Origin of the sequence: Henriciella mobilis (genome assembly GCF_003576315.1) — a bacterium.
In the GTDB taxonomy this organism is placed as follows: domain Bacteria; phylum Pseudomonadota; class Alphaproteobacteria; order Caulobacterales; family Hyphomonadaceae; genus Henriciella; species Henriciella mobilis.
In genome coordinates this window covers 1-57671 of the sequence record NZ_QWFZ01000039.1, presented here as the reverse complement: position 1 = coordinate 57671, position 57671 = coordinate 1, and the positions used below count along the sequence as shown (strand labels likewise).

The window sequence follows — 57671 nt, the reverse complement described above, 5'->3', positions numbered from 1 at the left end:
GAATAGGAATCCCATCGGATTCCATCAAGCCCATCGACCGTATGTCTGGAAATGGCAAGACGGGCATAAAGCTCACTGTCCCCGCGTGACCACGGCGATGCAAGCGCAGGCGACGCAACAAACGTCGCCGAAAGACCTATCGATACCCACCTCAACATAGATGGAACCCTGTTTAAGGGCTCCATCTGTTGTTGAAAAGCATTAATTTAGAGGCGGAAACGAATCTGATCCGACCAGAAGCGCTCAAGGCGGGAGACTGTCTTGTTCAGCTGCGCAAGATCCGTAGGGCGCACGCTCGCCGTCGGCTCGAGTGCGGACGCCTGCTTGGAAAACAAGCCTTCAACCCTCTCACGGACCTTATGGCCACGCTCAGTCAGTCGCAGATGGACAGTTCGTTTGTCGGCTTCCGACCGCGACTGCTCCAGATAGCCGCCTTCCTGCAGTTTCTTGATATTGTAGGAAAGGCTGGTGCCAGCAAATGCGCCACGAGCTCGAAGTACGGACGCTGGGGTCTCTCCTTCGCCGATCTCATAGATTAGCAGGGCCTGAACGCCTGTCAGGTGACGTTCGCCGCCACGCTCCAGGTCATCCTTGACCACGTCGTGAAGTCGACGATGCGCCTGCTCAAGCAGAGAAAGCGACTTCAGAAAGGATTCAGCAACCGGCTCTTCTCCGGTCACTGCTTGCGCAGTGTTGTTCATTGTTACCACCATCATCACTCAACTTTTGTTGTAGTTTGATCTGATTTAAACTGCTCTTCCTGATATTTCGTTAAACACACCCCTTCCCTGGCGCGCGAATGTTAACAATCCCCGGGATAAACGTTAATTTTTACGCGCAAAGGACCACTTGAAAGAGCTGGCAAAGCACTTCATCAATCATGATCTTAGATTTCTTCAACGGGCAGGATCGGGTTTTGTGAAGCTCTCGGGGCCTGAATATTCTACGGACGAAGACGATGGCATCGGCAACGAACAAGAAGTTTGGAACTATTGCCGCGAAGCCCGCAGCGGATAATGCAGGACAAGACGACATGTCCGAGAACCGCGAACATCCAAGATTTGACGTCAACACAAACGGCACTCTAGTGCTGGAGACTGGCTTCAAGATACCTTTCGTCGTCAAGGATATGTCTCAACGGGGTGCAAAACTGCTGCTTCAGCACAGCGTCGTCTTGCCCGCCCGGTTCACCGTAGAGATCGTCAGTCCGGACAATCGCAAGATCAAACGGTGCAAGGCTTCACGACAATGGCAACGGGGACCGCTTGTCGGCGTAAGGCTGCTCAGCTCGCAAACAATCAATCTGTGAGCTGAAGATTTAAATCAGCCCAACCTGTTTGAGTGGCTACCGAGGCAGAAGACGTTGCCATCCCGATCTTTTCAAAGTTGCGCCGGACATCAGGCCGCTTTCTCTATTCGACCTGCCATTCCTGCGGATCTCTCGGAGATCATTGAAGTGGATAAGGCGGCCTCGCTATTATTCGCCCCTACTGGCTTGATCAGCGAAGAAGCACTGGCAGATCATGTACCTAGAGAGGCCCTGCTGGGCGCTATGAATGAAGGTTGGCTGCTGGTTGCGCAAATGCCCGACAAGACCATTGTCGGATTTGTCATGGCATCGTTGAGGGACGGCGGCCTTTATGTGGACCAGCTTAGCGTTTCACCCGAATATGGCCGCCAGGGCATCGGCACTGCGCTCATGGAAAACCTGGAAAGCAAAGCGCGCGACCGAAATGTTCTCGAATTGACCCTCTCAACATTCCGCGACCTTCCGTGGAATGCGCCCTTTTATACAACGCTTGGCTTTCGGCACATGAAGCGGTCGCAGTTGAGGCCCTTCATGCTGCAAATCGAGACAGCTCAGGCCGAATTCATGGATGTTTCCAAACGAACCTTCATGAGAAAGCGCCTTCGCAAGACACTCTTTCGGAGTAAAAAAGCTCAATGACCACACCGTTTCCTCAATCATTCCCACGCACACGTCTGCGCCGGCTAAGACAAGCCCCCTGGATCCGATCTCTTACGGGAGAGCACGTCCTTACGCCGTCCGACCTGATCTGGTCGATGGTTGTGCATGATGGCAGCGACCCGAAGATACCAGTCGGCTCCATGCCGGGCTTGTTTCGGCTGAATGTCGAGGAAGCAGCCAAGGCAGCTCGCAGGGCCCGTGAGCTTTCCATACCCGCAATAGCGATTTTTCCGCATATCAATCCTGCGCACAAGGATGAGATGGGAAGTGAAGCCCTCAACGGGGAGGGTTTAATACCGCGCGCCATCAAATCCATGAAAGATGCAGCGCCGGAGGTCGGAATCATCTGCGATGTGGCGCTGGATCCCTTCACAAGCCACGGGCACGACGGTGTAATCGACACGAATGGCTACGTTCTGAACGACAAAACCTCCGACCTGCTCGTCAGGCAGGCTCTCGTCCAGGCTGAGGCTGGTGCGGACGTGGTTGCACCATCGGACATGATGGATGGCAGGATCGGCGCAATCCGCGATGCCCTGGAAGACGGGGGATACGCCAACACGATGATCCTGTCTTATGCGGCGAAATATGCGAGCGGATTTTATGGTCCCTATCGTGATGCAATCGGATCAGCGACCGCCCTGAAAGGCGACAAGAAAACGTATCAGCAAAACCCTGCCAACTCCGACGAAGCGCTTCGCGAAGTTGCAATGGATATTGCTGAAGGCGCCGATATGGTGATGGTCAAGCCAGGCCTGCCCTATCTCGATATCGTTCGGCGTGTTTCCGAAACCTTTGCCGTCCCCACGATCGCATTTCAGGTCTCTGGCGAGTACGCCCAAATCAAGGCCGCCAGCCAGAATGGCTGGATCGATGGAGACCGCGTCATGATGGAAACGCTTCTGTCCTTCAAACGCGCCGGCGCGGCAGGAATCATCACTTATTTTGCCGAAGAGGCTGCAGCCGCACTGGGGGCTTGATGGTTTCGCAAATCATGCAGGCCGCTGCGCTTGCTGTTCGAAGCTGGCTTATCATCGGCACGCTCGCGGCGTTTGCCGCAGCGAACGCTCAAACAGCGTTAGATGACAGGCTCCTGATCGATGTCGACGGAGGCCGATGGGGTATCAGCGTCCGCGCCGTGGACGGCTCCGCCGTGCTGACGGCGAATGGCAACCAGCGCTTCATGCCTGCATCCACTTTGAAACTGGTCACAACGGCTGCGGCGCTTCATTTCTTGGGTAATTTTGAGAACAGTGGCTGGCCGCGCGGCACGGCCCTCTTGATCAAACAGGGGCCTGACGCACCACTGCCCTCCCTTATCCTGAGGGGAAGTGGTGATGCCACCCTGTCCGATGACGAGGCTTGCGAGACGTCCTGTCTTAGCCAGTTCGTCGATGCTGTGCAGGCGCAAGGCATCGCTCGCGTCCAGAACATCATCATCGATGACAGTCTGTTTCAGAAGTCATACTGGCCGAGTGGGTGGGCCCAGGATGATCTGAGATTTGCTTTTGGCGCAGCCGTTTCGGCCCTGACGGTCGATGACGCGACAGCTCACGCGACGATTGCTCCAGGGACACAGATCGATACGCCGCCCATCCTCACATGGCTGGATTTGCCTGCTTTCAATGTAGACGTTTCTCAGGCGCACACTGTGTTGCACGGCTTCGATCTCGACTTCCTCAAAAGGCCGGGCTCACGCTGGGCTGAAATTACAGGAACGATCGGGCTGCACACCGGTCGGGTTCCGCTACGCTTCGGACTGGACGATCCTTCAATTTATGCTGGCGAACTGTTCCGCAAACGTCTCGCTGAATCTGGAGTACTGGTCGAGGGGAAGATCCTTCGCTCCGGACAGGCTACGGTTAAAACCGACAGGAGTATCCCGCCGAGGCTGCTTTTTCAGCATCCCGCGCCGGACCCAATGAAGACGATGGAAGAAATCCTGCATGAAAGTAACAACCTTCACTCTGAAGTCCTCCTTCACCACGTTTCGTTGACGCTCCGCGATCGGACATCAGAGTCTGGCCTTCATCTGCTTGAACACCTGCTCATCGAGTCGGGCGCCGATCAGCACGATTTCAATATTGCGGACGGTTCCGGCCTTTCTTCTTACAACCGCATTACACCGGATGCGATGACGGGGCTTCTGGTGTGGGCTACCCACCAACCCTGGTATGAAAGCTGGTCTGGCCTACTCGCCGCAAATGGAAAAGATGGAACACTCGAATACCGGCTTCCGCGCGGCGTCCAGGAAGGCGTTGTGCGGGCAAAAAGCGGGACAATGTTTGGAGTGGATGGTCTCGCCGGCTACTTTCGTTCCGAAACTGGACGCGATTACGCGTTCACAATATTTCTCAACGACAGTGCGATGTCCCATGCTGAAGCGCGAGAAAGAATCGACGCCCTTCTCCGCTCGCTTATTGAAACGCTCTGACCATCAAACGGCTAGTCGTCCCGCGTTTCGTATTTCGCACGCATGTATTGCAAGCCATCCTGAATGATTTCTGCGAGCACACTTTCGTCCACGTCAGCCAGCTTGTTGATGTAGAGACAGGATTTTCCAGTTTTGTGCTTCCCCAAGCGGTCCAGCTTGTCCGACATCGCTGAGTATCCGGGCATGACATAAATGGCGAGATTGGCCTTTCTGGGCGAAAACCCCGTCAGCATGAACTCCCCGTCCCGCCCACTTTCATATTTGTATTGATAGCGGCCGTATCCAATGATGCTCGGACCCCACATCTTCGGCACCATGCCTGTCGTTTCTGCGAATACAACGAGAAGCCTTTCCGCATCACGTCTGCGGGTCTCGTTTTCGACACTTGCCACAAACGCTTCTGGAGATCGCCCGGTCGGCTTTGTCTTGTGTTCTGATTTTGCCAAAGTTTCTCCTTCCAGAAGCCACCCGGAAACCTCTTGCGATCCTATCGCACTCGGCCATAGTGGCCCGAACAGGGGAGGACGCAATGAAAAACAAGCTGACAACAGGATTGGTAACGACATGCGCCGCCCTTATGGCGCTAGCGCCTAGTGCTCAAGCTCAGGACGCCTATCTCGGCACAATCCAGGAGTTTCCGTACCAATTTTGCCCGCGAGGTTGGGCGGCGGCCGAAGGACAGCTTCTACCGATCAATCAAAACACAGCACTATTCAGCCTTCTCGGCACTCAATTCGGTGGCGATGGGCGCACGACCTTTGCTCTGCCTGATCTTCGTCCAACGAAGTCGTCGCCGCCTCCGGCGTCAAGCCTGAAGGCAGAGGTCTATCAGCACTGCCAGTTTTCGGGTTGGTCTGTTTCGCTCGCGCCGGGCAATTACCCGCTATCTGCACTCTCGGGTTTTACGGACAATGACATGTCTTCTATCCGTTTGCCGGACGGATGGACGGCGACGCTTTATGACGGCACGGCACTGGACGGAGCAAGCATGACGGTGAGCAATACTGATGCGTGCCTCGTTAATGAGGGCTTCAACGACCGAGTATCCAGCATCGTTATCCGCAACAACGGCGAGACAAACCCGTCACAGCCGGCTTCTCCAGGTGCAAATCATGCTGCGAAGCTCAAAACCTGTATCGCGTTGCAGGGTATTTACCCGTCACGAAACTAGAGCGTCCCGACCCTACTAGGTCAGGTCGACTGACGACCCGAGGTCGAGAACAACAATCAGCACAATCAGCAGGATCAACAATCCTGCGGACAGCCCGGCATTTATCCTGGTTGCGCGGCTGGCGTTTCGTTGATCGATCCAGCCACGCGGCCGAATCTTCTTGAAACGAAAAACGATTAGCGCAGAGAGAAACAGACAGACGATATTCAGCAACAACAGCATCGCTGCGCGCGTGGCCAAGGTCCATTCGCCCGATCCAATAAACAGGCCGAGGGCTGCGCCGGGCGGCAAAAGCGCCGCGGCAACCATCACGCCGACAAGAACGGCGGACCGCCCGCGCGCCATAGACAACGCAGCCGCGCCACCCGCGGCAAGAGCCAAAGCAACGCCGTCCAGCCGCACTTCCGCGCGCGACATCAGTTCGTGGCTTTCCTTGTTTATTGGAAGCAGGAACGACAATAGAAAAGCCGTCAGAAGCGCGACCCCAATGCCTGCTGCGAGCGTGCGAGTCGATTTGCCTATGAGATTGAAATTGCCGAGCCCGGCTCCCAAGGCAAAACCAAGAATTGGCCCCAGCAGAGGCGCGATGACCATGGCCCCGATCACGGCTGCGACTCCATCTGAATTCAGACCGATCGCCGCAACCACTGTGGATAGACCGGACAGGATCAGGAAATCGCGGTTCAAGGCCGCGTCGCGCGTCACATCGTCCAGCAACTCTTCCCGCAGGACCTGCAGGTTGGCTCTGGCTTCTTCGTCTTCGAGCGGCTCAGGCACAGGCAAAGTCGCTTCAATCGGAATCATTGTGATGCGCCAGTCCCGGCTATCACGTAAAGCGTCCTGCAAACCGTCGCTCAACGACTGACTGCGGCCGTCGTGCATGATGATGCGCACAAGTGCACGATCTTGTTGTTCGACTGGAAAGATCATCCAGTCCACCGGTTTGAACGCCTTTACCACCCGGATCACCGCGTCCTTGTCGCGTGTCTTCACGTGAACATCAATCTGGCGCACGTCAGTCGGCTTTTTTACTGTTAAGTCGGTTAAGCAGGCTCGAAGTATCCCAGCGCCGCCCGCCCATGGCCTGAACATCTGCATAAAACTGATCGACCAGCGCGGTGACCGGTAGGCTCGCGCCGGAAGCACGGGCGGCGTCGAGGGCTATTCGGAGATCCTTTCGCATCCAGTCAACGGCGAAACCATGGTCGAACTCGCGATCGCTCATCGTCTTCCAGCGATTGTCCATCTGCCAGCTTTGGGCCGCACCTCCGGAAATTGCCTCGATCACCTTTTCGACGGAAAGGCCGTTGCGCTCGGCGAAGTGGATGCCTTCCGATAACCCCTGAACAATGCCTGCAATGCATATCTGATTCACAGATTTGGCCAGCTGTCCGGCCCCGCTTTCACCAATGTGTGTGATGCGATGACCATAGGCTTTCATCACCGGAATGGCCTTTTCCATGCCAGCCGCATCACCGCCGCACATGATCGTGAGCTTACCGTTCTCGGCACCAGCCTGGCCGCCAGAAATCGGAGCATCAATAAAACTGGCCCCTCGCGCCTCGCAGCGGGCGTGAAGCCTGCGGGCCAGTTCGGCGCTTGCCGTTGTGTGATCGACAACGATCATTCCCGCAGCGAGGTTCGGCTCGATCGCGTCAAATACTTCTTCTAAATCCGGGTCATCGCCGAGGCACATGAACACGTACTCGCTACCGAATACGGCATCAGCCGCATCTTTGGCAGCTTCACCGCGATGTGTTTGAGACCATGTCGAAGCCTTTTTAGCTGTACGATTCCACACCTTCACGTCATGTCCTTGCCTGGCAAGATGACCAGCCATAGGGGCGCCCATGACGCCGAGGCCAAGGAATGCACATTTGCTCATGATCTCACCTCTTCATTGCAACAAACGCCTACCGCGAAAGGTGAGCCAGTAACACCCGCCGGATGGACGCACGTGCCTGTCACGCAATCAAAATATGCCGGTCTCTCAGATTTCGATCAAATTGAAACGTTCGACGAGACCCGCCCTCAAGATTGGCATGGTAAACAAGCACCAGATCAGAAAGATCGGAGCCAATGGCTGGACACTATTCATCACAGGCGCTGGAAGGCAGAACGCCCCAAGCGCCGATTAGGCGACTGGGAGCCTGGAAGCTTGCTTACGCAGACTTCCTCACCGCCCTCTGCGCCTTTTTTATCGTGATGTGGATGGTGTCTGGCGCCAGTTCTGAGGAACGTGCCGACCTCGCCCGGCAGTTTGGGGCCGACAAAATGGAAGCCGTTTCCGTTGAGCCAGACCAAGAATCGACAGTTTCCGATGTGGAAGCTTTGCTCACGAACTCCGCTCTGTTCTCTGACAATTCCACAAATGTGAGCCTGACGCGCTTTAAGGATGGTCTTCGGATCGAACTTATCGATCTTGACCAGGCACCGCTATTCGAAAACGGGATGGAAAGCCTCAACGAAAGAGGCGAATCGCTGATTGCACTTGCATCCGGCATACTCAAAACCATTGGGCGCCCCATCTCCCTGGAAGGTCATACGGACAGTCAACCGGTCAATCGCCAAGACTATTCCAATTGGGAGCTGTCCTCCGGTCGGGCCAATGCGGCGCGGCGCGGCCTGATCGCAAACGGCGTTCCGGACGATCTGATAGCCAGCGTTTCCGGCCTTTCAGACACTAAACCACTGCGTCCCGACGCACCTTACTTGCCACAAAACCGTCGCTTGAGCATAGTCGTCCATATTGACGAGCGTCCCTGAGCCAAGGTCGCTCTCGTGGGCGAGGAGGCCGGATGACCGCTGAGTTGATGTCGAATTGGCCCATGTGGGCCAGCTTGCTGGCGGTTTCCGTTACCATCGTTTTTTACATGCTGGACCGGTGGTCGATGGAGACCGTCTCCATTTGTGTGATTGCCGGGTTCTTAATTCTGTTTTCACTGCCTGGCGCCACGGGGACCGGCGGGACTCCTATCTCGTCTGCTGACCTGTTGGCCGGTTTCGGCAATCCCGCATTGATTACGATCATGGCGCTGCTTGTGGTCGGACAGGGCCTGTTCCAGACGGGCGCAATCGAAGGGCCGACAAAAGTCCTCGTCAGTCAGTACGGGAAACGGCCGGTATCGACACTGCTGGCGACCTTCTTCGCCGTGTTCGGCATCAGCGCATTCACAAACAATACGCCCGTCGTGGTCATGTTCCTTCCTGTCATGAGCGCCATCGCAATGAGGATGAAGACGAGCGCATCGCGTTTGATGATGCCTCTCAGTTTCGTATCGATCCTGGCCGGCATGACCACCCTGATTGGCACATCAACCAACCTTCTTGCGGCTGACGCGCTTCGTCGTATTGACGGAGTAAGACTGGGGTTTTTCGAGCAGACATCGATGGGCCTGATGCTTGCTGGCGTTGGCCTCGCCTATATTGCCTTGATGTCCAGGGTGCTTCTGCCGAACCGGGACACATTCGCTGACGAACTGGTGCCATCCGGCAAGCAGTTTCTTGCCCAGATCGACATCACCCACGACCACTTCCTCAACGGGCAAGAGCCGGTCGCAGGCATGTTTCCAGACCTCAGGGACATGACGGTGAGAATGATTCAGAGAGGCGAGCGAGCAATCTTGCCACCTTTTGAGGATATCCGGCTTCAGCCCGGAGACCTCGTAATCGTTGCCGCCACGCGAAAAGCCCTGACTGATCTGCTCGCGTCCAGGCCAGGTATGCTCCAGCAACTCTGGCGCGGCGGAAACGAGAACGAATCGGTCGATGACAACGTGCCGCCACTCAGCCTCATGGAAGCGGTCGTCGCACCGGGCTCTCGCATGGCAGGTCGCACGGTTGAACTTATCGGCTTTCGCCGCCTCACGTCGGCTGTTGTTCTGGGCATTCAGCGAAGATCCCGGATGATCAGGGCCAAACTCGGTCAAATCCGGCTTGAAGCCGGTGACACGCTGTTGCTGTGCGGACCAATCGATGCCTTTCAGAGCCTTCGTTCGAGCCGCGACCTGATCTTGCTCGAATGGTCCCAGAGCGAGCTTCCCATGACGGCGCGGGGCTATGCCGCACGGCTCATCGCTATCGGCATGGTTTTACTCGCAGCGCTGGGACTGACATCCATTCTCATCGCTTCCGTTTTAGCCGCTACGGCGATGATCCTGTTCCGGTGCCTGAACGTGCGGCAGGCTGGTCGCGCTCTGGATTTGCGTATTTTTCTGGTCATCGGCGCTGCTCTGGCAATGGGCACAGCCCTCGAGCGAACTGGCGCCGCTTCTTTGATCGCCGATCTTGTGGTCGATGCATCTGAGCCGTTTGGCCCACTCGCGGTGTTGTCTGCAGTCTTCCTCTGCGTCGCATTTCTGACCAATATTTTGAGCAACGCGGCTGCAGCCGTACTGTTCGCGCCCATTGCCCTGGAAGCGGCTCACGCAACCGGTTCTGACCCCCTGCCATTCATTCTGGCGGTCATTTATGCAGCCAACTGCAGTTTCGCGTCTCCAGTCGCCTATCAGACGAATATGCTTGTAATGGCCCCCGGACATTACAAATTTTCGGATTTCGTAAAGTTCGGTGGTCCATTAGTATTGGTGATCTGGGTGGCATTTACGCTGCTGGCCCCTTGGCGTTTTGACCTTTGAGTGTGTTAATCGGTAACAATGAAGCTTGATGAAACACTCTTTACTGTTCCGGGCGTTCGCCGTGGATTGCGGTTTTACGTGACGGGGCCGACGCCCTGCCCGTACCTGCCGGACCAGTTTGAGCGCAAAGCCTTCACGCATCTCAGCCAGGCAGCGCCCGACGCTCTGCACCACCAGCTCAGTGAAGCGGGTTTCCGTCGCAGCCAGTCGGTCGCCTATCGCCCTGCATGCCCGAATTGCAATGCCTGCCGGAGCGTCCGCGTCGATGCACAGAGCTTCTCGCCAAGCCGAAATCAGCTGCGCGTTCTGAGCCGGAACAGAGACTTGGTTCGTCGCCCCGTAGAGCCACGCGCCACGCGAGAGCAGTACCGTCTGCTGAAACATTATCTCGTCAACCGTCACGAGGGCGGCGGTATGTCCGATATGGGCTTTCGCGAATATGCCGGCATGGTGAATGAAACCCCGGTGCAAACGGCTCTCTTTGAGTACAGGCAAGGCCCAGAGGAGGATTCACCGCTGGTCGCTGTTTCCCTGACCGATATCCTGCGCGACGGATTTTCGATGGTGTACACTTTCTTCGATACCCGCCAGCCAAAGCGCAGCCTCGGCACGTACATGATCCTCGACCATATCCGGAACGCGGAATCCTACGGGTTACCTCACGTTTATCTGGGCTACTGGATCAAGCAGAGTCCGAAAATGGCCTACAAGAAACGCTTCCAGCCTCTTGAGGTGCTTGACGGGCCGGTCTGGCGTCGGCTTGAAGAAGACGAATAGACAACAAGATCTGCCTGAAGCAGGTGCAGCCAATTTGAGTTCCGGGGGAGGAAAAGATGCGCAGACGCAATCTGCTGGGCGCAGGCCTGTTGGGGCTTGGCGGCGCCGCTGCCTCTTTCAGCAATCCCGGCACTCAGTCTAGCGTATCCGCGCCGTCGATCAGCCGGAACCGCCGACAGCTGAATATGGTCACGACCTGGCCAAAGGGACTGCCGGGTCTGGGTGAAGCGGCAGAACGTGTGGCCGCGCGCATCGGCGCGATGTCAGAAGGCTTTATTGAGGTCAAAGTCTTTGCGGCAGGCGAACTTGTCCCAGCCTTTGAAAGCTTCGACGCCGTGGCAAACGGCTCGGCGGACATTTATCACGGGGCGGACTACTACTGGACAGCGAAATCACCTGCCTACCCCTTTTTCACGGCTGTGCCCTTCGGCATGACGGCACAGGAAATCATGGGATGGATCGATTTTGGCGGCGGACAGGCGCTCTGGGATGAGCTTTCTGGCGACTTCGGCATCAAACCAATTCAGGGCGCGAATACCGGCCACCAGATGGGCGGCTGGTTCCGAAAGGAAATCAACAGCCTTGATGACCTGGTCGGCCTCCAGATGCGGATACCCGGCCAAGGCGGTGATGTCCTACGAGCGCTTGGCGGAGCGGCCAAATCATTGCCGGGCGGGGAAATATACCAGGCCCTTCAGACGGGCAATATCGACGCGACCGAATGGGTGGGCCCCTGGAACGACTATTCGCTCGGCTTCTACCGCGAAGCGCCATATTATTATGGCCCAGGCTTTCATGAACCAGGTGCCAGCCTCGCCGTCGGGATCAATCGGAAACTGTGGGACAGCATGTCGGCGAGCGAGCAGGCAGTCGTGAAGGCCGCTTGTGAAAGTACAAATCATACTTCGCTTGGCGAATTCACCTACCAGAACGCGGTCTATCTCGACATCCTGACGAAAGAACATGGTGTTCAGCTCAGGTCTTTTCCCGAAGACGTCGTAAAGGCAATGGCAGAAGCCTCACGGGACGTTCGCGCAGCGGCGGGAAAAGATGGAATCGAGAAGCGCATTTACGAAAGCTTTGAGACCGCGCTGGCAAGCATGTCTAATTGGGCGAATGTATCTGATGGTCCTTACTACGCCGCTCGCGAACTCGGCCGGAAGCGCTAGAGGCTGAAATGCTGGAGCCTGAGGTATTCTTGCGGATCGGCGCTTTCCTGAACTGGATCGGCTTTTTTCTGGTGCCTATCCTGCTGCTGCCCCTGCTGACGCTGACCTTCCCCAGGCTTTTCTCCGAACCGGCTCGGCGTCTCAGAAATTATCTTGACCGCTCAATCCGTTGGGCGCTCAACGCCGCCATCTTCTTTGCCATCGCCCTGGTGATGGCTCAACTGGCCGTTGTAATTGCGAGTTATGCCTTCGCCTTGTCGTGGACCTGGTTGTCAGAAGCTGTGATCTACGCGTTCGCGGCGGTATTCATGCTGGGCTCGGCCTCCGCTCTGACCAATGATGCGCATGTCCGGGTCGATATTCTGAGACCCAAGTTTGGCGAACGCGGGCGTTACTGGATCGAGCTCGGTGGCACTTACTTGTTCCTGTTTCCTATCATGATCCGCTTGATCACATTGGGCGAACAGGGACTGAGCCGCTCCTGGTTACTGTTCGAAGGGTCGCGGGAAAGCGACGGTCTTCCAATTCTTTTTCTGTTCAAGACGCTCGTGCCGGTTTTTGCCGTGCTGATGATTGCGGCCGGCCTTGCCGTTGCCCTCCGCGCCGCGTTGAAGCTAACGGGCGGCTTGCCTGCCGACGCCCAAGACGACCCTGAAACGGAATCTCACTATGGAGCTTGAGATCATTCTGGCTCTGGGCATGTTTGCCACAGCCATCGCTGCCCTGCTTGCAGGGTACTCGGTTGCACTGACCCTTGGCGGCGTCGCTCTTATTTTTGCACTGATTGGCATGGCGCTCGGCGTATTCCCACAATCCCTGCTCGGCTCCCTGCCAAGCCGCATTCAAGGCGGCGCGATTATGCAGAACGAAACGCTGGTTGCCGTACCGCTCTTTGTCCTGATGGGCGTCATCCTCGAACGCTCGAAAGTTGCCGAGGACCTGCTCCACATCGCCAGCCGCCTGCTTGGTCGCATCAATGGGGGGCTTGGCTTCGCGGTCATACTCGTGGGCGCACTGCTGGCCGCATCCACCGGTATTGTTGGCGCAACAGTCATCACAATGACGCTGATCGCGCTCCCCTCCATGCTGAAGCAGAACTATGATCCGCGCTTGGCAACTGGAACGATAGCCGCATCCGGAACGCTCGGCCAAATCATACCTCCTAGCATTGTACTGATCCTGCTCGCTGATGCGGTGTCGAACGCGGCAAGCCAGGCTTCTTCGCAAATGAACGTGGGCGCTTTTGTTGTGTCTGTTGGCGACCTATTTGCTGGCGCTCTGCTTCCGGGCCTGATTCTGGTCGGATTTTACCTCTTATGGATAGCCCTCAATGCGTGGCTCAGGCCTGAGCGGTGTCCGGCTGCCACCACGTCCAGCAGTGACCCGCTCACCCGCAAGGAGATACTATTCGGTCTAGGAGCCCCCCTGCTTCTTATCTTTGCGGTTCTCGGCGCAATCCTCTCAGGTGTAGCAACACCTACTGAAGCTGCTGCCATCGGTGTGGCCGGCGCACTACTTCTTGCCGGGCTTCGGCTTTCAGAAGTGCAAGACCGAAGACTGGTACCCCTGATATATGCAGCCTTTGCGAGCGTAGCGCTTATTCTGACGGTCACCAATCTCGTGGATCTCCGGCTTGGCGTGGCTGATGCTGGCGCGCTCGCCTATGCTGGCGTGGCAGTATCGCTCGTCGCAACGGCTGTTTTCTTCGCCGGTGTATTCGCCAGCATGTTGGTTCTGTACCGCAAGTCGCAACTGTCACCAGCGCTGCAAAGCGGCGTGCATATCACCTCTATGGTGTTTCTGATCCTGATTGGCGCATCTCTCTTCTCGCTTGTTTTCCGGGGATTTGGCGGGGACGAAATCGTGGCCGACCTTCTCCATTCGCTTCCCGGCGGTAAATGGGGCGCGCTGGTCGGCGCGATGCTGGTCATGTTCGTCCTGGGTTTCTTCCTGGACTTCATCGAGATTGTGTTTGTGGTGGTGCCGTTGGTGACACCACCGCTCATCATCATGGGTTTTGATCCGGTCTGGCTGGCGATCCTCATGGCGCTCAACCTGCAGACAAGCTTTCTCACCCCACCATTCGGGTTTGCGCTTTTCTATCTGCGTGGCGCTGCACCAGAGGAAATCAAGACATCTCAGATCTGGCATGGCGCCATTCCGTTCATTGGCCTCCAGCTGATGATTATCCTCCTGGTCGCACTGGTGCCGGAATTGGCGACCTGGCTGCCATCCATCGCTGCGAAGTAAGACGAGACGCAAAGAGGGCAACCATGGGTGTCGATATCGATCCGTTCCACGCGATCTCGATCAGCAAGATCGCATATGATCTGAAGGCCCAAGGCCGGTCGATCATCCATATGGAGTTCGGCCAGCCATCTACAGGAGCCCCTGCCCGAGCGATTGAAGAAGCCAAGAAGATACTCTCTGCAGAGAGCCTCGGCTATTGGGAGAGCGCCCCACTTAAGAAGCGGCTTTGCCAGCATTACCTCGACACCTATGGCGTTTCGGTTCGTCCGGGACAGATAGCCATCACAGCCGGAGCTTCAGCGGGCCTCGTTTCGGCGCTTGCCTGCAGATTTTCCGCCGGCGACACCATCGCAATGGCACGGCCCGGTTACGTGTCCTATCGAAACACGGTCAAGGCGTTGGGAATGAAGGCTCTGGAGCTGGATTGCGGGCCGGAAAACAGGTTTTCGCTCACGGCCGAACGGATCGCTACGCTCGAACCGGCCCCGGACGGGCTCATCATCGCAAGCCCAGCGAATCCAACCGGAACCATCATGTCGGGCGAAGAACTCAGCGCGTTAGCCAGTGTTTGTAGAGAACGCGGGATCGCCATTATTTCCGACGAGATCTATCACGGGCTGAGTTATACGCGCCGGACTCACAGCATGCTGGAATTCGAGCCGGACGCCTTTGTGATCAACAGCTTCTCGAAGTATTTCAGCATGGCCGGCTGGCGGCTTGGCTGGTTGCTCGCGCCAGATGCTTATGCCGACAAGGCAGCAGCCTATACTGGTATCTTGTTCCTGACAGCGCCTTCGCTGGCCCAGCATGCCGCGCTTGTGGCGCTGGACGAAACTGATGAGCTTCAAGGACATCTAGAGACATACCGGGCAAACCGGTCACTTCTACTGAAAGCGTTGCCGCAGATGGGTCTGGACGAGATCGCACCGCCGGACGGCGCCTTCTATGTTTACGCCAATATTGAACGTTTCAGCGATGACAGTATGGCGATGTGCAAGGAAATTCTCACAGATACCGGTGTCGTCCTCGCCCCGGGCATCGATTTCGATCCGGAGAACGGACACCGCTATATTCGCTTCAGTTTCGCTGTTTCGACTGCTGAAACACATGAGGCGATTGCGCGCCTGGCGCCATGGTTCAAAGCGCGCGCTAGAACTTGACTTCCGGGACTGTCGAAAGCGCCGTGCGGTCTCCGCCGAGATCGAAGAACTCACGCTCAGGGAAGTTGAACATGCCGGCCACAATCGAGTTCGGAAACTGCTCGCGGGAGGTGTTGTAGTCCTGGACGGCAGCGTTGTAGAAGCGCCGCGCGGCAGCGAGCTTGTCTTCGATCACCGACAGTTCGTCCTGCAAGTCCTTGAAATTCTCGTTGGCTTTAAGGTCCGGATAGGCTTCTGATAGCGCAAAAAGCTTGCCGAGCGCGCTGGTCAGCACGCCTTCCGCTTGCGCCATTTCGCCGGGCGTCCCCGCCGCAACAGCCGAATTGCGTGCCTGAATGACTTCCTCAAGGGTCTCCCGCTCGTGAGAAGCGTAGCCCTTCACAGTCTCGACGAGGTTCGGGATGAGATTCTGGCGCTGCTTCAGCTGAACATCGATATCCGCAAACGCCTGATTGCAGCGCTGCTTCTTCGAAACCAGCGAGTTGTAGATGCCGATCAGGAAGACCGCGACGATGGCCAGAGCCCCGAGCAGAACATAAAGTGCGGTCATTCAAGGATCTCCAGCATCATTTGAAACCTTGTTTTCCTGACTAAACGTCGGCTCCCGTCGTGGCAAGCTATCCGTTGAAACGTCCCGATTTCGGGAACCCTTTCGGCGCAACCTTGCCGGCTTGCGCACGTTTGCCGAGCCATTCCTGCCATTCAGGAAAACCGCGCGAACGGCCTGCGGCGTCTCGAACAAACAAGCCGTCTTCGCTGAAGAATGTCATGGCATCTGCCAGTGCGTCCTTGCCGCGATAGGTCTGCAGCTTGACGCCCTTGCCGCGCGGCATTTCCGGCAACTCATCAAGGGCAAAGACAAGCATTTTCTTGTTCGTGCCGATCACAGCGATGTGGTCGCCCTGCACAATCTCGCAAACGACAAGCTTTCCATCGCCTGTATTCACGGCCGATTTTCCGGCCTTGCGGTTCGATTCAAGTTCGCTTTCTGGCACGATAAATCCGTAGCCAATGTCCGACGCGACGAGACGTTTGCGCTCCGGCTCGAGTTTGAACATGGCGACGATGTCGACATTGTCTTCCAGATCGATAGACAGCCGGATCGGCTCGCCATGGCCTCGTCCACCAGGGAGCTTGTCGCAATTCAGCGTAAAGGCTCGGCCATCACTCGACAGAAGAACGACCTTGTCAGTGGTGTAGACTTCCTCACTCTTGAACAACGAGTCGCCATCCTTAAACTTGGTCGAGTCCATATCGAGACCGTGACCTTTCATACCCCGGATCCAGCCCATGGAAGAGAGGACAACGGTAACAGGTTCCTTAGGTGTAGAGGCCTCGAGAGCGGCACTGAGATCGATCTCCGGCGCATCCTCGAAAGCAGCCCGCCGACGGCCAAGCTCGGTGTCGGGATCGAAGGCCTTGCGCGCTTCTTTCAGCTCCTTGCCAACACGCGTCCACTGACGCCGCTTCGAGCCGATCAGCGACTGGATGTCCTCGCGTTCCTTTGAGAGCTCCTCATGCTCTCGCTTGATCTCCATTTCCTCGAGTTTGCGCAGGGCGCGAAGACGAAGATTGAGAATGGCTTCGGCCTGGACGTCGGTAATCCCGAAGCGTTCCATCATGACCTGCTTGGGTTCATCCTCTTCACGGATGATGCGGATCACCTCATCGATGTTCAGATAAGCGACGAGATAACCGTCGAGCAGGTGGAGCCGCTTGTCGATCTTGTCGAGTCGGAACTGCGCCCGGCGGACCACCACTTCGCGGCGATGGTCGAGATAGGCCTGCAGCACCTCACGCAGCCCCATGACCCGCGGCGCGCCCTTATGAATCACGTTCATGTTCATCGGGAAACGCGATTCCAGGTCGCAGAGCTTGAAGAGGCTTTCCATCAGGACATCGGACTCGACCGTCTTGGCACGCGGTTCGAGAACGATGCGAATGTCTTCGGCACTCTCGTCTTTGACGTCGCTTAGAAGCGGCGCCTTCTTGCTTTCGATCAGCTCAGCCAGTTTCTCGATGAGACGCGACTTCTGCACCTGGAACGGGATCTCCGTGACCACAATCTGCCACGTACCCCGGCCCAGGTCTTCGGTATGCCAGCGCGCACGCACGCGGAAACCGCCGCGCCCGGTCTCATATGCCTCCCGGATTGCACTGCGCGGCTCGACGATGATGCCGCCAGTCGGAAAGTCCGGTCCTGGCATGACGTTCATCAGTTCGGTAATCGGCGTGTCCTGATTCTCGATCAGCAGGAGCGCTGCATCAATCACCTCGGCAACATTGTGCGGCGGGATTGATGTGGCCATACCGACCGCAATGCCGGTCGCCCCATTCGCCAGCAGGTTTGGATATCCGGCCGGCAAAACAACTGGCTCGGTGTCGGTCTCCGAATAGTTGTCCTTGAAGTCGACCGCATCCTCGCTGAGGCCTTCGAGCATCAGCTTGGCGGCTTCGGTCATGCGCGCTTCGGTATACCGGTAAGCAGCGGCGCTATCGCCGTCGATATTGCCGAAATTGCCTTGGCCATCAACGAGCGGATATCGAACGGAGAAGTTCTGGGCGAGACGAACAAGCGTGTCATAAATCGCGCTGTCGCCATGGGGGTGATAGTTACCCATGACATCACCAACGATCTTGGCACACTTGCGATAGCCAGCATCCGGATCGAGCTTCAGCTCACGCATGCCGTAGAGAATACGACGCTGGACCGGCTTAAGGCCGTCCCGAACATCAGGCAGGGCGCGAGACGTGATCGTCGAAAGCGCATAGGCAAGGTAACGCTTGGTGAGCGCCTCACTCAGCGGTTCATTGATAATGTTGCCATCTTCATGGTCCAGAATATCGGACATGTCGGCTCCCTAGGATCGATTCGACCGCTGAACAGAATCAGCGCCGCAGGATTTACGTTAACAGAAAGGCCGGATTGGTTAAGGAATGAACAACACGCTGAGGCGCACAATCAAGCAGCTGGGGATCGTTGCCACCGTTATCCTGGCAATCCTGATCGTGAACCGCTATCTGCCGCCTCAACACAATCCGCTTCGACCGATTGATCTCGACGATCCGATTGGCGTTGCAACGCACTATAAGCTGACCCGGATCAAGAGCGATAACAGCCTCTGCTACACGCTCCTGGACAAGGCTGGCATAGGCTACTCTCCCGTCGGCGAAAATGCCGGTACCCCGACATGTCCGCTTGAGCGAGCGCTTGTGCTCAATCGGTCGAACTTCCCCTACTCTGTCACCCCGCTTCGCATGACCTGCTCGACTATGGCCGCCCTGTACATCTGGGAACACGATGTCGTCCGACCGCAGGCCGAATCCCTGCTCGGCAGCCGTATCGAAGAAGTGCTGACCTATGGAAGCTATTCATGCAGGAACATCGCCGGCACAAACCGTCTGAGTGAGCATGGTCGGGCGAACGCAATCGACATAATCGGCTTTCGCCTTGAAGACGGCCGAGAAATTCAGGTTCGCGAACAGTGGCGTGAAGACAGCGCAGAAGGTGCGTTCCTCGATGCGGTTCATACCGGCGCCTGCAGAGTATTTTCGGTCGTCCTCGGCCCGGACTATAATGCCGACCACGCGGACCATTTTCACTTTGACATGGGGAACGGCGCCCTCTGCAGCTAACGGTCCTTTTGCATGCGCACCGCAAGACGACGGCGCGCTTCGGGCAAATCCTTGTTCACTGCATGAAACAATCGCCGTTCGATAAAAAAACCTGTTAACTCAATACCATGCAAGATATCTTCGCGCGTGGCGCCGGCCGTCGGCTGGATCAGGAAGCGGGGAAGCACAAACAACCGATCCACATATTCTTCCGCTTCGGACCCGCGCACAGCCCGTCCCGTCTTTGGCGAGACATGCGTTAGTCCGTCATTCGCCCCGCTAATGGCACAGGCTTCCAGATCAAGTCCGAAGCCCAGCGCAGAAAGCAATCCCAACTCCCAACGGACATAAAGCGCTCGCCAGACATCATCCTCCATGGCATCGAGAAGCAATTGTGTCGCCTCGAATACCGCCGACCCCGCTTCGTCGCCCTCATTGAGTACCCCGCGCAGGATGGCGCACACGGACGCGACGGCAGCAAGAGCGTCCGGTCGGTCCAACAGCCTGGAGGCACGCAACTTTGTGGCTTCGGCGACGTCAAAGCGTCCAAGCTGCTCTTCGAGCCGCCCGGTCCAGGAAAGGTCCACCTGATTTCCGGGCTCGTATTGTCCGCGCTTCTTCCGCGACGCGCCGCCATAAACCAGGCCCGATCGCCGTCCTCGGCTGCGAGTCAGTACATCCAGGACGAGGCCGCTTTCTCCGAATTTGCGCCCGCCGAGGATTAGGCCCTCATCGCGCCAATGCATCAGGCATCAAACTCGAGGCCGAGCGTGGAATAGGATTCACGACGTTCCTGCCACTTCTCATCGACTTTCACGAACAGGAAAAGATGGACGCGCCGGCCAAGCAACTCGCTCAGTTCCTGGCGCGCCGCCTTGCTGACCGCCTTTATCGTCTGGCCGTTCTTTCCGAGCACCATGGATTTGTGGGTTTCGCGTCCCACAATCACGGCCTGCTGTATCTTCACATCACCGTTCTGGAAGTTTTCCCAGGCCTCAGGCTGAACCGTGAGATGGTAAGGCAGCTCTTCATGCAACCGCAGCATGAGCTTTTCGCGCGTGATCTCTGCAGCAAGCAACTGCATTGGAATATCAGCTGACTGCTCCGGCGGATAAAGAGGCCCTCCTTCTGGCATGGAAGCCGCCAGCGCGGACATCAGCTGGTCGACACCGTCGCCATTTTCCGCAGAGATCATGAAGATCTGCGAATACACCCCTGCCTCATCGAATTGCGCCATGAGCGGAAGGATCTGGTCATGCGCAAACAGGTCGATCTTGTTTAATGCAAGCATGACCTTCCGGCCGGATTTTTTCAGGGTTTCGATAACGGCCCGATCATCTTGCACAGACTTTTTCTGAGCGGCTGTCGGCTTACCGCTTTCCACAGCAATCCAGGCCGCTGCATCGATGAGATGGACAACAGCATCCGCATCCTCCGCCCCCGTCCACGCCGCCCGCACCATGGCCCGGTCGAGACGCTTCTTGGCACCGAAGATGCCGGGCGTGTCGACGATGACAATCTGGGCTCCATCGGCGTGGGCAATGCCGCGAACCGGGAACCGGGTCGTCTGCACTTTGTGCGTAACGATGGCGACCTTGGTGCCCACCATGGCGTTTGTCAGCGTGGACTTGCCTGCGTTCGGTGCACCGATAATGGCAGCAAAGCCTGCTCGCGTGATGTCTGTCGCCGTATCACTCATTGCGCTGAATATCTCTCAATAGCCTGTCTGCGGCTGCCATTTCCGCTTCCTGTCGCGACCGCCCCGTCTCGGTCGCCTCTCCAATCCCGTCAACCCGGACGCGCACAGTAAACAGCGGCTCATGGTCCGGCCCGGACCGCTCAATAATATCATACACCGCATAGGGCGCGCGATTGGCTCCGCACCAGTCGCTGAGACGGGTCTTGGGGTTCTGTTGCGAGACCTCGCGTTCAACAAGATCCATGATCCAGTGCTTGTCGATCACCTTTCGGGCCGCCTCAAGACCACCATCCCGGTACACCGCTGCGATAATCGCCTCAACAGCATCCGCAACGCTCTTGTCATAGCTTCCGCGCTTGTTCTTCTCCATGGACGGGTCGAGGAACAGAAACGATCTTAGGCCCATGGCCTCCCCGACTTCAGCGCAGGTCTCGCCACTCACTAGATGGTGAAACAGCTTGGTAAGGTAGCCTTCACGCTCCGCTGGGAATTTCGCGATCAGGACTTCTGCCATAATGAGACCAAGCACCCGGTCGCCAAGGAACTCCAGGCGCTGGTTGGAGAATTGCGCGTCACCATCGTAGTTATCTATCAGACTCGGATGGGTCAGCGCCCGGTTCAGCCAATCAATACGGCCGAATGTGTAGCCGAGACGCCCTTCGAGGTCGGCGCGTTGCTCATCGTTCAGTTCAGGCCGCTTTCGGCGGACTGATTTTCCGGCCGCGCGCAGCCGGGTCCTTTTTGGGCGCCCTTTCTTCATGGCGCGGTTCTTATCGGCATCGCCTCTATGATGACAACAGCCGACGCCCACGGATGGTCATCTGTGATAGTGAGGTGAATGAGCGCCTCATGCCCGTCGGGCAGAAGAGCCTCAAGTCTTACAGCGGCTCCGCCCGTCAGGGCCATGGTCGGCTTACCCGATGGAAGGTTCACCACGCCCATATGTTTCCAATGCACGCCGCGCCGGGGCACGCCTGTGCCGAGCGCTTTCGCACAAGCTTCCTTCGCTGCAAACCGCTTGGCATAGGTTTCCGCACTCCTGCGCCGACGCTCGGCCAGGGCAATCTCAACATCCGTGAAACAGCGTTGTTTAAAACGATCACCGAAGCGGGCAATCGACTGTTCGATCCGCTCGATGTTGCACATGTCATTGCCCATTCCGATGATCATGGACGCTCGGGCCTCTATTTGTTCAGTTCAGGCCAAACCGCGGCTACCCGGTTTGATGGCGGGCACGGAAGCCAGTTCTGGCGGGAGTTCTTCCGGGTCATAGTCGGGAAAGTCGACCTGCGCGAGCGAGACAAGTTGACAGCCAACATCAGCCTTGCCGTTCGACCGATCAATGACGCAGGACCCGCCGACAACTTCCCCGGGATGTTTCGCAAGCGCCTCGACAGTTTCCCGGAATGACAAGCCGGTGGTGACGATATCCTCAGCGATCAGCACGCGTTCGCCTTGGGCGATCGAGAAACCACGGCGAAAAGTGAGCTGGCCGTCCACACGCTCAGCAAAAATGGACCGGCAGCCCAACTGGCGTGCGAGCTCATATCCTGGAATGATCCCACCCACAGCCGGTCCCGCAACAACATCTATCTTGCCGAATGTCTCGCGCACTTTTTCCGCTAGCGCCCCACAGAGGCGTGCTGACAATTCAGGCCGGGAAAAAACAAGCGCCTTTTGCAGGAAGACAGGGCTTCGTCTGCCAGAAGACAGAATGAAATGACCTTCCAGAAGAGCGCCTGCCTCGCGAAACACTTCAAGCACGTCTTCACTGGTCAAGTCGCCGACTCCTCAATCCGCTCGACACTCTCCACAACGGCGAGCGCCCGCAATGCGGCCTTTATCTGCTCCAGATGGCGAAGGTCCTCAACCTCAATATCGAAGACCAGCTGAAGAAAGTCCGGATTCCGTTCGCTCGTCTCCACCCGGGTGATATTCCCGCCCGCTTGCGCGATGGCAGAGCATTGACTTGCCATGACGCCACGCTTGTTGATGGCCCGGACATTGATCCGCCCAACCGCGACGACACCCTGGCGCGCAAGCTCATTCCAGCGCAGGTCAACCCAGAGGTCGGGACGGTCTTCATATTCAGCGACCCGTCGGCAATAGATCGTGTGAATCACGAGGCCCTTTTCGGGTTCCCGCAATCCGATAATCCGGTCGCCCGGTATGGGGTGGCAGCATTCTCCCAAGTGAAGGGTAACGCCAGGTGTCAGGTCTTCGCCTGCCACCATCAGGCTGGCATGGCTGTCATCCAGGACGGTTCTATCGGTCGGAATGGACTGGACCGGTTCATAACCGGGGAACACGGTTCGGATGAACTCTGCCGTGTCATACCGTCCGCGCCCAATGGCTTCGGCAAGCGCTTCGGAACTCTCGAAGTCAGCGCGCCGCGCCACGCGAGGCAAATCGACCTCGAAGGGGTCGAGACCCGCACGGCGCAAATCTCGGTCGATGAGCGTGCGCCCGAGCTTCACAAACTCAGCCTGCTCGCGATCGCGTATCAGACGCCGGATCGCAGAACGGGCGCGCCCGGTAATCGTCAGAGCTTCCCAGCCGACCACGGGGCGGGCCTCAGGTCGACGCAGGATCTCGACAACATCACCATTCTTCAGGGGCGTCCGGAGTGTTCGGACCACACCATTGATCTTCACTCCATCGCACGTGTCACCGACGGCGGTGTGGACTGCATAGGCAAAATCGAGCGGCATCGCGCCGCCCGGCAAAATGATAAGACGGCCCTTAGGCGTGAAGGCAAAAACGTGTTCGCGATACATCTCGAGCTTGGCATGCTCAAGAAATTCGTCAGGCTCGGCACCATCCGCGAGAAGCTCACCGAAGGCCCTGAGGTTTGCGCCAGGGTCAAGACCGGCTGCCTTCGAGGATTCGAGGTCGAAGCCGTATTCACTGTTCTTGTAGGTCCAGTGGGCCGCAACGCCCCGCTCGGCCGTTTCGTCCATGGCTTCCGTTCGGATCTGCAGCTCGACCAGGCGATTGCCCGATGCACGGACCGTCGTATGCAATGAAGCGTAGCCATTGGGCTTCGGCACAGAAATGAAATCCCTGAACCGGTCCGGCAAACAGGCCCACACGGTGTGGAACGCACCGAGCAACTGGTAGCATTCCTTCACATCCGAGACGATGATCCGGAAGGCAAATATATCGGCGACGTCGCGAAAGGAAATCGACTTCTTCTCCAGCTTGCGCCAAATAGAATACGGTTGCTTTCGGCGCCCCTTCACCCGTGCCTTGATCCCTTGCTCCGCAACGATCTGCTTTATGGCAAAGCGGATTCTCTCAAGATCGTCAGCGTTTTCCGACGTTAGGTCTTCCAGCTTCTGGACGATGCTCGCCCTGGCTGCCGGATTGACGTGGTGGAAAGAGAGATCTTCGAGTTCCGATGCGACCGCATAGAGACCAACCCGTCTCGCGAGTGGCGCATAAATCTCCATGGTTTCGCGCGCGATCCGAAGGCGCGATTCCTCTTTCGGAACAAAATGGAGCGTGCGCATATTGTGCAACCGGTCTGCCAGCTTCACCAGAAGCACCCGCACATCCTGGACAGTTGCGAGGATAAATTTCTGGAAGTTCTCCGCCTGCTTGGACTTCTCAGATTTATAGTCGAGCTTTCCAAGCTTTGTGACGCCGTCCACCAGTTCGGCCACATCGGTTCCAAACCGACGTTCTATTTCGTCCAGAGAGACATCGCAGTCTTCAACCGTGTCATGGAGGAGGCCTGCCATGATCGTGTTTTCGTCGAGCCGCGTCTCCGCAAGGAGCATCGCAACCTGCACTGGGTGAGTGTAATATGGGTCGCCAGATTTGCGCAGCTGTTCGCCATGCGTTTCCTTGGCGAAAGTGTACGCTTCAGCCAGACGGACTTTGTCCACTGACGGGTGATACGAAACAACGGCATTTACGAGGTCGTCCGCTGTTGGGACAGCAGGCGGAGCACCGCTCTCGCGCCGCTCCATATTTGCGGGCGACCGATCAGTAGAAGTAACGGTCGCGCTGGCCATGAGTTGTCTAGAACCTGTCGTCACGCCCCGATTCGAGCTCGGCCTGGTAGGCGCGCATCACGTCTTCCTCGCTTGCCGCAGGAGCGGCTTCGAGAGCTGCACGGTCTGCTTCTCGCTCTTCTTCTTCGCCAGGACGAACTTCCTGCAGGTTTGCAATCAGGCCTTCGCGCACAACGTCCAGGGAAACCGAACGATCTGCGATCTCACGCAAAGAAACGACCGGATCCTTGTCGTTGTCGCGGTCCACCGTTAGAGGCGAACCTTCGCGAATCATGCGGGCGCGCTGCGCCGCCAGCAGAATGAGATCAAAACGGTTGGGAACCTGCTCGATGCAGTCTTCAACAGTAACGCGTGCCATGGGGGAAATCTCCTGTAACCGTTGTTTATATGCGCTGCACCAATGCAAGACAACCCGGCTTCTTGTCTGAAACGCAGTTGAAACCTACCCTGAATGCCATTGCATCAGAATGTTTCTCCAGAGCGGAATTTTATAGATGGTCTTTTACAAGGACGAGCGACTGGCGCTGTTCATCGACGGCGCCAGTCTGTACTCTTCGGCGCGCGCGCTTAATCTGGAAGTCGATTTCCGGAAATTATTGCGTGAATTCAGGGACAGGGGCCGCCTACTGCGCGCGAGCTACTACACCACTATTGTTGAGAGCGATGAGTACAGCCCCGTCCGACCGCTTGTCGACTGGCTGGCCTATAACGGCTTTAACGTCGTCACCAAACCTGCCCGGGAGTTCACAGATCGCGAAGGGCGCAGGCGTGTCCGGGGGAACATGAATGTGGAACTGGCTGTGGACGTCACCGAGACAGCCAGCCTGGTCGATCATATTGTGCTGTTCGCCGGCGACGGTGATTTCCGGCGCGCTGTCGAAGCCGCAAAAAGGCGTGGTGCCCGAGTGACCGTGGTATCCTCGGTCAAGGGGCAGCCCCAGACGATCGCCGACGAACTGCGCCGGGAAGCTGATGTCTTCATTGATCTGAATGATATGGCTGAACTGATTGCCCGCCCTCGCCGTGACAGTGATTCTGAAGAACGATCCCGGATAGATGATGAATATGAATAAGAACACGAGCACGCCCCCTGAGGCACCTGCTGACTGCCGACTTTGTCCTCGGTTGGTTGAATATAGAGAGGACAACGCCCGCAAACATCCAGAATGGTTTAACGGCGCGGTGCCTTCTTTTGGCGACCCCGGGGCAGCGTTGCTGGTTATCGGACTTGCGCCAGGTGTCACCGGGGCGAACAAATCCGGACGACCATTCACGGGCGATTGGGCAGGCGACCTGCTCTATGCGACGCTGGACAAGTTCGCCTTTTCTGAAGGCACCTACCAGGCACGCCCCGATGATGGGCTTCGGCTGAAACAGGCTATGATCACGAATGCGGTGCGTTGCGTCCCGCCCGCAAACAAACCGATTGGCGCGGAGATAAACACTTGCCGCCCCTACCTGGAAGCACGAATGAGCGCCCTGCCAAATCTCAAGGTCCTTTTATGCCTCGGCAAGATTGCCCACGACTCCACCGTCCGGACGCTTGGTTTGCGGCTGAAGGAATATCCCTTCGGTCACGCCAGCGAATATCCCCTGCCCGATGGGCGCACGCTGCTATCGAGCTACCACTGCTCGCGTTACAACACGAATACGGGCAGACTCACCGCTGAAATGTTCGAAGCTGTTTTTGCCCGGGCCCGCGAACTTGTTGACTGAAATCGAGACTCTTGTGGGAATCCGATAGGGTTAACGCGCCATTAACAGCTTCGGCATGTCATTGGGGCTCGTATCCTTTCCATGAGTCGGTCTAGACGGAGTCTTCTCGATGGCAGCCCAGAACCAAGCGCACCTGTTCGACGATATGACACCAGACCAATCCGGATATTCTGCAAAGGACATTGAGGTCCTTGAAGGCCTTGAACCGGTCCGCAAGCGGCCAGGCATGTATATCGGCGGCACGGACGAGCGGGCCTACCATCACCTATTTGCCGAAATTCTCGACAATGCGATGGATGAAGCGGTGGCCGGACACGCCAGCCGTATCGAAGTTCATCTTGCCGAGGACGGTTACCTGACAGTCGTGGACAATGGACGCGGCATACCCGTGGACCCACACCCTAAGTTCCCCGACAAGTCGGCACTCGAAGTCATCATGACCACACTGCACTCGGGCGGAAAGTTCTCAAACAAGGCTTATGCGACAGCTGGCGGCCTGCACGGCGTGGGGATCTCTGTCGTCAACGCCCTGTCAGAGCGGGTGGAAGTGGAAGTCGCCCGCGACAAGAAGCTCTACGTCCAGATGTTCGAGCGCGGAAAAGTGCTAGGTCCGGTGAACCTTGCCGGGGCGGCGCCCAACCGGCGTGGCACAACCGTCCGTTTCAAACCGGACACCGAGATCTTCGGTGAAAAGCTGCGCTTCCGCCCGGCGCGTCTGTTCCAGATGGCACGTTCCAAGGCCTACCTCTACCGAGGGGTCGAAGTCCGCTGGAGCTGCGCCCCTGAACTCCTGCCTGAAGACTCCAAAGTCCCGGCAGAAGCAGTGCTTACCTACCCGAATGGACTCGCCGACCAGCTGGGTGAAGTCTTCAAGGGCAAGGATACGATCACCGCGGAGTCCTTCTCCGGCCTGGTCGAAACAGAAGACGGCAAGGTCGAATGGGCGATCGCCTGGACCGCATCTGGCTTTGGCGAGGCAGACGGATTTTCCCGTTCCTATTGCAATACCATTCCGACGCCGGATGGCGGGACGCATGAAGCCGGCCTGCGCTCGGCGATCACCAAGGGTCTTCGAAACTATGGCGAACTGACCGGCCAGAAGAAAGCCTCCAGCATTACCGCGGACGATATCATGTCCTACGCGGGCATCCTCCTCTCGGTTTTCATTCGTAATCCGGAATTCGTTGGCCAGACCAAGGACAAGCTCTCGACAACTGCAGCGTTCCGGCTGGTCGAGAATGCCGTACGCGATCGTTTCGATCACTGGCTGGCTGCCAGCCCCAAGGAATCCGACAAACTCCTCAATTGGGCCATGGAGCGCGCGGATGAGCGTGCCCGCCGGCGCAAGGCCAAAGACGTTCAGCGCAAATCCGCCACCAAAAAGCTGCGCCTGCCTGGAAAGCTCGCTGACTGCTCGGCCAATGGACCGGAAAGTACCGAGCTGTTCATCGTCGAAGGCGATTCGGCGGGCGGTTCCGCGAAACAAGCCCGCGATCGCAAGACACAGGCTATCCTCCCCCTTCGCGGGAAGATCCTTAACGTCGCTTCGGCGTCAGATGACAAGCTGGAGAAGAACCAGGAACTGTCTGACCTGATGCTTGCGTTGGGTACTGGCCTCAAGACCCGCTTCAATATCGACGATCTTCGTTATGAGCGCGTCATCATCATGACGGATGCCGATGTCGATGGCGCTCATATCGCGTCGCTGCTCATCACCTTCTTTTACCAGATGACACCTGGGCTCATTGAAAGTGGACGCCTATACCTTGCCATGCCGCCGCTTTATCGCCTGAGCTACAAGGGAAAGTCGGTCTATGCGATGGATGACGAGCAAAAGGCAGAGCTCATGCAGAAAGAGTTCAAGCCCAACCAGAAAGTCGATGTTGGCCGCTTCAAGGGTCTCGGTGAAATGAACCCGATCCATCTCAAGGAAACGACCATGGATCCGGCCACGAGGACCCTCGCCCGCATCACCCTCCCTGACTCGATGGACGAGTTAACAGAACTGCGCCCGGCAGAACTCATCGATACCTTGATGGGCAAGAAGGCCGAACACCGGTTTCGTTTCATCCAGGAAAATGCGCACTTCGCAGATGACCTAGACGTGTAGCGCCAAGCCTCTTCTCAAGGTTCGGTCCAATATTTGCTCGCCTGTCACGCGACTCTTCCGCTTTACGCCATTCCAACCGGGCGAAAGCGGGAAACTGTTGCAGGACGGGACAGATCATGGCGATCGACTGGCAAAACGAAATCAAGACCTCATTCGGCAAGACGCTGATTAGCGCTTCACACACGCTGGATCGATCGCCCTCCTTTTGCGACGCATCGCTCGCTGCGCTACTAGATGCGTATCCGCGCGATCAGCTCGGCATCTGGACGTTTGCCGCTCACGGTGAAGGGGAAGAAGCGCCCATACGCGGTGTCGCGCCCGACCTATCTGGCGAGGATCTCCTGAAAGCCGTCCGTGAAGGCCGCATCTGGCTGAACTTGCGCGCGACCAACCAGCTGGTCGAGGACTACGCTCCGATTGCCGATCAGATATTCGACGGGTTGCAAGCCGCCACCGGACGAAAGATCTTCAAGCGCGACATGGGCGTGCTGATTTCCTCACCAGGTATCAATGTGCATTACCACCTAGATATCCCGGTCGTTGCCCTGTTCCAGATACGCGGCGAGAAAACGGTCTGGGTCTACCCCGCGACAGACCGCTATGCACCGAACGAAAAGCTAGAAGCTATTGTCTTGCGTCAGCAGGAGGAGGGACTGGCATTCCGAAGCGAATTTGAAACGGAAGCTAAGAAAGTCCTCCTCAAGCCCGGAATGGCCATCACCTGGCCACAGACAGCACCGCATCGTGTGCAGAACGGTGACATGCTGAACGTCTCATTGTCTTGTGAATTCATGACTGTACCGGCCCTGCTGCGCGCAAATGCCTTGTACACCAACGGCCGCCTGCGGCGAGACTTTGGCGCCCATCCCGGAAGACCTGATACTGTGTCTCCGACCATGATCGGAAAGGCGGCCCTCGCCAGGCTCCTGAAACAATCGGAGCGCAAGCCAGTCGGTCGCACACCAACCCCTGCTTCATTCATAGTCGATCCCGAAGCCCCGGGATGTACGCGACCTCTCGCAGTCGAGGCGAACCTATCATGAAGGTAAAAACCGCCTTCTCTCACCTCCATGCTACCGTCGAGCGCTATGATGCCCTCAGTGCAAACGATGTGGAAGCCTGGAGAAATCTCTGCCGCGCGCACCAGGATTATGACAGCGCGCTGCTGACGCCCGAATTTGCACACGTCATATCTGGCGTGCGTGATGATGTTCGCATCATCCGGATTCATGACAGAGACGACCTGAAAGCGGTGCTTCCTGTCCACCTTCGCCCAAATGGCTATGCTCGTCCGCTCGGCATGCCTTTTTCCGACTATTCGGGGCCTGTCATCGCCGAAGGGTTTCCGCTCACCATCAAGGATATACTCGCACTGGCTGGTATTGCCGCGTTTTCCTCATCAGCGGTTCCGGACCCTTGGCGATGTCTACATACCGGTGCAAAAGCCGCAGCTGAAGGCATCGAAACCGACAGTCATATCATCCGACTTTCAGACCAGGGTCCGGATGACCTATACGAGAACCAACGCTCGGCTCATGCCAAGCGCTTCAAGAACTTCCGGCGGCTTAGAAACCAGCTGGAACGCGAGGCGGGCGTGCCGGCGTTTGACTGGGGTCGCCCCGATGAGCAAACGCTTGAGACCCTCCTGCAATTCAAGAGCGCCCAATTTCGCCAGAGCGGCTATGTCGATCTCACGAATGCGACCAAAGCGCGTGAAATCCTCGACGCTGTCGCGCGCAGTCCTTACAGCTTCATGACATCCCTGCGCGTCGGCGGAACGCTGATCAGCGGGCACTTCGGTGTCCGGATTGGTAATGCGTTTCATCCGTGGATCGCTGCCTTCAATCCCGCTTTTGCCCACTTTTCACCCGGCAATGTTCTGCTGATGAGCGTATTGGAGCATATGCCAGATATGGGGTTGCGCGTATACGACCTGGCCAATGGGCACGACCACTACAAGAAGTACTTTTCGAATGATCACCGCACGGCTCGGCCGGTCTTCGAAACGGGGTCAGGCCTTCAAGCATTTCAGCACCGCGCCAGCCGGATGGCCTGGAAGCTCGCCGGTGCCGACACGCCATCTTCAACGACAGGACGCTTGCAGCGCCGCCTGGACCAGATTGCTGTTTCCGAGTTCGGTGCCTTTTCGCGTTTGAAGGAATTTGCCTACGCCCTCAAGACGAGGTCTATTCCGCCGAAGGGCAATTAAGCCACATGATCGCAAATTGCATGCGCAAGCATTGAATCCCGTCGCAATCAGGGCAGTATGACACCCTTGGGAGCGGCAATTAGGGGCTGAAATGAAACACGCATGGCGAACGGCGAGCGGCGCACTTCTTTTGCTTGGCGCAGCGGCGTGCAGCGAAGGCGGGACAGGCGACGCGCCATCAAAGGCGGCATCGGGAGCGTTCGACAAGGATCCGTTTCCGTCCACTTACGAACCTTACCCTTCCAACCCCGTCCTGCTGCAGAATGCGACGGTCTATGATGGCATTGGCGGCGTATTCCAGAACTACGATGTTCTCTTGCGTGATGGCGACATCATTCAGATCGGCGACGATTTAGAGCCGGGCGAAGGCATTGAGGTTATCGATGCCAGCGACAAGTTCGTTACGCCCGGCATCATCGACAATCACTCCCATCTGGGCGTCTACCCGTCACCCGGTGTATCGGCGCACAGTGACGGCAATGAGATTTCTGGGCCGGTTACCGCAGAAGTGTGGGCTGAGCATGGTGCATGGCCGCAGGATCCTGGCTTCGTCCGCGCCCTCGCTGGTGGTGTAACTTCGATGCAGATTTTGCCCGGATCGGCCAATCTGTTTGGCGGACGGGGTGTGACGGTAAAGAACGTTCCGTCGCGTACGGTGCAAGGCATGAAATTTCCGGATGCGCCCTACACGCTCAAGATGGCGTGCGGCGAAAATCCGAAACGCGTCTACGGTTATGGCGGCGGCCGGTTTCCAGGCGGCGCCCCCTACTCGCGCATGGGCAACGTTGCCGGTTACCGTTCGTCCTGGATTGAAGCGCAAGAATACAAGCGCAAATGGGAAAAATGGGAAGATGAGGGCGGCGACCCTCCCAGCCGTAACCTAGAGCTGGATACGCTTAAGGGCGTGCTGGACGGTGATATCCTCGTCCATATGCATTGCTACCGAGCCGACGAGATGGCCCAGATCATCGATATGTCGAAAGAGTTCGGCTACAAGGTGACGTCGTTCCACCACGCTGTCGAGAGCTACAAGATTGCCGACAAGCTGGCGGAAGAAGACATTTGTTCCGCAATGTGGGCCGATTGGTGGGGTTTCAAGATGGAAGCCTATGACGGCATCCGGGAGAACATACCCCTTGTCCATAATGCGGGCGCATGTGCGATCGTTCATTCCGACAGTGACATCGGTATCCAGCGTCTCAACCAGGAAGCCGCCAAGGCGCTCGCTGACGGTAACAGGGCCGGGCTCGACATCTCCAAGGCCGATGCCTGGACGTGGCTGTCGGCCAATCCTGCGAAATCCCTTGGCATCTTCGACCACACCGGATCCCTTGAGGCCGGCAAGGATGCCGACGTTGTTGTCTGGTCCGGCGATCCCTTCAGCGTCTATTCCCAAGCCGAGAAGGTCTACATTGACGGCGTGCTGATGTTCGATCGCAATAATCCCGACCTCAATCCGGTTACAGATTTCGAACTCGGCCAGCCTGGCGAAGGAGACACGAAATGATCCGCAGACTTCTCTCCGCCTGCTCAGCAGCCGCCGCTATCGCCTTTGCCGCGAATGCGCAGTCCGTCGCCATTACGAACGCCAATCTCTGGACTGGCGACGATATGGTCGCAGGGTCGACAATTGTCATCCGTGACGGCCGGGTGACCGCCGTAGCGCCGGACGCCTCCATTCCTGCCGACATGGCTCGCATAGATGCTGAAGACGCCTGGGTTACACCGGGTATTTTCTCCGCATTCTCGCGCGTGGGCGTCGTGGAAGTGGGTGCAGAAGACTCAACGAATGATACAACTGCTCCATTAGCGACGTTCGGACCTGCCCTTCAACTTTCAGACGCGTTCAACCCATCTGCCACGACCATTCCGGTCACACGGATTGAAGGCGTAACACGAATTGCCGTGGTTCCCGGATTTGGTGCAAACATGTTTGGTGGACAGGGATTTGTCGCCGATACATCCGGCGAAGCTGACTCAATCACGAAAGCGCAGGCATTCAGCTTCATCAACCTTGGCGAAGGCGGTGCTGGCCTGTCTGGTGGCTCGCGTGCGTCTGCGTGGGCAACGCTGCGGGCCGCGCTGTCGGACGCCCGGACCTATCCGGCCCGCTACATCGCTTCTGATGAAGGCGATGTGCTCGGCCGGCTCGATGCACAGGAATTCTCAGCGGCGGCACGGGGGCAGCAGCTGCTTCTGATCTCCGTCGATCGAGCAAGCGACATCCGCAAAGTGATAGCCCTGAAAGATGAGTACAGGCAACTTGATGTCGCCCTAGTCGGCGCGAGCGAAGGCTGGCTTGTCGCCAATGAACTGGGCGAAGCAGGAATTCCGGTTATCCTGAATCAGTATGCAAATCTGCCTGGACGCTTTGAAAGCCTGGCATCCACGCAAAAAAACGCCGGACGCCTTCTGGATGCAGGTGTCACTGTTGCCTTCGCCTATTTCGATGATGACAGCCATCAGACGCGTCTGGTGCTGCAAAGCGCTGGGAATGCGGTGGCCAATGGCGTCTCACATGAAGATGCTTTGCGCGCGATCACGTCAGCACCTGCTTCAATTTTCGGCCTGGACGATCTCGGTTCGCTCACCCCCGGAAGTGTTGGTGACCTCGTCATATGGGACGGCGATCCTCTCGAAGTGATGAGCGCGCCAACCCACGTGTTTATCAACGGCGTCGAGCAATCCCTGGAAAGCCGCCAAACAAAGCTGCGTGACCGTTACCTAAATCTTGACGAGAGCGAGCGGCCGCTAGCTTACAAGCGCTAGGCCGATCCACACTAGCGTTTTGCTACGTTTGCCACGCGCTCGATAGGTTCGGTGGTTTGCATATACCCGGCCTCCGCTGGGATGTGCAGACATGGATTGCCCATCTCGTCCTTGCCTACCACCGGCAACACAGTCACGACGGATTCGGTCGCAAAACGACTGACCGCAGCGCCTACCTGTGCGCATTCCCCGAGCTTTCCAAGATTCATTCGCGTCGGGAAAATGACCGTGGCACGTCCGTCTTCGGCCATGTCGAGGGCTTCCTGCGGCTCAAGCCAGACGGCTTCGGTTGTCTCCCGGCCATCATGGGTTGCCAACTGTTCAGGCGGGGTTGGCGCCAGATAGAAGTGCGTATCGAAACGCTTCGGCATCATGGTTGGCGTGATCCAGTGTCCAAAATAAACAAGCGTATCCAGCGCCAGAACGAAGCCATTTTTGCGCGCGAGCTCGACAAAGCTTTCCTCCTGTCGATCAACTGGGCCGCGATGAGCCTCAAGCGACGCTGCAAGCTTCGCGTCGACGAGTGGCTTTCCAGGCCCCCGTGCACCTATTTTTCGCGCCAGTAGAATGCCGGACTCTTCAAAGGCTTCTCGAACGGCTCCGACACGCGCGGCAAGTTCCGGACCGTGGAAATCGCCATCCGAGAGTTCGATCCATGCTTCAGAGGCGTCTTCCTCATTTGTTTTTCCACCTGGAAAAACGAGGGCCCCTGCCGCGAAATCGATCTCGTAGTGGCGCTTCACCATCAGGACTTCAAGGCGGGGATTGTCACGTAACAACAGGATCGTCGAAGAAAGCTTCGGCGCGGCTGCGGGTTCGTTCAAGGTCTGTCCTCCCAAACTTTCAAGAAATTTGAAGAAAATCGGCTCTGGGTCGTGCGCCTGATTTCAACTTTGTTTCGCTAGGTTTTTGTTTCCCGACAATCACAGACACAGGTGAGACATGCAACACGCCAGAATGCGCGTTCAATCTACCGGACCCGTAGCAGGCGCAGGACGCCTTCTTCGATTTGAGCCGGTTGTTCACCTCGTGACCGGCGACGTAACCTGCGCCGCCGTCCAGTCGACCCGTCGCTACGAAGAACTCGCAGCGTTCGGGGCGTCGGGCCTGGTTTCAAATGTCGATAGCCCGGCCAACTGGCTGTCTGACATGATCGAAGACGTGGCCCTGCGCGCACGTGTTACGGATATGGACGTGCGTCCGATCCACCTTGAAGCCCCTGTATCAGCCATGATGCATCCCGACACGCCGATGGCTTGCGAAGCTGCAGCTGCCCGTAGCCGCCTGCTTCCTCAAGAAATCTGCATCGAGGTCACCGACGCGTCGCTGTCTCAATCCCGAAAGGATGTCACGCGCAGCATTGAAAATCTTCGCCGGAAGGGTTTTCGAATTGGCGTGATCGCGACGCACTCCTGGAACACGCCGCTCGATACAGGGCTTCGCCTCATGCTGGACACGGTCCGCGTAGATTCGCGCAAGCTTTTCCGCGACGAGGATCTGATGAACCGCATCGAGGCTGCCGTTGCCTGCGGAATTTCGGTCATCGCAGAAGGCGCCCGTTATCGCGACGGGCATGAACTGGCCTCGATCGGCGTCGAACTTGCCATGCGGCCATCCGCCGACGCCTAGGCGTTCCCGATATACCGCACGTTTTCTTGTTCGGTCTCTTCCTGCACCTCGGCCTGCTCTGAGTAGATATCGAGCTTTTCGAGAAGGTAGTCGAGATCTGCCTTTGGAATCGCCTGGAACTGGGTCAGGACCCGCTCGATCATGCGCGAACGGAACCGGGCCTTGTCATTGGCGCCGCCGTCAAGTTCGGTCTCGTGATAAACAGTGACCGCCGCCTTGAAGGCTGGAAGAAGTTTTCGCGGCAGCCCTGCCCGGTCGAACACCGCCGCCAACCCACTGGGGCCGGCATCGTGGATCATGAGCCACACTCGATTGTGCGGCACGCCCGATAGTTCGGCCAGGGCATACTCCACAAACTTCATATGACCTACGCATAGGGCTCGCATGATAAGCGAATAAGTCAGGCGGCCATTCAAATCTAACTGATGAACAAAATACTCCATATCCTGCGTGCGGTCGGCCTGCTCGACCAGGTCGATCGTGGCGCGCTCGCGTGCGCCCGCAGCCAGGTCGATTGCAATCTGCGCGGGAAGCTCATGCTTGTTGACGAGCAGATCAAAAGCCTGCCCAGACACAAGCGAAACCAGCTTCTCGGCGATGTGGATCGGAATCTGTTCGCGGCTGATGATGCCTTCCTTGATGTCATCATTGTCGTGGAACCGGCGAATCGAGTGTTCAAACGCCGAATTCGTCCACGCCGCTCCTTTGTTGCGCGTCAGAACGCTGACCGCTTCCGGAGCGCCATGCTCCGCGATCACATCGGTAAGCTCTTCGTTGACATATCGACGGGAGGCAATGGCGGCCTGCTTTGAAGCGGTAACGGCAAGGACAAGTTCGATCAGGTCTTCGTCTGTGAATGATGGAGAAAATTCCAGGACCGGCACGGCCACTTCTTCGATATCCTGTGCCAGTTGCAAGGCAACATCACGCGGCAGGCGCGGCGAATTTCGAAGCGTGACAGACAGCGTACGCCGGACGAGGTCTGCTGCGTCATCGGCAAGAATCTTGATGATCTCTTCCGCATGCGCCCGTTCTTCGTCAGTAAGCGGGTCGGCCGCAATCCGGCGGCAAAGGCGATGCGCGATGCCCGCCCGCTCTTCAGACGTCTCGCCACGCATAAGCTTTTCGATATCCCCCTGCGACAGGTGAGAACGCATTGTTGCTATACCCATGGGGAAAGGGCCTCTCTAGTACCTGATCCTTATGTGCAGACATTTGGATCGAGCCGGTTAATTTCCGGTTTACCAATAACGGCTGGACCTGCCGGAAAAAACAGGGAGACACACACGCAATGCTCGAAGGCATCAGGGTAATTGAATATGCGACCTACATGGCTGCTCCCGGCGCGGGCAGCATTCTCAGTGACTGGGGCGCGGAGGTCATCAAGGTCGAACCGCCCGGCGGCGATCCGATTCGGAAGTTTTTCGCGACGCTCGGAACAGACTATCAGGACAATCCGGTCTTCGACTTTGACAATCGGGGCAAAAAATCCATCGCCATCGATACGCGCACAGATGAAGGCAATGCACTGCTGCGCGAACTGGCCAAGGATGCGGACGTCTTTCTGACGAACGTGCGTCCGGGCGGGCTGGAACGCTCCGGTCTCGGTTACGAACAGCTCAAGGCCGACAATCCGAAACTCGTCTATTGCACCCTGACCGGCTATGGCCTTGAAGGCCCCGACGCCGACAAGCCTGGTTTCGATATTGCGAGTTTCTGGGCGCGGTCGGGTGTTGCCAGCGCAACCGTGCCAAAGGGACAGGATCCATTTCCCTGCCGAACGGCCTTTGGCGACCACACGACCAGTATCGCAACTGCGGCGGGCATCTGTGCAGCGCTCGTTGAAGCCACCAAGACCGGCAAGGGACGCCTGGTCGAGTCTTCGTTGCTGAGAACCGCCCTGTTTGCTGTTGGCTCCGATTTCGCAATCCAGCTCTTCTTCGGGCGCCTCAGCTCGACCAAGTCTCGTCATGAGCAGAATGTTCCCATCACAAACTTCTTCAAGACCAGCGACGACCACTGGATCTGCCTTGTTTCGCGCCAGGGAGAAGCGGACTGGGCGCCCATCTGCCGCGCTATTGGACGCGAAGATCTGATCGACGACGAACGTTTCAACTCAGCCAAGGGGAGACGACGCAACGTGAAGGAATGCGTCGAAATTCTGGACACCGGATTTGCGAAGTACACGCGCGAAGAAATGGCCAAGCGACTGGATGAGCAGTCGCTCGCCTGGTCCCCTGTGCAAACGCTCGCCGAAGCGGCCCAGGACCCGCAGGTGAAGGCCGCTGGAGGTATTGTCGATGTTCCCTCGTCTGCCGGCGATGGAACGACCTTTTCCTCACCTGCATCTCCCGTGCGTTTTCCCGGCGCCGATGATGGCCCGAAGGGCCCGGCACCGCGGCTTGGCGAACATACGCGCGACGTGCTTGCAAGCCTCGGGCGGTCCAGCACCGAGATCGATCAATTGCTCGAAGCCGGTGTTGTCACGGGAGAGCCCTCAACAACCTGACCAGTTACCGGGGCCACCGGCTCGGCCGGTGCAAATCGGGCAAAATGAGCCTGGACCTCGGCCGCTTTCGCATCGTGTAGTGCGATGCAGAGATCGATGCTCTCCAGGGCTTCGGCCAGTGCTCGCTCGTGCCCCTGCGCGAGAGAACCATAGACCTCGAACAAGTTTTCGAGTTCGTCCCGGCCCTGACGCGTGCAGAGGCTCCTCGCGAGCCGAGGCGTGGAACGAGGCCGCTGGCCTGGAATGACCTTGAGAAATTCCGGGAAGTTAATCTGTAGCCAGGACCATGTGTCGTTCATCGTCTCGGGCTGGTCCATCTGTCCGGCAATGATCGTGTAATTCTCTCGAGTCCCCAGAATTCCAGACAAGGTCAGCGATCCGATATCGTCGGCCAGTGCGGGATCAGAGTTCTGTCCGATCGCATATGCGGCCGCTGCTGCGAAAGTAGGATCATCGATCGACTTCAGGCTGCGCAGCAAGGCCTTCAGAAATGGCTCGCCTTCCTCCTGCATCGCAATGGCGAGAGCGGTGGCAAAATCATCGCTGGTGAGTTCACGTGCGCCTCGGCGGGACCGCATGCCGACATAGGCCTGGGCGGCATTGGCATATTCCTCGCGAAGCGCTTCATCGCGCCCCTGGCGGGCCAGAAAGGCTTCTATGCGCTGCTGCAGAATGCGGTCATTCTCATCCTCCGAGGACATGAGACTTGCCAGTCTCGGACGAAAAACACGCATCAGTTCGGACCGGAAGCCTGCCAGCGCCTCTGGTCGTCCCTCGACGAGCGGTATCAGCGACCGGTAAGCATCCATCGCTTCCGTCACGACCTGCCTTTCCGAGCGCCGCGCCCCCGCTTCCAGGATCGCGGTCAGGGACGACAGCGATATGCTGCCCGCTTCGAAGCTGGCCAGCGCACTATCGACGGCGACCAGAGCTTCGCCGCCGCTCAACAAATGGAAGTTCACCGCCAATGTCGCCCATTGCGGATCTGCCAATTCGAAACGCCAGTAGCCCTTACCGTCCGCATTTGGCATGACCCAGGCCGGACACGCACCGGCCTCATCCAATCTCAGCGTTGAGGAGCGGCCATTGATCATCTGGCAGGCACGCACAGTCTCTTCACTCGTCCCCGCCGTCATGCAGAACGGTATCGTCCAGGGCTGGGCCTGCTCGATCATGCTCCCTAGCGGTTTGTAGCGCCGTTGGGTCAGGCGAATCTCAGGCACACCATCGTCGGGACAAGAGAGTTCAGTGTTGATGACGGGCAAGCCAGACCGCTCGACAAAGCTCCGGAACGCCTTGGTGAGATCGGGCTCATTTGTTTCCTGGCCTATGACTTCGAAGAAATCCGTGCTGTCGGCGACGGAGTCTTCAAAGCGCTGAATGTATCGGCCCAGCGCCGGTCGGAATGTTTCAGCGCCGAAGTAGGCATCGACCATCGCAATGACAGCGAGCCCCTTGTCATAAGTAATTGAATCATAGGCGTTCCGGATGTCTTCGTTGAGCGTGATTGGTTCGCGTACAGCCCTTGCGCTCGCCAGGCTGTCGAGCCCCATCGCGCTGACTGAATCCGCGATCGCATCCAGTTCATGACCGCCTTCTGGCTCCAGCTCCGCCAGGACGATTCCTGCCGCCCAGCTAGCAAATGCTTCCTTCAGCCAAAGATCGTCCCACCATGGCGGCGTGACGAGGTCACCGAACCACATGTGCGCAATTTCGTGGCTATGGATGCCAAGCAAGGCTCGCCGAGCGGCTGGTCCGCTACTAGGGCCGAACAGGATGCGACTTTCACGGTAGGTAATGGCCGCCGCCAGTTCAGTCGCACCGCTCGGCCATTGCGGCGCTGCGATAATGTCGAGCTTCTCATATGGATAAGGCACCTGCAGCGACCGCTCGAAGAAGTCGATCATCGGTTCGGTCATCATCAGCGCGTAGGATATCTCCTTGCCCTTACCAGCGCGCGTATAGCCAGTCAGAGGGATCGCCACATCGCGCACCTCATTCGGTGCAAGGTCGGGTCCCTCGACCGTCTCGAATGATCCAACCGCAAGCGAAAGCAGGTATGTTGGCAATGGCCGCGTGCGTTTGAACTCAACGCGTATCTGCTCGTTCTCAAGAGTTTCCCGTGACTTTTCAAGGGTGTTGGTGATCGCCGTGTCACGCTCATTGATGGTCAGTCTGATGTCGAAGGGCGCCTTGAAGGCTGGCTCGTCAAAACCCGGCATGAAGCGGCGGGCCTGGATACTTTCAGACTTGGCGAGCGCATAGGCATTGCCCTGTTCATCGACCCTGAACAGACCGGCAAGATTGGCGTCGAATGGCGCCGTATAGGAAATGTCCACTGTAACGGGTCCCGGGCCCATACGCCTCGGGAATCCCAGCCAGGCCACGCCGGACTGCAGAACATCGCGCCACACGCCCTCCGCGCTATTCCGGTTGGGGGACGAAACGACGACATTCCGGATTTCAAGGTCCTGGCCGTGGAGCCAAATACCCGTGGCGGGACGGTCGAGGTCCAGCTCAATCGTTACATGGCCGCCAAATCGTTTTTGTCGAGGATCTATTGCAAGGTCGAGCGTGTACAGTGTCGGACGCACACCGTCCGGTAGCGGCCCTCTCGGCGCGGACGCGTAAAGCTCGGAGAGATCCGGTTGGCGCGGCTGCGGTGTCGGTCCGCATGCGACAACACTGGAGATGATCAGCAAGACGAGGCCGGCAATCCGCAACATGAGTTCACTTTCCCCTGACACACTGACTCCGATAACTGAGTTCGTATCGCGCCGTCACCCCATGCAGCTGACTCTTGGACCGGATTAAGCAGAACTGCCCGTAGAATGATGGCCTCAGCCGTGAATCACGCCTATACGGATCGCATGAAAATCGCGACGTGGAATGTCAATTCGATCAAGGCCCGGCTTCCTACCGTACTGGAGGTCCTCAAAACCATCGACTGCGATGTGGTCTGCCTGCAGGAAATCAAATGCGAAACGGACGCCTTCCCGTATCTGGAGATCGAGGAATTAGGCTACAACTGCGCCGTTCACGGCCAGAAGACCTATAATGGCGTCGCGCTGCTCTCCAAATATCAGCTAGAGGACGTGGTGAAAGGCCTGCCGGACAACGAAGATGACGATCAGGCCCGCTACATCGAAGCGCTGGTGATGTGCGAGCATCCCATCCGCGTAGGCGGGCTATATCTGCCCAATGGCAATCCAGCGCCCGGCGACAAATATGACTACAAGCTCAAATGGATGGATTGCCTGCTGAGCCACGCCACCGAGCTCCTCAAGCAGGAAGACGCTTTTGTCCTGGCCGGCGACTACAATGTCATTCCCCGTGATGAAGACTGCTGGGATCCGGCAGTCTGGCGTGATGACGCCCTCGCCCTGCCGTCAACGCGGGCAGCTTTCCAGAAGCTGAAATGGCTTGGCCTGACCGAGGCTTATGAGGCCGCGGATGGCCGGGCCCACGAATACACATTCTGGGACTATCAGGGCGGCGCCTGGCAGAAAGGTCATGGCATCCGCATTGACCACCTGCTCCTGTCGCCGCAAGCGGCTGACCGGCTTGAAAAGGTTGAAATATTCAAGAAAGCGCGGGAGATGGAAAAGCCGTCCGATCACGTCCCGATAATTGCCGAACTGACGGACTGACCCTAGCCCTTCTTTGTCGCGCAGCGATTATTGTAGTCGGTGACGGCAGAATTCAGTTCGGCCACTTGTGCCTGAAGGTCTTCATCGATCTTCATGAGCTCAGCTTTCAGAGCCTCATATTCCTGCTTTGCGGCATCTGCCTTGGCGACCTCTGCGTCACCGAACAGGCGTGTACTCTCGGCCGCCTCCCATTCGTCACCAGCCGCTTCGACTTGTTCAAGCAGCGCCGAGCGCTCGGCCTGAAGGGCCTTGGCTTCCTTTTGGCCGGCCTTGATCGACTGCGCCTGCGAATGACATGAGGCCCGCGCAACCGTGGACTGGGCTGATGCAGGCATCATCAACGCGGATATGGCCAGCGACGCGAAAAGTGCAGAAGTGATTACAGGTCTCATCATGCGCTTAATCTATCTAGACACAGGTGAAGCCTTGCTGAACAAGGTCACCACAGTCTGGCCTTGATCGGGCCATTCTGCGATCACCTCAAGTCAGATTCAGATGTCTGCATAGACGTGGCGCTCGGCTGCATAGCCTTCGTGCGTCACTGCTCCCTTGTGCGCCGGGCCAACCAGCTTGGCGAACTTGGCGAGGGCGCCTGAACCATAACGGGTTTCCTTGGGCGACCACGCCTTGCGGCGCTGCTCCAGCTCAGCTTCGGAGACCTCGAGATCGATCGTACCGTTTTCAGCATCGATCGAGATCATATCGCCGTCCTTCACCAGGCCAATCGGGCCACCTTCCTGCGCTTCCGGGCCGACGTGACCAATGCAGAAACCGCGGGTCGCACCGGAAAAACGACCGTCAGTGATCAGCGCGACCTTGTCGCCCATCCCCTGTCCATAGAGGGCAGCGGTAGTTGAAAGCATTTCGCGCATGCCAGGCCCGCCCTTGGACCCTTCGTAGCGGATGACCAGCACGTCGCCTTCCTTGTACTGCCGCTTTTCGACCGCCTCGAAACAGGCAGCTTCACCGTCAAACACCCGCGCGGGACCGCGGAATTTGAGATTATGCAGGCCCGCCACTTTCACAATGGCGCCATCTGGCGCGAGTGAGCCCCAGAGACCAACGACACCGCCTGTTTTGGTGATCGGTTTGCTGGCTGGGTAGATGACCTTCTGCTCCGGATTCCAGATCACATCCTTTAGGTTTTCCGCCCAGGTCTTGCCGGTCACCGTGATGCAGTCACCATGGATAAGGCCTTCTTCGTGAAGGGTTTTCATCAGCATGGGGACACCGCCCGCTTCGCCGAAATCCTTGGCGACATACTCTCCGCCGGGCTTGAGCGATGCGATGTATGGCGTCTTCTGGAATATCTCGGCGACGTCTTTCAGTTCGAATTTCACGCCGCACTCATTCGCCATCGCTGGCAGGTGCAGCGCTGCATTGGTCGAGCCACCCGTGGCGGCAACAACAATGGCTGCGTTTTCAAACGCTTCGCGCGTGCAGATATCGCGTGGACGCAAGCCCGACTCTATCAGCCGCATGACCGCCTTGCCGGACTCGACGGCATACTCGTCGCGATTGGCATAGGGCGCAGGAAGGGCCGAGGAAAGCGGCAGCGCAAGGCCGATCGCTTCGGAGACGCAAGCCATTGTATTTGCGGTGAATTGGCCCCCGCAGGCGCCGTCGCCCGGACAGGCCAGCTTTTCCAGGGCATGCAGCTTCTCGTCGGACATCTGGTTGTCACCGGCGGCATGCGCGCCAACCGCCTCGAACACGTCCATGACGGTCACGTCCCGGCCCTCGAACCGGCCCGGCAGGATGGAGCCGCCATAGAGGAAAACGGAGGGGACGTTCAGGCGCAGCATGGCCATCATCATGCCCGGCAGCGACTTGTCGCAACCCGCAATACCCACAAGCGCATCATAGGAATGGCCACGCATGGTGAGCTCGACGGAATCGGCGATCACCTCGCGGGAAACCAGCGAGGAGCGCATGCCCTCATGGCCCATGGCGATGCCGTCGGTAACGGTGATCGTGCAGAACTCCCGCGGCGTGCCGTCGCCTTCCTTGACGCCCTCGGAGACGGCGTGCGCCTGACGCATCAGCGCGGTGTTGCAGGGGGCTGCCTCGTTCCAGCATGAAGCAACGCCGACAAATGGCTTCTGAATGTCCTTTGTCGACAGGCCCATTGCGTAATAATAGCTACGCTGCGGGGCGCGCGAGGGGCCTTCGGTTACATGGCGCGACGGCAGGCGTGACTTGTCCCAGGTCTTGCTCATTTCACGGCTCTTTCAACTATGCTTCCTTTGGATTGTTTCCATAAGGCTGGGAGCTCGGCGGCGCTACCCGTTTTCCGCAATTTTCCAGCGGAAAGCCTGAGAAATATCCTGCCCCTATCCACCGTTCCGGGAGTCTTAAAACAGTACATTTTCGGTATGATTCCAGATTCGCGGTCTATTTCTTGGAATAATCTTCCAAATTCAGGCGCATCAGGAATTCGAGGTCGCGATGCTCGCCGACCGGAAACCAGAATTCGTCAATCTTCTCAAAACCGAACCGCTCATAGAGGCGCTGGGCACCGTAGTTCTCCGAAAAGACGCTCAGATAGATCGCCGGCGCGCCCTGCTTGCGGGCCCAGTCCAGCGCCTCTTCTATGAAGCGCGTGCCGAGCCCCCTACCCTGGAGCGGGACATCCACATAGAGACGTTTCAGCTCCACGCATCCGGGCGGCGCATCGTTTGCCGGCAGGGTCAGCTTGCCACAGGCGAGGTAGGCCCCCAGAGCGCCAGCGCCGGTCTCTGCAACGCGCAGAAGGCTGCCGGGCGTCGCGAGCGCTGTCTCGTAGACCTCGCGCCCATGCTCCGCCTCCAGAAAGCTGGCGAGGTCCTCGGCGCGATAGAGGTGGCCGAACTTGTCGGTGAAGGTCTTGCGCGAAAGGGCCACAAGCGCGTCCAGGTCAGACGTACCGGCGTCTCGAACGGTGAGGCCCAAGGTCGAGGTCTCATTCGCCATGGCTGCCTTTCACTCTGCCACCTCAAAGATCGCCGTCTCCAGCGCGCCGGTGGAATCGGCCATGCCGCGATACATGCCTTGTGAGTTGAAGACATAGGCATACTGCCCATCGGCGCCCATGACGATCACGCCGCCATCTCCGCCGAGGTCTGCGACCTGGTCGAGCGCATTCTGTGCGGCCGCATTGATGCTGTCGCCGGCGAGCTCGACCCGGGTGCAGATCGTCTTGGCGACACCAACGCGGATGAAATACTCACCATGACCGGTCGCGGAGACAGCGCAGACGCCGTTCTGGGCATAGGTCGCTGCGCCGATCAGGGGCGAGTCGCCGATCCGGCCGGGTGCCTTGGCTGTCATGCCACCGGTTGTCGTGGCGGCAGCGATGTTGCCATCCTTGTCAATCGCGACTGCGCCGACGGTACCATGCCGGTCTGCATCTGTGCGGCTTTGCGTCTCCAGCACCCGCTCCAGCGCCTTCAGGCGGCGCTCAGTGGTGAAGTATGAATTCTCGACCATGTCGAGGCCGACCGACTCGGCGAACGCATCGGCGCCCTCGCCTGCGAACATGACATGTTCGGACTGGTCCATGACGGCACGGGCGGCGAGGATCGGATTCTTCACGCGCTTCACACCCGCCACGGCACCGGCATTACGGTCACGGCCATCCATGATGGAGGCGTCGAGTTCATGCTCATAGGCCGCTGTCATCACCGCGCCCTTGCCAGCATTGAACAGCTCGTCATCTTCCATGACGATGACCGCCGCCTGGACCGCATCCACCGCGCTGCCGCCAGCACTCAGGACGTCCGCACCCGCGGCCAGCGAAGCTTCAAGCCCGGCGCGATACGCCGCTTCCTTGTCGGCGGACATGCTCTGGCGAAGCAGCACCCCTGCCCCGCCGTGAATAACGATGCGCCAGTCCAGACGCGTGCTTTCAGCCATCCCAGTCTCCCCGGCCGACCGGGCTGTCGTGGTGCATGCAACTGCGGCCAGCGCGGCGATGGTGATCAACAGTCTGCGCATTCTCATCCTTCCTTGTCTGGCCAGCCACGCTTCCCGGGGCGCCCGATCCGGCCTGTTCGCCACAGCCAGAAGAGGAGGACAGCATCTCCAAGAAGAAAGATGGTGAGGGCAAGGAACAACCAGACCGCCAGCGCAACCTCCTCGATTCTAGCTAATGTCCTTCAACTGTTCGCGTGCCGAGGACAGCTTTGCAAGCGTGGCCGTCCATTCGCGGATACGCTCGCGATTCTCCTCGACGATCTCGGGCGGGGCCTTGGCCACGAAGTTCTCGTTCGAGAGCTTCTTCTCAGTCCCCGTGATGTCCTTTTCGAGCTTCGCGATTTCCTTGTCGAGGCGGGCGATCTCGTCAGCCGGCGTAATGAATTCCTCCACTTCCAGCGCGATGGAATCCTCGCCCGACGCAATGGTGACGGAACGGGCGGGCTTTACGTCGGCGATGGCAAAGCTGCCAAGGCGCGCAAGCTGCCTGATGGGCACTTCATTGGCCGCTGCCCAGCCCTTCACCTTGTCGGACGCATCGATCAGCGAGGCAGAAATCTGCGCGCCGGCCGGCACATTGAGCACAGACCGCGTGGAGCGGATCTCCGACACCGTGTCGAGCACCCAGGCCATCTCGGCTTCGGCCTCTGCATCGGCCCAGGCATCGCCATAGCGCGGCCAGTCCTGCAGCATTAGGAAGCCGGGGCGCTTGCGCTCAGCGTCCTCGGTCTGCTCCCAGAGGGCTTCGGTCACGAAGGGCGTGAAGGGGTGAAGCAGCTTCAGCGTCTGGTCGATGACCCAGCCGCAGGCCTTGCGTGTCTCGGTCTTGGCGGCCTCGTCCTCGCCATTCATGACCGGCTTGATCAGCTCGATATACCAGTCGCAGAGCACGTTCCAGATGAACTGGTAGAGCGCGTCGGCGGCCTCGTTGAACTTGTAGGCTTCGAGGCTCGCGGTGACGGCTGCTTCAGCCTTGGCGAGTTCAGCAGCGATCCAGCGGTTGAGCGGCAGCTTCAGGTCGCCGGGCTTCAGCTCATGGCCGAATTCGCAGCTGTTCATCTCCGCAAAACGCGTCGCGTTCCAGAGCTTGGTGGTGAAGTTGCGGAAGCCCTCGACCGATTGCTTGGCGAGGCGGATATTGCGGCCCTGCGCGGCGAGACGGGCAAAGGTGAAGCGCAGCGCATCGGCGCCGTATTCGTCGACCAGTTCCAGCGGGTCCATGGCATTACCCTTGGACTTCGACATCTTCTGGCCCTTCTCGTCGAGGACGAGGGCGTGGATGTAGACGTCATGGAACGGGATCTCGCCCATGAAATGGATGCCCATCATCATCATCCGGGCGACCCAGAAGAAGATGATGTCATGCGCGGTGATCAGCACGCTGGTCGGGTAGTATTGCTTCAGCGCCTCGGTCTCTTCCGGCCAGCCCTGCGTCGAGAACGGCCAGAGGGCGGATGAGAACCAGGTGTCGAGGACGTCTTCGTCCTGGGTAAGCTCTGTCGGTTCGCCGTAATGCGTTTCGGCCATGGCCACAGCGGCGGCTTCGTCATGGGCAACGAAAATCTTTCCGTCCGGTCCGAACCAAGCCGGAATGCGATGCCCCCACCACAGTTGCCGCGAGACGCACCAGGGCTGGATGTTGTCCATCCAGTTGTAATAGGTCTTGGTCCAGTTTTCCGGCACGAATTTCGTCTTGCCTGTGCGCACCGCCTCGATGGCCGGCTTGGCAAGCTCCGCGGCGTTCACGAACCACTGGTCTGTCAGCATCGGCTCGATGACAACGCCGGAACGGTCGCCGAAAGGCTGGGTGATGAGCTTGTCCTCGACCTCGATCATCAGGCCGTCGGCATCGATATCGGCGATGACCTGCTTGCGGGCCTCATAGCGGTCGAGCCCGCGATAGGCTTCCGGTACGAGGTTCAGCGCGTCGACTTCAGCCGCCGTTGCCGCCTTGCCGCCAGCGATTGCCTGCGCCGCTTTTGCGCTCTCTTCGTAGGATGGGCCGTCGGTGCGCATACGGGCCTGGTCATCCATCAGGCGGTACATCGGGATGTTGTTGCGCTGGGCGACGCCATAGTCGTTCTCATCATGCGCCCCGGTGATCTTCACCGCGCCAGAACCGAACTCCGGATTCGGATACTCATCGGTGATGATCGGGATCAGGCGGCGATGTTCTTTCGGGCCGACCGGGATTTCGCAGAGCTTGCCAACGATCGGGGCATAGCGCTCATCGTCCGGGTGAACGGCAACCGCGCCATCGCCGAGCATGGTCTCGGGCCGGGTCGTGGCGATGGAGATATAGTCGCGCTCTTCCTCGAGCGTGACGTTCCCGTCCTCATCCTTCTCGACATAGGTGTAGGTCTCGCCGCCCGCGAGCGGGTATTTGAAGTGCCACATATGGCCTTTGACATCGCGGCTCTCGACTTCGAGGTCGGAAATGGCGGTCTGGAAATGCGGATCCCAGTTCACCAGCCGCTTGTCGCGATAGATCAGCCCCTCATTGTAGAGGTCGACGAAAACCTTGCGGACCGCTTCCTGCATCTGGTCGTCCGGATCATGCCGGTCGCCCATGGTGAAACGCTCATTCTCCCAATCGCAGGATGCGCCGAGGCGCTTCAGCTGGTTGATGATCTGGCCGCCGGACTGCTCTTTCCAGTCCCAGACGCGATCAACGAACTTTTCGCGGCCCAGCGAGGCCCGGCTCTCATTCCCGCCATCCTGGGCAAGCTGGCGTTCGACGACCATCTGCGTGGCAATACCCGCATGGTCGGTACCCGGCTGCCAGCGGACATTCTTGCCGCGCATGCGCTCGAACCGGACGAGGATGTCCTGCAGCGTATTGTTGAGCGCATGGCCCATGTGCAGCACGCCGGTGACGTTCGGCGGCGGGATGACGATGGAATAGGCCTCGGCGCTCGTATCGCCTGAAGGACGGAAGCAGCCTTCCTCCTCCCAGCGCTGGTAGATGCGCTGTTCTGCGCCTTGCGGGTCGAAGCGTTGGTCGAGCATGTCGGGGTCAGTCCATCATCACGTCAAAAACACAAACAAAAGGCGCGCCATTTCGGGCGCGCCTCGTCTCTATATCAATGTCTGAACGAGGGTCTAGCGCGCCATGCGGGCGATGCGCTGTACTTCCTCTTCGACCTTGCGCTCGACAATCGCCGGAAGGTTGGCGTCGAGCCATTCCTTGATCATCGGACGAAGCAATTCCATCATCAGGCCTTCAAGCGTATTCGGGTTCGGATTGCCGGCTTCCTGCGACTGTTTGACCATCAGCTTGCCAAGCGCGCTTGCCGCTGCGCCCGCAATCCGCTCATCGGTCAGGCCGGCGCCAGCCGTTGCCGAAGGCGCCTCCGCTTCAGTCTTGCCTCTCAACATCGTTGTTTCCTCGCGAACGGGCTCCTGCGACACCGCGGGCTCTACCGCCGGTGCCTCGTCGGTTGCCGGTATATCACGGCCCCACTCGTCTTCCCATTCCTCATCCGACTGGTCTTCGTCCCCGCCGAAGGCTTCGGCGGGTTCGTCAGCGCGTGCGAAGACCGGCTCTTCATCGTCGAGCGTGACATCTTCGAGCGACAGGTCGTCGACGCCTTCAAGCGGGTCGGAAGGCGTGTCCGACGGCGTCGCCGCCTCATCAAGCGACAGGTCGTCGAACATGGATTCGTCGACATCGTTCAGAAGATCGTCGTCAGCACCGTCGGCAATCGCATCGAGCGACGTGTCACCAGCGGTATCCTCTTGCGAAACGCCGGCCTGCTCGATGACATCGTCGAGCGACAATTCCTCGAAGTCCTCGTCATCGGAAACATTGACCGAGACTTTCGGTTCTTCCTTTTTTGCAGATGCCGGACTGGATGGCCGCGGGCCTTCACCTTCGTCCGAAATTATCTTTCGAATGGAGGCAAGGATTTCCTCCATCGTCGGCTCTGCTTGTGCTTTCTCGGCCATTCCCAGCTCCAGAACGTGTCCATTCAAGTGTCCCTAAAAAGGGCTACACCGCGTCGGTTAATGAGGTGTTATGACGGATTCGAACCGCGAATGCACCTTCGCAGGCAGCTAGTACACAGAAAGTCCCAGCCGTTCGGGTGTCAGCTTGCCCATCGCCGCGAGCAGTTGATGAGCCGCAACGTACCGGTCGCGTTCCGATGTCGCCAGGGACAGGCGTGCTTCGAGAAGCTGCTGTTCCTGGTCGAGAACGTCGAGCGTTGTGCGGGTCCCGACCGACAATTCCTGCTGGGCCCCTTCATAGGCAATTTCTGCCGCATCGACCTGGCGCTTCGAGGCTTCCACAGCACGTTCTGCAGCGAGATGGGCATACCAGGCCCGCGCGACCTGCGTGCGCACGGCCCGCTGCAGCTGGCTGAGCTGCGACTGGGCCTGGCTACGTTCCAGACGCGCCTGACGAAGCGCCGAACTATTGGCCCCGCCCGCATAGAGCGGAATGCGCGCCTGCGCCCCGGCAACGACGCTCGTGTCCGTGAAGCCTTCGGTGTGATACTCCTCGACCCCGGCCTGCGCGATGATCGAGACCTCTGGCCGCAGCGCGCCCCGTGCGACCTCCACCCCCTCGGCAGCGGCCTTTTCGGCATGGCGCGCCGATGTGATGTCCGGATTGGACTGAAGCGCAATCTCCAGCGCCTCCTCGAAACTTGCCGGAAGCGCGGGTGTCGGCGGCACCGGCGAGAGCGCTCCGGCCTCAAGTCCCGTCAGAAATCCATAAACCGCAAGACTGCCTTCAAGCTGTGCCTCGGCGGCGGCGAGCTGTGCCCGCCCGCCTTCAAGCCGCGCCTCCGAGAGGGCGACATCGGTGCGCGTCACGTCACCAACCTCGAACCGGTCCTGCGACTGGGTCAGCTGGCCGGTCAGAAGTTCGATGCTCGACTGGCGGATCAGGATCACTTCGCGGTCGCGGAGAATATCTACATAGGCCGTCAGCGTATCAAGCAGCAGCGCCTGCCCTGCACTGTCGAGCTGCGCATCCGCGGCCATCGCACCGGCCCTGGCCTGCCGCACCCCGGCGACAATCCGCCCGCCTGTGTAAAGTGGCAGGCGCGTTTCCAGCTGCGCCGATGCAACCGGGAAGTCACCTGTATTGAAGGCGAATGGCCGGTTGGTATCGATCGACTGGTAGACATAGCCCGAATAGAGATCGACGGTCGGCCGACGCTGCGCGCGCGCTTCGGTAATCCGTTCCTGTGCGATTCGCGCCGCATCACGCTGCTGGTCGAGGCCCGGATTGTTGAGCCAGGCCGCCGTAAGCGCTTCCTGCAGGGTTTCCGCGCTAGCCGGGACCGACAGGCCAGCAAGGCAGGCGGCCGAAAGAGCGGCCATCCGAATTGAACAGCGAAGCTTCATGTCACTCGCCCTCTCCTCACGCCCCACCCTTAGCACAGGGATTATCATTGTGAACAGTGTTCACTTTATGAATCGCGTTCAGAGAGAATGAGCCTGGCAGGCTATCAGAAAGTGAAGCTTGGCTTCTGTTCGAAACCGGGCATGCGCGGCGGACAGGCATCGAACGCATCACGATAGGCGGTGATCTCACCTGAGTGCGTGAAGATGCGGGCGCGACCGAGATCGCGGCCAACCGGCACGGCCAGGCCAAGCCGACCGCCCTCGGCGAGCTGGTTGAACCAGGCTTCCGGCGCTTCCTCGATCATTCCCGGCACGAGAATGATATCGAAAGGCCCCTGATCCGGCAGTCCCTTCTTGAGGTCGCCATGGACAGCAACGGCACGATCGACACCGAGTGACGCGAATCGTTGTGTCATCTCGTCGACCAAGGCTTCGTCATCCTCCAGCGCAATGACGGTTTCGACAAGCCGGGCCAGCAAGGCGGTTTCATAGCCAGCACCGGCACCTATCACGAGGGCGAAATCGTTCGGCTGGGGATCGAGCGCCTTGACCATCTTGGCGGTGTCGCGCGGCGTCCAGAGCGCACGCCCGTCACTGGTCTGAATCTCATATTCGGAATAGGCCACCGGCTGTTCCGGCTTGGGCACGAAAGCCTCGCGCGGCGTATGCAGGAACGCGCTGACAATCTCGGGATCGGTTACGTCATCCGGGCGGATCTGGGAATCCACCATAATCTGCCGCATTTTCGCGAAATCCATTGGCCTTCCCCTATTGCCGGCTGGTTTGGGCATCCAGAGCCTGCCCATATCCCAGCCTATGCCAACTGGCAATGTGGCCAGATGTGCGAAACGCCGCTTTATGCGATTGCAAGCTGAAAGAGCGGCTGCTATCTCTCCGCCTCGCTTCTGACACGGGCCCTGTGGCGGAGTGGTGACGCAGCGGATTGCAAATCCGTGTACGCCGGTTCGATTCCGGCCGGGGCCTCCAGCCGGACTCGAACCGGGAACTTTCACGAAGTCCGAGATTTGCGCGTAGGGTAATCGCCCGCCCGTTCCCCCATTGTAATTGCATAGACGCGATTTCAGTTTCACGTTTTCACGGAAAATGGCGCTCATGCGATTTGAGATACAATTTCGCATGCGGGTAATATCGAGGTAACGGTGCGGGTAACGCCCGCCTCCACACTGACAGCCCGCAGCTTCCACTCCTTTCAGGCAGAGGCATTAGAACAAACGAAAAACAAATCTGGTTGACAAAATGCACGAATTATCGGATTTGGTTGCATAACTTGACCCGCAACCGATTCGAGGGCCGCCGCAGTGCCTTATGTTCATCCCCGTCACTTTCTTGACGACCAATTTCCGATCAGCGCCCGTCAGGCGATTCCAACGATCCTACGCACCGCCTACTCAGCAGCGAGACGACTTGCTGACGAAGAGCAGATTCTCCAGGTTTGCAGCGCCAAGCAAAACTTTGGGCGCCTCGTATCGTGGAGTGTGGACCTGGGAATTGAGAAGGCTATCGAGACAGGGGTCCTTCCTTTCGACTACAGCTGGGAAAGCTTTGATAAGCCTACGGGAAAGTTTTTGGCCGTCAGGCCCAGCCACTCCGTGGTAACCGTAAGCTTGACCCGGACGCCAACCAAACAGCCGCGGACGGTGGTTTTCAGACAACAGCAGAAGCAAGTGAACTCTCAGCTAGACTTGCTGGATGGAGTCACCGAGCCCATGGAAATAACCGGCTTGCCGCACATTCTGCTTCTTCATGATTATCGCGACCCAGAGTTTGCCCATCTAGGCATTCCCAGAGCCGACTGCGACCAAGACTTTAGCTATCGAACAGAGAATCTATTTAAGCTTCCACATGAAGTCGAACCTCAAGGACCTGCGCCCGAAGGACCGGATGATGCCGAGCTAGACGCAGTCTTCCAACTGAAAGAGGACATCGATCGATGGAGGAAGGAAAATGGGAACAGCTAAATCGAACATAATCAAGTTCCCCGGAGCCGCCCTCGACAAACAAGCAGGGCGGTTTTTGTTTCCTGAGAGGATTACCGAGGCGCGCGTAGCGTGCCGAATGACCCAAACCGAATTGGCTCGGCGTGTTGGCGTCCAGAGACAATCGATCTCGTACTTTGAGAATGGGGATCGGAACCCGGACCCTGAGACCCTTAAGGCGATCGCTGATGCACTCAATCAGCCGCTAAGGTACTTCAGCACTTCCTCTCCACAGACATTCGGGAAACGAAGCGCCAATTTCTTCAGGAAGCATGGCCCTGATACGAAACGCCGAAATGCGGCAAGTGATCAGTATGCAAGCTGGCTGGCGCAAACGGCGTTCGCTTTCGATCGGTTTGTGAGTTTTCAAACTGTAAGCTTGCCGAGATTTGAACCGTCCGGCCAGCACAACGATCCCAACAGATACACAGCCGAAGAACTTGAATCTCTGGCAGAAGAAACGAGACGAGCCCTTGGAATTGGCTTAGGCCCCATCTCCAATACCGTGAGGCTGGTCGAAGCGCATGGCGTTTTCGTCGCGCGTCTCATGATGACAAACGAGAACGTCAGCGCTTTCTCGTTCTGGAGCGGCGACCGGCCATTTATCTTTTTGGCATCAGACAAAGAAAGCGCGGTTCGGGCGCGATTCGACATATGTCATGAGCTAGGTCATCTCGTACTTCATCGGTGGATTACACAAGATGAAATCGAGGACAAAGTTCGCCTCAAGGAGATCGAGCAAGAGGCCGACTATTTTGCTGGAGCGTTTTTGCTGCCTCGCAATTCATTTCCAAATGAAGTGTACTCTCCAAGGCTCTCGGCATTTGTGGAATTAAAGAAGCGCTGGAAAGTCTCAATTCAAGCGATGATTTTTCGGTGCAAGAACCTCGGCTTGTTCGACGAAGATCAATGCGTGAATTTATATAAGCAGATCTCTTACAAAAAATGGAGAACGTCCGAGCCGCTCGATATCGGCCCCAATAGCATTCCCTTTGAAGAACCGCTTTTGCTTCGCCGAATCTCTGAGCTGGTCTTCGAAAAAGACCCGCTGAACCGCGATGAACTGCTGAACCATCTTGGCCTCAGTCCGAACGTGGTCGAAACACTATTGGCGTTACCTGCCGGTACGCTCGAGCCAACTCACGACCAAGAGCCTGACATCCAGCTGAAATAGCATACACAATATTTCAAAAAAGCGGGTAATGACGGGGGCAATGACCACGCTACCACGTTGTTATTATTGCCTTTCATTGTGCGGCCGGGGCCTCCAGAGCAAGCCATGTCCTGGATCCCGCTACGCAGCGCCTGCTTCCGGCCAGAATGATTTTTTCCAGACAATTCAAGAAGCTTGCATACGGTACGCGAAGTTCACCAAACCGGTTTACTCCGCATTAACCATTCCGCCCGATAAATTGCATTGTCTTCTTTGGAGACACCCACCATCACCCAACGCCTCGGCGGGAGTTTCACCTCCCGCCGTTTTTTGTCAGCTGCATGCACACGGGCGTTTGACACCGGCGCTTCGTTTGCTATTGGAGCCGTCTCGCAGGTGATCCGCGATAGCTCAGTTGGTAGAGCAGGCGACTGTTAATCGCCCGGTCGTAGGTTCGAGTCCTACTCGCGGAGCCACTTCACCCTCATAAACTCTTGTTATTATTGTGTTTTTACGGTAACTCAGAGCAATCACCCACCATAAAACCCACCAACGATTTTGAACGCCGAACGCTGCTAAGGAACAAACTGCATCATACTAGGTGTCAGCCTTTGCGCGGCTGTTCAAAAAAGAAGCGCGCTCGTCAGGCGACGCTTGAACCCGTCTTCGTTCTCCAAATCAGCGGGAAGGACGGAAAAAACCCGTCCAACACGATCACGCAAATGCGCTGCGATAGAAGCATCCTCATATTGCGCCTCTACAAACAGAGACGTCGTTCGCACTTCTCCGGTTATTGTGGAAGAAACCTCTATCATGATGTCGGGGCGGACAGGACCGCCTGATGTTTCTAGAGCAAATAGCGGCATCTCCAACGAAATGCGCAAATCAGACCTTCGCTTCGCCAGCGACCATCGTATGGAATTCAAGGATTTCACAAGCGATCTGCCGAGCGTCGTCATTACCGGCATGAATTGGGTCGCACTATAAATCGGCTGCGCATACGCCCGCAGCGCGGCTAGACCGCCCTGCCCGGCACGATCCCCAATCACCGCTAGGATCAGGAAGGGGCCATCATCCAGCAAGCTAATGCCCGGCGCGGTTACGACCCCGCCTTCAAGCTGAATATCCGCCCCTTCCGCGCCATGTATCGTTTCCTGTGAGGCAGACCGGGCAAACAGCGCCAGAAACCCTTGCAGTGGTGCCTCGTTGCTTGACGCTCTTTGGACCTGGCGGATCTGCGCGAACAACCGATTGCTGGTATACGCTTCCGGATGCGTCCCCAGAACCCGGGCAAGAGGAACACCTTTCGAAACCAGGACGTTCTCAGCGGCCGCGCGCAATCGCGAGAATTCCGCGGAGATGGACGGCGGCGCAGATGATTGTACCGGCGGCAGGTGATTAAGACGGGCCAATCTCATGAGACGCCAAAGCTGGCGCGCAAGCGGCGGCGGTGTGTATTGGCGTACTGAGGTGATCGACCTTAGTTGATCGCTGCCACCTGCAACCTTCCTGGCAGCCTCGTGATCTATGACCGAAAAGAACCCATCCGGTGGCCTGGCTGATGACGGTGCCCCTCGGACGCGACCTAATCCCGGTTCGGGGCGTTCCCTGAAAAACGGGCAGCTCACGGCGTGGAGCGGTCGTTTCGGCCCGACCAGTCGGCGTAAATAATAAGTCTTGGCCGATGTTAGGTAGGCGGGTGCAATAAGCGGATAGATGTTTTCATCTGCGCGGCAATCGCACGCAAACCACTGATGGCTCTCTCGCGCGCTGCGGACTGCTTCAATGGCGCGCGCCATCTCCTCGTCGCTTGCTATTCCGGCATAGGCAGACCGAAGGGCGTTCGCCGTCTCTGCGGAGATCTCAAGATCGCCAGAAACGAGCGATCCGATATCGCGATCGATCAGACGCATGACCCATGGGCAGCGCGGAAAGAAAAATAAAGTTTCATCTTTTGATCGGCAAGCAACGTGCGCGCCAAATCCTAAGGGGCAGACCTATTTGACCTTGAATCTCGGCTCGTCTTCGTCGTCCGCGTTCTGGTCGGCAACGCGCACACGACCATCGGCGCGCATTTGGAAACATTCAAGTCCAGCCGCATCCTCAACGGTGAGGTCGTAGGTTTCGGCGATATGCCTCAAAAACTGGAGTGCGACCACGACGCCATGATAAACAGTCGGCAGTTGATATCGCTTGGTCAGCTCGGTCACCATTGGATCGGCGAGAACATGTTTCTGCATACTGGTCGCCCAATCAGCGAGCCCATCAACCCGGTTGGCGCTGTCCTGAGCTTGCACGAAATAATCGATGGCGGCGATCTGGTCCTCAGTCAGCCAAACTTCGATTGGGCGCAGGCCCTTTTGACGCAGATGCTGTCGGCGTTCTTTAGCATGGGTTTTCGCCCGTCTGATTTCTGGCCGTTCTTCCGACATGAGGCACACCAATAGGTCGTGTTTGGTCTGCCTCAGAAAAACTGGCCCATAGTTTGAGTTAGGATCGGCTCTGAAATGGAGTTGAACCATGGGCAAGAGAGCCAAGCCTGAAGAGATCATTGCAAAGCTGCGTGAGGTGGAGGTCCGCCTCAGCCAGGGCGAGACGATAGCGCATGCTGTGCGCGCGATCGGCGTGACCGAGCAGACGTTTTACCGCTGGCGTAAGGAGTATGGCGGCCTGCGTGTTGGCCAGGCCAAGCGGATGAAGGAGATCGAGAAGGAGAATGCCCGACTACGGCGGGCTGTTTCTGATCTCACCCTCGACAATCAAATCCTACAGGAGGTTGTCCGGGGAAAGTACTAAGCCCTTCACGTAAACGCGTTGCGGTCGATCATGTGGTGGACGAGCTCGGTGTCTCCGTGCGCCGAGCCTGCCGCGTGGTTGGCCAGCATCGCTCGACACAGAGACGCGAGAAGACACCTCGGTATGATGAAGGCGCACTGACAGCAGCTATCATCGCTCTGGCCGAGCGGTTCGGACGATATGGCTATCGCCGTATTACAGCCTTGCTTCGTGAAGCTGGCTGGTCTGTCAGCACAGGCCGCGTCTATCGCATCTGGAGACGTGAAGGGCTTAAAGTCCCGCAGAAACAACCCAAGCGTGGCAGGCTCTGGCTGAACGATGGATCATGCGTTCGGCTGAGACCCGCTCACAAAGGTCATGTCTGGTCATATGACTTCGTCCAGGACCGTACGCATGATGGCAAGATTTTCCGCATGCTCTGCGTCATAGATGAATTTACGAGAGAGTGTCTGGCGATCCGCGTCGAACGAAGACTGAACTCTCGGGATGTCCTCGACACGCTTGGTGAGCTGTTCCTTGAACATGGGCCACCGGAGCACATCCGATCAGATAATGGGCCGGAGTTTATTGCTACCGCTTTGCGTGAATGGCTGGAGGCACTGGATGTCAGGACGCTCTACATCGAGCCAGGATCACCATGGGAGAACGGATACTGTGAGAGCTTCAACTCGAAACTTCGAGACGAACTCCTCGCTCGTGAAATCTTCTATGATCTGCGCGAGGCGCAGGTCCTGATCGAGAACTGGAGACTGTTCTACAACACCGCAAGACCGCACTCATCGCTGGGCTATAAACCACCCGCGCCCAGAACCATCTTGCCCGCGACCTTCATGCCGCCTTATAGGTTGAAGGCGGCATGAACGCCGCTACAAACCAACCGTCGATCCTAACATTTCGGTTGGGCCAGTCAGATCGGGCAGGCCA

At 58.0% G+C, this 57671-nt stretch carries 53 protein-coding genes and 2 tRNA genes (1 of these 55 running past the window's edge); 28 read left to right on the top strand and 27 right to left on the bottom strand.

All coding sequences use genetic code 11. The features are described 5' to 3' along the window. On the bottom strand, positions 1-158 hold the start of the coding sequence (locus D1227_RS17500; protein ID WP_119405613.1) for a hypothetical protein. 544 nt of this gene lie to the left of the window's left edge; 158 of the gene's 702 nt are visible here — the first part of the coding sequence; it begins with the start codon at positions 156-158; the stop codon falls past the left edge of the window. A gap of 48 nt (positions 159-206) precedes the next feature. Continuing rightward, the gene (locus D1227_RS17495; RefSeq protein ID WP_233349855.1) at positions 207-701 is read right to left on the bottom strand and encodes a MarR family winged helix-turn-helix transcriptional regulator; all 495 of its coding nucleotides are present in this window, start codon (positions 699-701) and stop codon (positions 207-209) included. Between the two features lie 257 nt (positions 702-958). Here D1227_RS17495 and D1227_RS17490 point away from each other — a divergent pair, with 257 nt between their 5' ends. The 4 genes from D1227_RS17490 to dacB are packed head-to-tail and all read left to right on the top strand — an operon-like array spanning position 959 to position 4403. Next, positions 959-1309, top strand: coding sequence for a PilZ domain-containing protein (locus D1227_RS17490; RefSeq protein ID WP_119405612.1), 351 nt, complete (start codon positions 959-961; stop codon positions 1307-1309). A 54-nt stretch (positions 1310-1363) separates the two neighbouring features. Beyond that, complete coding sequence (locus D1227_RS17485) at positions 1364-1948, top strand: GNAT family N-acetyltransferase (RefSeq protein ID WP_158587775.1); 585 nt, start codon at positions 1364-1366, stop codon at positions 1946-1948. Next, complete coding sequence (hemB, locus tag D1227_RS17480) at positions 1945-2949, top strand: porphobilinogen synthase (RefSeq protein WP_119405610.1); 1005 nt, start codon at positions 1945-1947, stop codon at positions 2947-2949. The genes D1227_RS17485 and hemB overlap by 4 nt, the downstream gene beginning before the upstream one ends. After that, positions 2949-4403, top strand: coding sequence for a D-alanyl-D-alanine carboxypeptidase/D-alanyl-D-alanine endopeptidase (gene dacB / locus D1227_RS17475; RefSeq protein WP_119405609.1), 1455 nt, complete (start codon positions 2949-2951; stop codon positions 4401-4403). Before hemB ends, dacB begins: the two co-directional genes overlap by 1 nt. 11 nt (positions 4404-4414) lie before the next feature. Here dacB and D1227_RS17470 read toward each other — a convergent pair whose 3' ends face one another. Further along, positions 4415-4849: a DUF1801 domain-containing protein gene (locus D1227_RS17470; protein ID WP_233349853.1), complete on the bottom strand. Its 435-nt coding sequence runs from the start codon at positions 4847-4849 to the stop codon at positions 4415-4417. A 131-nt stretch (positions 4850-4980) separates the two neighbouring features. Between D1227_RS17470 and D1227_RS17465 the strand changes: the two genes are divergently transcribed. Continuing rightward, entirely contained in the window at positions 4981-5574 is a 594-nt protein-coding gene (locus D1227_RS17465) for a phage tail protein (protein ID WP_411710421.1), read from the top strand. 15 nt (positions 5575-5589) lie between these two features. On the opposite strand, the gene D1227_RS17460 is transcribed toward D1227_RS17465, so the two are convergent. After that, positions 5590-6588 (bottom strand): TIGR00341 family protein, encoded by a 999-nt coding sequence (locus D1227_RS17460; RefSeq protein WP_119405606.1) that lies wholly within the window; start codon positions 6586-6588, stop codon positions 5590-5592. A gap of 1 nt (position 6589) precedes the next feature. Continuing rightward, on the bottom strand, positions 6590-7459 hold the full coding sequence (locus tag D1227_RS17455; RefSeq protein ID WP_119405605.1) for an NAD(P)-dependent oxidoreductase: 870 nt from the start codon (positions 7457-7459) through the stop codon (positions 6590-6592). A gap of 194 nt (positions 7460-7653) precedes the next feature. Here D1227_RS17455 and D1227_RS17450 point away from each other — a divergent pair, with 194 nt between their 5' ends. Genes D1227_RS17450 through D1227_RS17420 form a run of 7 tightly spaced genes read left to right on the top strand, consistent with a single transcriptional unit; the run spans position 7654 to position 15567 of the window. Then, positions 7654-8340, top strand: coding sequence for an OmpA family protein (locus D1227_RS17450; RefSeq protein ID WP_119405604.1), 687 nt, complete (start codon positions 7654-7656; stop codon positions 8338-8340). A 32-nt stretch (positions 8341-8372) separates the two neighbouring features. Further along, a complete protein-coding gene (locus tag D1227_RS17445; RefSeq protein WP_119405603.1) occupies positions 8373-10211 on the top strand; it encodes an SLC13 family permease in 1839 nt (612 codons plus the stop codon). An 18-nt stretch (positions 10212-10229) separates the two neighbouring features. Then, the gene (locus D1227_RS17440; RefSeq protein WP_119405602.1) at positions 10230-10988 is read left to right on the top strand and encodes an arginyltransferase; all 759 of its coding nucleotides are present in this window, start codon (positions 10230-10232) and stop codon (positions 10986-10988) included. Between the two features lie 56 nt (positions 10989-11044). Further along, complete coding sequence (locus D1227_RS17435) at positions 11045-12157, top strand: TRAP transporter substrate-binding protein (RefSeq protein ID WP_119405601.1); 1113 nt, start codon at positions 11045-11047, stop codon at positions 12155-12157. Between the two features lie 8 nt (positions 12158-12165). Continuing rightward, the gene (locus tag D1227_RS17430) at positions 12166-12837 is read left to right on the top strand and encodes a TRAP transporter small permease subunit (RefSeq protein WP_233349851.1); all 672 of its coding nucleotides are present in this window, start codon (positions 12166-12168) and stop codon (positions 12835-12837) included. Next, positions 12827-14407, top strand: a complete 1581-nt coding sequence (locus D1227_RS17425; protein ID WP_119405600.1) for a TRAP transporter large permease — start codon at positions 12827-12829, stop codon at positions 14405-14407. The genes D1227_RS17430 and D1227_RS17425 overlap by 11 nt, the downstream gene beginning before the upstream one ends. 23 nt (positions 14408-14430) lie before the next feature. After that, positions 14431-15567 carry a pyridoxal phosphate-dependent aminotransferase gene (locus tag D1227_RS17420; protein ID WP_119405599.1) on the top strand — a complete coding sequence of 379 codons (1137 nt, stop codon included), beginning with the start codon at positions 14431-14433 and terminating at the stop codon, positions 15565-15567. On the opposite strand, the gene D1227_RS17415 is transcribed toward D1227_RS17420, so the two are convergent. Together D1227_RS17415 and parC are read right to left on the bottom strand one after the other, a co-directional pair. Next, on the bottom strand, positions 15557-16117 hold the full coding sequence (locus tag D1227_RS17415; RefSeq protein WP_119376786.1) for a LemA family protein: 561 nt from the start codon (positions 16115-16117) through the stop codon (positions 15557-15559). The two genes, D1227_RS17420 and D1227_RS17415, sit on opposite strands and share 11 nt — an antisense overlap. Positions 16118-16184: 67 nt before the next feature. Then, positions 16185-18419: a DNA topoisomerase IV subunit A gene (parC, locus tag D1227_RS17410; RefSeq protein ID WP_119405598.1), complete on the bottom strand. Its 2235-nt coding sequence runs from the start codon at positions 18417-18419 to the stop codon at positions 16185-16187. A gap of 85 nt (positions 18420-18504) precedes the next feature. Here parC and D1227_RS17405 point away from each other — a divergent pair, with 85 nt between their 5' ends. Beyond that, the gene (locus tag D1227_RS17405) at positions 18505-19203 is read left to right on the top strand and encodes an extensin-like domain-containing protein (RefSeq protein ID WP_119405597.1); all 699 of its coding nucleotides are present in this window, start codon (positions 18505-18507) and stop codon (positions 19201-19203) included. Here D1227_RS17405 and recO read toward each other — a convergent pair. From recO to rpoZ, 7 genes are all read right to left on the bottom strand, one after another. Continuing rightward, the gene (gene recO / locus D1227_RS17400; protein WP_119405596.1) at positions 19200-19928 is read right to left on the bottom strand and encodes a DNA repair protein RecO; all 729 of its coding nucleotides are present in this window, start codon (positions 19926-19928) and stop codon (positions 19200-19202) included. The genes D1227_RS17405 and recO overlap by 4 nt on opposite strands. Continuing rightward, complete coding sequence (era, locus tag D1227_RS17395) at positions 19928-20881, bottom strand: GTPase Era (protein ID WP_119405595.1); 954 nt, start codon at positions 20879-20881, stop codon at positions 19928-19930. Before era ends, recO begins: the two co-directional genes overlap by 1 nt. Further along, the gene (gene rnc, locus D1227_RS17390; RefSeq protein ID WP_119405594.1) at positions 20874-21641 is read right to left on the bottom strand and encodes a ribonuclease III; all 768 of its coding nucleotides are present in this window, start codon (positions 21639-21641) and stop codon (positions 20874-20876) included. The genes era and rnc overlap by 8 nt, the downstream gene beginning before the upstream one ends. Further along, positions 21638-22051 (bottom strand): holo-ACP synthase, encoded by a 414-nt coding sequence (gene acpS, locus D1227_RS17385; protein WP_119405593.1) that lies wholly within the window; start codon positions 22049-22051, stop codon positions 21638-21640. The genes rnc and acpS overlap by 4 nt, the downstream gene beginning before the upstream one ends. Before the next feature lie 27 nt (positions 22052-22078). Next, positions 22079-22660 (bottom strand): orotate phosphoribosyltransferase, encoded by a 582-nt coding sequence (pyrE, locus tag D1227_RS17380; protein WP_119405592.1) that lies wholly within the window; start codon positions 22658-22660, stop codon positions 22079-22081. Continuing rightward, positions 22657-24771, bottom strand: coding sequence for a RelA/SpoT family protein (locus D1227_RS17375; protein ID WP_233349849.1), 2115 nt, complete (start codon positions 24769-24771; stop codon positions 22657-22659). The genes pyrE and D1227_RS17375 overlap by 4 nt, the downstream gene beginning before the upstream one ends. A 136-nt stretch (positions 24772-24907) precedes the next feature. Further along, positions 24908-25258, bottom strand: a complete 351-nt coding sequence (rpoZ, locus tag D1227_RS17370) for a DNA-directed RNA polymerase subunit omega (RefSeq protein WP_119376795.1) — start codon at positions 25256-25258, stop codon at positions 24908-24910. Between the two features lie 136 nt (positions 25259-25394). Between rpoZ and D1227_RS17365 the strand changes: the two genes are divergently transcribed. The 7 genes from D1227_RS17365 to D1227_RS17335 all read left to right on the top strand — a co-directional run bounded on the left by D1227_RS17365 (position 25395) and on the right by D1227_RS17335 (position 33704). Next, positions 25395-25973, top strand: coding sequence for a LabA-like NYN domain-containing protein (locus D1227_RS17365; protein WP_119405591.1), 579 nt, complete (start codon positions 25395-25397; stop codon positions 25971-25973). Beyond that, positions 25957-26616: a uracil-DNA glycosylase gene (locus D1227_RS17360; protein ID WP_233352903.1), complete on the top strand. Its 660-nt coding sequence runs from the start codon at positions 25957-25959 to the stop codon at positions 26614-26616. The genes D1227_RS17365 and D1227_RS17360 overlap by 17 nt, the downstream gene beginning before the upstream one ends. 109 nt (positions 26617-26725) lie before the next feature. Beyond that, complete coding sequence (gene parE / locus D1227_RS17355) at positions 26726-28726, top strand: DNA topoisomerase IV subunit B (RefSeq protein WP_119405590.1); 2001 nt, start codon at positions 26726-26728, stop codon at positions 28724-28726. Between the two features lie 116 nt (positions 28727-28842). After that, positions 28843-29769: a hypothetical protein gene (locus D1227_RS17350; protein ID WP_119405589.1), complete on the top strand. Its 927-nt coding sequence runs from the start codon at positions 28843-28845 to the stop codon at positions 29767-29769. Then, positions 29766-30935: a GNAT family N-acetyltransferase gene (locus D1227_RS17345; protein WP_158586712.1), complete on the top strand. Its 1170-nt coding sequence runs from the start codon at positions 29766-29768 to the stop codon at positions 30933-30935. The genes D1227_RS17350 and D1227_RS17345 overlap by 4 nt, the downstream gene beginning before the upstream one ends. Before the next feature lie 91 nt (positions 30936-31026). Further along, a complete protein-coding gene (locus D1227_RS17340; protein WP_119405587.1) occupies positions 31027-32442 on the top strand; it encodes an amidohydrolase in 1416 nt (471 codons plus the stop codon). After that, complete coding sequence (locus tag D1227_RS17335; RefSeq protein WP_119405586.1) at positions 32439-33704, top strand: amidohydrolase family protein; 1266 nt, start codon at positions 32439-32441, stop codon at positions 33702-33704. Before D1227_RS17340 ends, D1227_RS17335 begins: the two co-directional genes overlap by 4 nt. 11 nt (positions 33705-33715) lie before the next feature. Here D1227_RS17335 and D1227_RS17330 read toward each other — a convergent pair whose 3' ends face one another. Then, the gene (locus D1227_RS17330; protein ID WP_119405585.1) at positions 33716-34528 is read right to left on the bottom strand and encodes an NUDIX hydrolase; all 813 of its coding nucleotides are present in this window, start codon (positions 34526-34528) and stop codon (positions 33716-33718) included. A 118-nt stretch (positions 34529-34646) separates the two neighbouring features. Between D1227_RS17330 and D1227_RS17325 the strand changes: the two genes are divergently transcribed. Then, complete coding sequence (locus D1227_RS17325; RefSeq protein WP_119405584.1) at positions 34647-35333, top strand: EAL domain-containing protein; 687 nt, start codon at positions 34647-34649, stop codon at positions 35331-35333. Here D1227_RS17325 and D1227_RS17320 read toward each other — a convergent pair. After that, a complete protein-coding gene (locus tag D1227_RS17320) occupies positions 35330-36490 on the bottom strand; it encodes a DUF2336 domain-containing protein (RefSeq protein ID WP_233352902.1) in 1161 nt (386 codons plus the stop codon). The genes D1227_RS17325 and D1227_RS17320 overlap by 4 nt on opposite strands. 134 nt (positions 36491-36624) lie before the next feature. On the opposite strand from D1227_RS17320, the gene D1227_RS17315 reads away from it, so the two are divergent. Then, positions 36625-37842 (top strand): CaiB/BaiF CoA transferase family protein, encoded by a 1218-nt coding sequence (locus D1227_RS17315; RefSeq protein ID WP_119405583.1) that lies wholly within the window; start codon positions 36625-36627, stop codon positions 37840-37842. Here the strand turns inward: D1227_RS17315 and D1227_RS17310 are convergent. Next, a complete protein-coding gene (locus tag D1227_RS17310) occupies positions 37794-40568 on the bottom strand; it encodes a M1 family metallopeptidase (protein WP_119405582.1) in 2775 nt (924 codons plus the stop codon). The genes D1227_RS17315 and D1227_RS17310 overlap by 49 nt on opposite strands. 144 nt (positions 40569-40712) lie before the next feature. Between D1227_RS17310 and xth the strand changes: the two genes are divergently transcribed. Further along, the gene (xth, locus tag D1227_RS17305; protein WP_119405896.1) at positions 40713-41492 is read left to right on the top strand and encodes an exodeoxyribonuclease III; all 780 of its coding nucleotides are present in this window, start codon (positions 40713-40715) and stop codon (positions 41490-41492) included. A 2-nt stretch (positions 41493-41494) separates the two neighbouring features. Here xth and D1227_RS17300 read toward each other — a convergent pair whose 3' ends face one another. From D1227_RS17300 to D1227_RS17265, 8 genes are all read right to left on the bottom strand, one after another. Then, positions 41495-41887, bottom strand: coding sequence for a hypothetical protein (locus D1227_RS17300; protein ID WP_119405581.1), 393 nt, complete (start codon positions 41885-41887; stop codon positions 41495-41497). Positions 41888-41983: 96 nt separating this feature from the next. After that, complete coding sequence (ilvD, locus tag D1227_RS17295) at positions 41984-43711, bottom strand: dihydroxy-acid dehydratase (protein WP_119405580.1); 1728 nt, start codon at positions 43709-43711, stop codon at positions 41984-41986. Positions 43712-43886: 175 nt separating this feature from the next. Further along, positions 43887-44444, bottom strand: coding sequence for a GNAT family N-acetyltransferase (locus D1227_RS17290; RefSeq protein ID WP_119405579.1), 558 nt, complete (start codon positions 44442-44444; stop codon positions 43887-43889). 9 nt (positions 44445-44453) lie between these two features. Further along, a complete protein-coding gene (locus tag D1227_RS17285; RefSeq protein ID WP_119405578.1) occupies positions 44454-45467 on the bottom strand; it encodes an isoaspartyl peptidase/L-asparaginase family protein in 1014 nt (337 codons plus the stop codon). A 147-nt stretch (positions 45468-45614) separates the two neighbouring features. Beyond that, on the bottom strand, positions 45615-48455 hold the full coding sequence (locus D1227_RS17280; RefSeq protein WP_119405577.1) for a valine--tRNA ligase: 2841 nt from the start codon (positions 48453-48455) through the stop codon (positions 45615-45617). 93 nt (positions 48456-48548) lie between these two features. Further along, the gene (locus tag D1227_RS20425; RefSeq protein WP_325048758.1) at positions 48549-49394 is read right to left on the bottom strand and encodes a DUF2497 domain-containing protein; all 846 of its coding nucleotides are present in this window, start codon (positions 49392-49394) and stop codon (positions 48549-48551) included. 108 nt (positions 49395-49502) lie between these two features. Then, complete coding sequence (locus tag D1227_RS17270; protein ID WP_158586710.1) at positions 49503-50801, bottom strand: TolC family outer membrane protein; 1299 nt, start codon at positions 50799-50801, stop codon at positions 49503-49505. A gap of 104 nt (positions 50802-50905) precedes the next feature. Further along, the gene (locus tag D1227_RS17265) at positions 50906-51559 is read right to left on the bottom strand and encodes a protein-L-isoaspartate O-methyltransferase family protein (protein ID WP_119405575.1); all 654 of its coding nucleotides are present in this window, start codon (positions 51557-51559) and stop codon (positions 50906-50908) included. A 155-nt stretch (positions 51560-51714) separates the two neighbouring features. Between D1227_RS17265 and D1227_RS17260 the strand changes: the two genes are divergently transcribed. The 4 genes from D1227_RS17260 (at position 51715) to D1227_RS17245 (ending at position 54427) form a co-directional block, all read left to right on the top strand. Continuing rightward, positions 51715-51788 (top strand) — tRNA-Cys (locus D1227_RS17260). Between the two features lie 332 nt (positions 51789-52120). Continuing rightward, the gene (locus D1227_RS17255) at positions 52121-52780 is read left to right on the top strand and encodes a hypothetical protein (protein ID WP_119405574.1); all 660 of its coding nucleotides are present in this window, start codon (positions 52121-52123) and stop codon (positions 52778-52780) included. Beyond that, positions 52767-53972: a helix-turn-helix domain-containing protein gene (locus D1227_RS17250; RefSeq protein WP_119405573.1), complete on the top strand. Its 1206-nt coding sequence runs from the start codon at positions 52767-52769 to the stop codon at positions 53970-53972. The genes D1227_RS17255 and D1227_RS17250 overlap by 14 nt, the downstream gene beginning before the upstream one ends. 379 nt (positions 53973-54351) lie before the next feature. Beyond that, positions 54352-54427: transfer RNA gene (locus tag D1227_RS17245), tRNA-Asn, on the top strand. A gap of 147 nt (positions 54428-54574) precedes the next feature. On the opposite strand, the gene D1227_RS19855 is transcribed toward D1227_RS17245, so the two are convergent. After that, entirely contained in the window at positions 54575-55864 is a 1290-nt protein-coding gene (locus tag D1227_RS19855) for a hypothetical protein (protein WP_147373348.1), read from the bottom strand. An 84-nt stretch (positions 55865-55948) separates the two neighbouring features. Next, positions 55949-56383: an antitoxin MazE-like protein gene (locus tag D1227_RS17230; RefSeq protein ID WP_035552414.1), complete on the bottom strand. Its 435-nt coding sequence runs from the start codon at positions 56381-56383 to the stop codon at positions 55949-55951. A gap of 88 nt (positions 56384-56471) precedes the next feature. Between D1227_RS17230 and D1227_RS17225 the strand changes: the two genes are divergently transcribed. Then, a protein-coding gene (locus tag D1227_RS17225; RefSeq protein ID WP_119405571.1) for an IS3 family transposase occupies positions 56472-57607 on the top strand; the annotation gives its coding sequence in 2 pieces (ribosomal slippage) (positions 56472-56742 and positions 56742-57607; 1137 coding nt in all). The last annotated feature ends 64 nt before the right edge of the window (positions 57608-57671 follow it).

Bases quoted from the DNA above. Each gene is read 5' to 3' on its own strand.
- D1227_RS17495 (WP_233349855.1), bottom strand. From the start codon at position 701: ATGAACAACACTGCGCAAGCAGTGACCGGAGAAGAGCCGGTTGCTGAA.
- D1227_RS17490 (WP_119405612.1), top strand. From the start codon at position 959: ATGGCATCGGCAACGAACAAGAAGTTTGGAACTATTGCCGCGAAGCCC.
- hemB (WP_119405610.1), top strand. From the start codon at position 1,945: ATGACCACACCGTTTCCTCAATCATTCCCACGCACACGTCTGCGCCGG.
- dacB (WP_119405609.1), top strand. From the start codon at position 2,949: ATGGTTTCGCAAATCATGCAGGCCGCTGCGCTTGCTGTTCGAAGCTGG.
- D1227_RS17465 (WP_411710421.1), top strand. From the start codon at position 4,981: ATGGCGCTAGCGCCTAGTGCTCAAGCTCAGGACGCCTATCTCGGCACA.
- D1227_RS17455 (WP_119405605.1), bottom strand. From the start codon at position 7,459: ATGAGCAAATGTGCATTCCTTGGCCTCGGCGTCATGGGCGCCCCTATG.
- D1227_RS17450 (WP_119405604.1), top strand. From the start codon at position 7,654: ATGGCTGGACACTATTCATCACAGGCGCTGGAAGGCAGAACGCCCCAA.
- D1227_RS17445 (WP_119405603.1), top strand. From the start codon at position 8,373: ATGACCGCTGAGTTGATGTCGAATTGGCCCATGTGGGCCAGCTTGCTG.
- D1227_RS17440 (WP_119405602.1), top strand. From the start codon at position 10,230: ATGAAGCTTGATGAAACACTCTTTACTGTTCCGGGCGTTCGCCGTGGA.
- D1227_RS17435 (WP_119405601.1), top strand. From the start codon at position 11,045: ATGCGCAGACGCAATCTGCTGGGCGCAGGCCTGTTGGGGCTTGGCGGC.
- D1227_RS17430 (WP_233349851.1), top strand. From the start codon at position 12,166: ATGCTGGAGCCTGAGGTATTCTTGCGGATCGGCGCTTTCCTGAACTGG.
- D1227_RS17425 (WP_119405600.1), top strand. From the start codon at position 12,827: ATGGAGCTTGAGATCATTCTGGCTCTGGGCATGTTTGCCACAGCCATC.
- D1227_RS17420 (WP_119405599.1), top strand. From the start codon at position 14,431: ATGGGTGTCGATATCGATCCGTTCCACGCGATCTCGATCAGCAAGATC.
- D1227_RS17415 (WP_119376786.1), bottom strand. From the start codon at position 16,117: ATGACCGCACTTTATGTTCTGCTCGGGGCTCTGGCCATCGTCGCGGTC.
- parC (WP_119405598.1), bottom strand. From the start codon at position 18,419: ATGTCCGATATTCTGGACCATGAAGATGGCAACATTATCAATGAACCG.
- D1227_RS17405 (WP_119405597.1), top strand. From the start codon at position 18,505: ATGAACAACACGCTGAGGCGCACAATCAAGCAGCTGGGGATCGTTGCC.
- recO (WP_119405596.1), bottom strand. From the start codon at position 19,928: ATGCATTGGCGCGATGAGGGCCTAATCCTCGGCGGGCGCAAATTCGGA.
- era (WP_119405595.1), bottom strand. From the start codon at position 20,881: ATGAGTGATACGGCGACAGACATCACGCGAGCAGGCTTTGCTGCCATT.
- rnc (WP_119405594.1), bottom strand. From the start codon at position 21,641: ATGAAGAAAGGGCGCCCAAAAAGGACCCGGCTGCGCGCGGCCGGAAAA.
- acpS (WP_119405593.1), bottom strand. From the start codon at position 22,051: ATGATCATCGGAATGGGCAATGACATGTGCAACATCGAGCGGATCGAA.
- rpoZ (WP_119376795.1), bottom strand. From the start codon at position 25,258: ATGGCACGCGTTACTGTTGAAGACTGCATCGAGCAGGTTCCCAACCGT.
- D1227_RS17365 (WP_119405591.1), top strand. From the start codon at position 25,395: ATGGTCTTTTACAAGGACGAGCGACTGGCGCTGTTCATCGACGGCGCC.
- D1227_RS17360 (WP_233352903.1), top strand. From the start codon at position 25,957: ATGATGAATATGAATAAGAACACGAGCACGCCCCCTGAGGCACCTGCT.
- parE (WP_119405590.1), top strand. From the start codon at position 26,726: ATGGCAGCCCAGAACCAAGCGCACCTGTTCGACGATATGACACCAGAC.
- D1227_RS17350 (WP_119405589.1), top strand. From the start codon at position 28,843: ATGGCGATCGACTGGCAAAACGAAATCAAGACCTCATTCGGCAAGACG.
- D1227_RS17345 (WP_158586712.1), top strand. From the start codon at position 29,766: ATGAAGGTAAAAACCGCCTTCTCTCACCTCCATGCTACCGTCGAGCGC.
- D1227_RS17340 (WP_119405587.1), top strand. From the start codon at position 31,027: ATGAAACACGCATGGCGAACGGCGAGCGGCGCACTTCTTTTGCTTGGC.
- D1227_RS17335 (WP_119405586.1), top strand. From the start codon at position 32,439: ATGATCCGCAGACTTCTCTCCGCCTGCTCAGCAGCCGCCGCTATCGCC.
- D1227_RS17325 (WP_119405584.1), top strand. From the start codon at position 34,647: ATGCAACACGCCAGAATGCGCGTTCAATCTACCGGACCCGTAGCAGGC.
- D1227_RS17320 (WP_233352902.1), bottom strand. From the start codon at position 36,490: ATGCGTTCTCACCTGTCGCAGGGGGATATCGAAAAGCTTATGCGTGGC.
- D1227_RS17315 (WP_119405583.1), top strand. From the start codon at position 36,625: ATGCTCGAAGGCATCAGGGTAATTGAATATGCGACCTACATGGCTGCT.
- D1227_RS17310 (WP_119405582.1), bottom strand. From the start codon at position 40,568: ATGTTGCGGATTGCCGGCCTCGTCTTGCTGATCATCTCCAGTGTTGTC.
- xth (WP_119405896.1), top strand. From the start codon at position 40,713: ATGAAAATCGCGACGTGGAATGTCAATTCGATCAAGGCCCGGCTTCCT.
- D1227_RS17300 (WP_119405581.1), bottom strand. From the start codon at position 41,887: ATGATGAGACCTGTAATCACTTCTGCACTTTTCGCGTCGCTGGCCATA.
- ilvD (WP_119405580.1), bottom strand. From the start codon at position 43,711: ATGAGCAAGACCTGGGACAAGTCACGCCTGCCGTCGCGCCATGTAACC.
- D1227_RS17290 (WP_119405579.1), bottom strand. From the start codon at position 44,444: ATGGCGAATGAGACCTCGACCTTGGGCCTCACCGTTCGAGACGCCGGT.
- D1227_RS17285 (WP_119405578.1), bottom strand. From the start codon at position 45,467: ATGCGCAGACTGTTGATCACCATCGCCGCGCTGGCCGCAGTTGCATGC.
- D1227_RS17280 (WP_119405577.1), bottom strand. From the start codon at position 48,455: ATGCTCGACCAACGCTTCGACCCGCAAGGCGCAGAACAGCGCATCTAC.
- D1227_RS20425 (WP_325048758.1), bottom strand. From the start codon at position 49,394: ATGGCCGAGAAAGCACAAGCAGAGCCGACGATGGAGGAAATCCTTGCC.
- D1227_RS17270 (WP_158586710.1), bottom strand. From the start codon at position 50,801: ATGAAGCTTCGCTGTTCAATTCGGATGGCCGCTCTTTCGGCCGCCTGC.
- D1227_RS17265 (WP_119405575.1), bottom strand. From the start codon at position 51,559: ATGGATTTCGCGAAAATGCGGCAGATTATGGTGGATTCCCAGATCCGC.
- D1227_RS17250 (WP_119405573.1), top strand. From the start codon at position 52,767: ATGGGAACAGCTAAATCGAACATAATCAAGTTCCCCGGAGCCGCCCTC.
- D1227_RS19855 (WP_147373348.1), bottom strand. From the start codon at position 55,864: ATGCGTCTGATCGATCGCGATATCGGATCGCTCGTTTCTGGCGATCTT.
- D1227_RS17230 (WP_035552414.1), bottom strand. From the start codon at position 56,383: ATGTCGGAAGAACGGCCAGAAATCAGACGGGCGAAAACCCATGCTAAA.